Raw genomic sequence first — 56,348 nt, 5'->3', positions numbered from 1 at the left:
CGGCGCGGAACCGCGGCCTGTCGATCAGGTAGAAGTCGGCCCGCGGCACGCGCTCAGGCCGCGCGCGCCTGGTCGAGCAGCCACTGGCTCAGCAGGCCGACCGGGCGGCCGGTGGCCATGCCCTTGCGGCCGTCGTCGCTGCCGCTGCCGGCGATGTCCAGGTGCGCCCAGCGCTGGCCTTCCGCGAACCGCGCCAGGAAGCAGCCCGCGGTGATCGCGCCGGCCCAGCGGCCGCCGATGTTGTAGACGTCGGCGTAGGTCGACTCGAGCATCGTCTGGTACTCGTCCCACAGGGGCAGGCGCCAGGCGCGGTCGAAGGTGGTCTCGCCCGCGGCCAGCAGCTCGCCGGCCAGGTCGTCGTGCTTGCTCATCAGGCCGGAGGCGTACTTGCCCAGCGCGACCATGCACGCGCCGGTGAGCGTGGCGACGTCGACCAGCGCCTTCGGCTCGTAGCGCTGCGCGTAGGTCAGCGCGTCGCACAGGATCAGGCGGCCCTCGGCGTCGGTGTTGCCGACCTCGATCGTCTTGCCGGACATGCTGGTGAGCACGTCGGACGGGCGGTAACTGTTGCCGTCGGGCATGTTCTCCACCGCCGGCACGATCACGACCAGGTTGACCGGCAGCTGCATGCCCACGGCGGACACGAACGTGCCCATGACCGTGGCCGCGCCGCACATGTCGAACTTCATCTCCTCGACGCCGCCCTGCACCTTCAGGTTGATGCCGCCGGTGTCGAAGGTGATGCCCTTGCCGACCAGCACGTACGGCTTGCTGTCGCCGCCGTTGCGGTACTCCATCACCACCAGCTTGGGCGGGTTGGCGGTCGCGCCCTGGCCGACGGCCAGCAGCGCGCCCATGCCGAGCTTGGCCATGTCGTCGCGCTCTAGCACCTCGCAGGAGGCGTTGTCGAAGCGCGCGGTGAATTCCTTCGCCTGGCTGGCGAGGTAGGCGGGGTTGCAGATGTTGGCCGGCAGGTTGCCGAGTTCGCGCGCGAACCGGACGCCGGCGGCGATGGCCTGGCCGTGGGCGAGGGCGGCGGCGTCCTCGCCGGCGATCGCCAGCGTCGCCAGGCCGGTCTCCTTGCGCACCTTGTTGTCCTTGCCCAGGGTCGCGGTATAGCGGTAGCAGGCGTGGTCGGCGGCGATCGCGGCCTGGCGGATCGCCCAGGCGCGGTCGCGGCCGGCGATGTCCAGCTCGGACAGCGTCAGCAGCGCGCGCTTCGACGGCCCGGTGCGCAGCGCGCGGGCGGCGTCGCCGACCGCCTTCAGGTACTGCGGCACCCCGAACTTGCCCGCCTCGCCGAGGCCGACCACCAGCACGCGCGGCGCCTTGACGCCCTCGAGGTCGTGCAGCACCAGCGTGCGGCCGGTGCGCCCGCTCAGGTCCTCGCGCGCGGCGAGCGCTTTCAGGCGGCCGCCGCTGGCGGCGTCGATCGCCTGCGCGGCGGGCGTGAGCGTGCCGTCCGCGAACGCGCCGACCACCACGCAATCCACGTCGGCGGAGGCGGCGGGTTCGTGGTTCAGGGTGAATTCGAGGGACATTCGTTGGTATTCCGGTTCGCGAGGGGGATTTCCGTACAATCCGGCGCTTCGCTCGACGCGGCGCGGGCCGTTGGGCGCGCCGCGGACCCCGCGCCGGGCACGGCCGGGCGGTGGCGAAGACATGGACGAGACAGGCCCGCCAGTTTAATCGATGCCCGACCCGATGCCGACTCCGACCCGCCGCCGAGCGGCGCTCCGCATGATGAACGAGGCTCCGCCCACCCCCATGAAGGTGACCGCCCCCGTGGCCCGGACCGATGCGAGCAGGCCGCTTGCGCGCCCTTGACCGCTACCTGCTGAAGGAGTTCTCGCAGTCCGTGTCGGCGGCGCTGGTCGTGCTCGGGATGGTGAGCATGAGCGCGCTGGTGGGCGTGGTGCTCGACCGGATCGCGCGCGGCAAGGTGCCGGCGTCGCTGATGCTGTCCCAGCTCGGCCTGCAGCTGCTGAGCTACCTGCCGCTGATCCTGCCGCTGGCGCTCATGGTGGGGCTGCTGCTCGCGCTGGGCCGGCTGTACCGCGACTCGGAGATGCCGGTGCTCGCCGCCGTGGGCGTGGGCCCGGCGCGCCTGGCCCGCCCGCTCGCGATGCTGCTGGTCCCGGTCATGCTGGTGGTCGGGGCGTGCTCGCTGTGGCTCGGCCCGTGGGGGCAGCGCACCTCCAACGAGATGATCGAGGCCGCCAACCGCAGCCTGGTGGTCGCGGGCCTGGAGGCGGGCCGCTTCACGTCGCTGCCGGACGGGGGCGTGGTGTACGTCGGTGCCGTCGCGGAAGGCGGCGAGCAGCTGCGGCGCGTGTTCGTGCAACGCGGCGCCGAGGGCCGCATCGACGTGACCACCGCCGAGACCGGCCGCCTGTTCTTCGACGGCGAGAGCGAGCGCTACCTCCGACTCGAGGACGGTTTCCGCGTCGAGGGGCCCGAGGACGAGGGCCGCGATTTCCGCCTGATGCGCTACGCGGCGAACGAAATCCGCCTGCCCGATCGCGCCGAGGTGGCCGAGCCGGACGATCCCGAGATCCTGCCGACCACCGCCCTGCTGGGCGACCCGCGGCGCGAGGCGCGCGCGCAGCTGCACTGGCGCATCGCCCCGCCGCTGCTGGCGCTGGCGTTCGCGCTGCTGGCGGTCCCGCTGGCGCGCGGGGGGCCGCGGCAGACGCGATACGGGCGCATCCTCGTCGGCTTCCTCGCGTACCTGGTGGGCATGAACCTGGCGACGCTCGGCACCGAATGGGTGGCGCAGGGCAAGGTGCCGGCGGCGCTCGGCCTGTGGTGGCTGCTGCTGCCCCTGCTCGCGGCGGGGGCCTTCTTCTTCGCGCGCGACGGCCGGATCGCCCGGCGCGGGTGGCGGCGATGAGCTTCCCGCGCATCTACGACCTGTACGTGGGCCGCGTCGTGCTGGGCACGGTGCTGGTCACGTGGGCGATCCTGCTGGGCCTGGACGTCGTGCTGGCGATGTTCGGGGAGGTGGGCGACTTCGGGAAGGGCGACTACGGCGTCCCGCAGGCGATCGCGTACGTGCTCTACACCGCGCCGCGGCGGGCGTACCAGCTGTTCCCCACCGCCGCGGTGATCGGCGCGCTGATGGGGCTGGGCCAGCTCGCCGCCTCGTCCGAACTCACCGCGCTGCGCGCGCTGGGCCTGTCGCGCCGGCGCCTGAGCTTCGCGGCCGCGGGCGCGCTGGCGCTGCTGACCGCGCTGATGGTGGTCAACGGCGAGACGCTCGGCCCCTGGGGCAACCGCCAGGCCGATTCGGTCAAGGCGGCGGCGATGTCCGACAACCTGATGGTCGCGCAGTACTCGGGCCTCTGGGCCCGCGAGGGCGAGGTCTTCCTCAACGCACGCACCGGCGTGCAGCGCGCGGACGGCGCGTCGACGTGGCTGGAACTGCGCGACGTGCGGCTGTTCGCATTCGACGAGGCGGGGCGGCTGCAGTCGATCGCGCGGGCCGCGGCGGCCGAGCACCGCCCGGGCGGTTGGCTGATGCGCGACGTGGTGCGCACGACATTCCGCGAGGATTCGGTGGTCCAGGAGCGCGTGCCGGAAGAAACCTGGGAGTCCAACCTCGACGACACGGCACTGCTCGCGGGGGTGACCCGGCCGCGCTACCTGAGCGCGCGGGACCTGCAGCGCAGCATCGCGTACTACAAGCGCAACGGCCTGGATGCCTCGGAGTTCGAGGAGGTCTACTGGGGCCGCTGGTTCTTCCCGCTCAACGTGCTGGCGCTGTGCCTGGCCGCGATCCCGTTCGCCTTCGGCACGCTGCGCAGCGGCGGCCTGGGCAAGCGGCTGTTCATCGGCATCGTGTTCTCGCTCGGGTTCCTGGTGCTGCAGGAATGGTTCGTCCGCGCGGCGAACGCGTACGACTTCAGCTTCGTGCTCGCGTACCTGGTGCCGCCGGTCGCGCTGCTGGCGCTGTCGGGCCTGCTGTTCAGTCGCCGCAGCGGTTGAGTCCGCGGACGCCCGTCAGGCCGCGCTCCCCGCCGGGTCGATGCGTACGAGCCGCGTGCCGCTCGCGCGGTCGTGCCAGGCCAGCCGGTCGCGATCGATCCACGCCCACCAGAATCCGGCACCGGCGGCGGCCAGCGACAGCGTGCCCACTGCGAACCGGAGCCAAAGCGCCCGGGTGGCGGGCGGGGCGCCGTCGGCGGTGACCAGCCGCAGCCGCCAGGGACGCATCCCCAGGGTCTGGCCGCCGCGCCGCCAGCTGGTCGTCGCGTACAGCCCCGCGAGCAGCCAGCAGCCGATCCACAGCAGCCAGCCGAGCGGGGTGAAGGGCGCGATGTACTCGCGCACGCCATGTCCCGACAGGGTGTAGGCGAGGTTGGCGACCAGCGAAAGCAGGAACCACAGCGCCGCGACGGGCCACAGGTCGTAGGAGAGTGCGAGCAGCCGGCGACCGACGAGGGCGGTCGGGCGGCGGGTCGGCGGGTGGGGTCCGGACGTCGGCATCGGCGCAGGATAGCCGCACGCCGGCAGCGCCCGCCCTAGACTGCGCACATGCCAGCGACGCCCGCCGAACGCCGGCGGCGTGCGATGCGGCAGGGGCCGCTTCCCGACGCCGACCGCGACCTGATCGACGCCTGCCTGGACGCGCTGTGGGCCGAACAGGGCCTGTCGCGCGCGACGCTCGACAGCTACCGGCGCGACCTCGCCGGCTTCGCGCGCTGGCGCGCCGGGGCCGGCGGCGGCCTGGCGGGGGCGGACCGGGGCGCGCTGTTCGACTACCTGGCCGCGCGCAGCCGCGACGGATACTCGCCACGCAGCAACGCCCGCCTGCTGTCGTCGCTGCGGGCGTTCTCCGCGTGGCAGTTGCGCCGCGGCGCGCGCGCGGACGATCCGACCGCGCTGCTCGAACCGCCCAAGCTGCCCCGCTCGCTGCCGAAGGCGCTCACCGAGGGCCAGGTCGACGCCCTGCTGGCCGCGCCCGACGTCGACGGGCCGGAGGGCCTGCGCGACCGCGCGATGCTGGAGTTGATGTATGCCTGCGGGCTGCGGGTCAGCGAACTCGTCGGCCTGCCGGCGACCGCGGTCAACCTGCGCCAGGGCGTGCTGCGGGTACTGGGCAAGGGCGGCCGGGAGCGGCTGGTACCGCTCGGCGAGGAGGCGCAGGCCTGGTTGCAGCGCTACCTCGACCAGGCCCGCCCGACGCTCGCCGGAAGGCAGCCGTCGGCGGCCCTGTTCCTGACCGCGCGCGGCGAGGCCCCGACCCGCCAGCAGTTCTGGACCACGGTGAAGCGCTGCGCCGCGCGCGCGGGCATCGACCCGGCGCGGATCAGTCCCCACGGCCTGCGGCACAGTTTCGCCACCCACCTGCTCAACCACGGCGCGGACCTGCGGGCCCTGCAGATGCTGCTGGGACACAGCTCCCTGTCGACGACCCAGATCTACACGCTGGTGGCGCGCGAACACCTCAAGCAGCTCCACGCGCGCCACCATCCGCGCGGTTGAGTCGCGGCCGGCGGTGCGCCGTCGACGCCGTGCCACAATCCGGAACCCCGGCGCGGGCCCGCGGTCCAACCGCGCCCGCCCCGATCGCACCGCATTGCAAGGATTCCCGATGACGCGTCTTCCCGTGCTCCTCCCGGCGTTGCTGCTGGGCGCCAGCCTCACCGCCTGCGCCAAGCCGCCGGAGTCGACGACCGCCGGCCAGGCCGGCGCCACCGGCGCCGCGGCGCTGCCGCCGGCGCCGGGCGAGCCGGAGGTCGTCGCCGGGACCCCCGAGGCGCGCGCGCGCGACGCCATCCGCGGGATCAACAACCAGCTGGTGATCGACCGCATCGGCGACGCGCCGATCGACGGCTTCCGCGAAGTGATCGTGGACGGCAAGGTCGTCTACGTGTCCGACGACGGGCGCTACCTGTTCCAGGGCACCCTGGTCGACCTGCGCGAGAAGCTGGACCTCGGCCAGGTCGCGATGGCCGGCCTGCGCCGCGAACTGCTGGCCAACGTCCCGGCGAAGGACCGCATCGTGTTCGCGCCGGCCAACCCGGTGCACACGGTCACGGTGTTCACCGACGTGGAGTGCGGCTATTGCCGTCGCTTCCACCAGGACATCGGCGAGCTCAACCGCCAGGGGATCGCGGTCGAATATCTGGCGTTCCCGCGCATGGGCCCGGGCAGCGAGGATTTCGAGACGATGGTGTCGGTCTGGTGCAGCGCCGACCGCCGCAAGGCCCTCACCGACGCCAAGTCGGACCGGGCGGTGCCCGACCGCGAATGCAGCAATCCCGTGGCGGCGCAGTACGCGCTCGGCCGCAAGGCCGGCCTGACCGGCACCCCGATGATCCTCGCCGAGGACGGCACCCAGCTGGGCGGTTACGTGCCGCCCGGCGAACTGCGCCAGCGGCTGGACGAGATCGCGGCGAAGGCCGGCGGCGAAGCGGCGCCGGCGGCCGGCGAGGCGTCCGCGACCGGCGACGCCGGGACCCGCTGACGCCCGGCGGGACGGATGCCGGGCGGGACGGGCCGCTCGGCTACAATGGCGGGCCGTCATCGCGCATCCCCCCGACATGATCGTGCTCGAGGGCCAGCCGGCCCTGTCGCCGTTCCGCCGCGAGCGGCTGCAAGCCCGACTGCAGGCCGTCGTCCCCGGCATCCGGGTCCTCGGGGCCTGGCATGCGTACTGGGTCGAACCCGAACCCGGCGCGACGCCCGACGCAGGCACCCTCCATCGCATCCTGCAGGCCGGCGGCGAACGCCATCCGGCCTCGCCCGGCGCGGCCTCGCACTGGATCGTGCCGCGCCTCGGGACGATCTCGCCCTGGGCGAGCAAGGCGACCGAACTGCTCCATGGCGCCGGGATGCCGGTGAAGCGGGTGGAGCGCGGCATGCGGATCGACCTCTCCGGCTGGCCCGGCGACGCCGGCGCGCGCGCCGCGCTGGAGAAGCTGCTGCACGATCCGATGACCCAGTCGCTGCTCGAGGACGCGGACGCGGCGTCGGCGCTGTTCGCGGAACCCGCCCGCGGCGCGCTGGAACGCATCCCGCTCGACGGCCTGGAAGACGCGAATTCGCGCCTGGGCCTGGCGCTGGCCGAGGACGAGATCGCCTACCTGCGCGACCGCTATGGCGCGCTCGGGCGCGTGCCCTCGGACGTCGAGCTGATGATGTTCGCGCAGGCGAACTCCGAGCACTGCCGGCACAAGATCTTCAATGCCAGCTGGACGATCGACGGCCGCGCGCAGGACACGTCGCTGTTCCGGATGATCAAGCACACCCACGCGCGCACGCCGGAGCACACGCTGTCGGCGTACAGCGACAACGCGGCGGTGGTCGAGGGCTACGTGACGCGGCGGTTCCGCCCGGACCCGGACACGCGCACCTACCGCGCGGAGGCCGAGGCCCCCGGCGCGTTCTGCATCAAGGTCGAGACGCACAACCACCCGACCGCGATCGCGCCGTTCCCGGGCGCCTCCACCGGTGCCGGCGGCGAGATCCGCGACGAGGGCGCGACGGGGCGCGGCGGCAAGCCGAAGGCGGGCCTGACCGGCTTCTCGGTGTCGCACCTGCGCATCCCGTCCCTGCCGCAGCCCTGGGAACCGAAGCGCCCGCTCAACCCGCGCATGGCCCCGGCGCTCGAGATCATGCGCGACGGCCCGCTCGGCGGCGCCGCGTTCAACAACGAGTTCGGCCGGCCGAACCTCGCCGGCTATTTCCGCAGCTTCGAGCTCGACGAGGGCGACGGGCTGCTGCGCGGCTACGACAAGCCGATCATGCTGGCGGGCGGGCTGGGCGCGATGGACCGCGACATGGTCGCCAAGCGCGCGCTGTCCCCCGGCGACGCGGTCGTGGTGCTGGGCGGGCCGGCGATGCTGATCGGCCTGGGCGGCGGCGCCGCGAGTTCCGTGGCCTCGGGCGAGAGCGCCGAGGACCTGGACTTCGCCAGCGTGCAGCGCGACAACCCCGAGATGGAGCGCCGCTGCCAGGAGGTCATCGACCGCTGCGTGGCGCTGGGCGATCGAAATCCGATCCAGTCGATCCACGACGTCGGCGCGGGCGGGCTGTCCAATGCCATCCCCGAACTGCTGCACGACTCGGGCGTGGGCGGCGTGGTCGACCTCGACCGCGTGCCCAGCGACGACCCGTCGCTGTCGCCGATGCAGCTGTGGTGCAACGAGTCCCAGGAGCGCTACGTGCTGGGCCTGCCGCAGGACCGGGTGGCGGAGTTCGCCGCGCTGTGCGCGCGCGAGCGCTGCCCGTTCGCGGTGGTCGGCACGGCGACCGCCGAGGAACGCCTGGTGGCCGGTTACGGCGCCAATCCCGGCACCGTGGACGCGCCGCCGGCCGGGGGCTGGTCGATCGACCTGCCGATGGACCTGCTGTTCGGCAAGCCCCCGAAGATGCACCGCGACGCGCGCCGCCCGCCGCCGGCACCGTGGCCGGAACTGTCGGGCGTGGACATCGACCTGGAGGCGCCGGGCCTGGCGCTGCACGATGCCGGGCTGCGCGTGCTCTCGCACCCGACGGTGGCCTCGAAATCGTTCCTGGTGACGATCGGCGACCGAACGGTCGGCGGCCTCACCGCGCGCGACCAGATGGTCGGCCCGTGGCAGCTGCCGGTCGCCGACTGCGCGATCACGCTGTCGGGCTTCGAAGGCTTCACCGGCGAGGCGATGGCGATCGGCGAGCGCACGCCGCTGGCGCTGCTCGACCCCGCCGCCGCCGCGCGCATGGCCGTCGGCGAGGCGATCACCAACCTGTGCGCCGCGCCGGTGGAGACGCTGCACCGCGTCAAGCTCTCCGCCAACTGGATGGCGGCCGCCGGCCACGACGGCGAGGACGCGCGCCTGTTCGACGCGGTCCGCGCGGTGGGCATGGAACTGTGTCCCGAGCTCGACCTGTCGATCCCGGTGGGCAAGGACTCGCTGTCGATGCAGGCGCAGTGGCAGGCCGACGGCGCCACGCGCCGCACCGTGTCGCCCGTTTCGCTGATCGTGACCGCGTTCGCCGCCGTGCCGGACGTGCGCCGCCAGCTCACGCCGCAACTGGCGAGGGACGTCGAGAGCGAGCTGTGGCTGATCGGGCTGGGTGCGGGACGCCAGCGCCTCGGCGGATCGATCCTGGCGCAGGTGCATCCCGAGGCGAACGAGGGCGGCGCGTTGCCCGCCTTCGCCGGCGACGTGCCCGACCTGGACGACCCGCAGCGCCTGCGCGCGCTGTTCGAGCTCGTGCGCGACGCGCGCGAGGCCGGCCTGTTGCTGGCGTACCACGACCGTTCCGACGGCGGCGCGTTCGCCACGCTGTGCGAGATGGCGTTCTGTTCGCGCGTGGGCCTGGACATCACGCTCGACGCCTGGGGCGAGAACCCGTTCCGGACGCTGTTCAACGAGGAACTGGGCGCGGTCGTGCAGGTGGCCTCCGAGCATCGGGCCGACTTCGCCGACCTGGTGGCGCGGCACGGCCTGGTGCAGTGCGCGCAGCGCATCGCCCGGCCGACGCGCGTGCCCGCCATCCGCGTGGTCGACGAGGACAACGTGCTGGCCGAATGGCGCTGGGACGCGCTGTTCGACGCGTGGTGGTCGACCACCCACGCGATGCAGCGGCTGCGCGACAACCCCGAATGCGCGGACGAGGAGCGCGACGCCGCGCGCCGGTTCGACGCGCCCGGCCTGCAGCCGGTGCTGTCGTTCGACCCGGCGGACGACATCGCCGCGCCGTACGTCAACACCGGCGCCCGCCCCCGCGTCGCGGTCCTGCGCGAGCAGGGCGTCAACGGGCAGGTGGAAATGGCGGCCTGCTTCGACCGCGCCGGCTTCGAGCCCGTGGACGTGCACATGAGCGACCTGGTCTCGGGCCGCGACACGCTCGACGGCTACCGCGGCCTGGTCGCCTGCGGCGGGTTCTCGTACGGCGACGTCCTCGGCGCCGGCCGCGGCTGGGCGACGTCGGTGCTCGAGCGCGACGCGCTGCGCGAGATGTTCACCGCGTTCTTCGCCGACGGGGCGAAGTTCGCGCTGGGTGTGTGCAACGGGTGCCAGGCGCTGTCGCAGCTGCGCGACATCATTCCCGGCGCGGGGCACTGGCCGCGCTTCCTGCGCAACCGCAGCGAGCAGTTCGAGGCGCGCCTGGGCCTGCTGGAGGTCGTGGACTCGCCGTCGATCCTGCTGCGGGGGATGGAAGGCTCCCGGATCCCGGTCGCGGTGGCGCACGGCGAGGGGCGGGCGGCGTTCGATGCCGGCGCCGACCTGGAGGCCGCCCGCGTGGCGCTGCGCTACGTGGCCGGCGACGGGGCGCCGGCTGTCGCATTCCCGGACAACCCGAACGGTTCGGAAGGTGCGGTCGCCGGCCTGTCGAGCGACGACGGGCGGGCCACGATCCTGATGCCGCACCCGGAACGCACCCCCCGGACCGCGAACTTCAGCTGGGCACCGCGCGATTGGCCGGAGGACGGCCCGTGGCTGCGGATGTTCCGCAACGCCCGTGCCTGGGTGGGCTGAGCAGCGTCAGCAGGAGGCGTGCGGTCGATCAGTCACCGCCCTTGTCCGGGAACGGAAAGGAGAGACCCGCGTAAGCGGGATCAGTGCCGATGACGAACCGGGTCTCCACGTTCCGTCCGTCACCTGGGACCTGGGCGTAGACCAAGCTGCTGTGTGGCGAATCAGGGCTCCGGAAAAAGGTATCCACCCAGGTTTCTCCCCCTTGTCCGTCGATGCTGTCGCGCACTGATCCGATGCAAACGCTCGTGCCGCAGGCAAGTTCGCCGAGCGCCGCTGCAGGCGGCAATTGGTCCGAGATCTGGTCGCCGTAGAAGCGTGCCAGGTCCCCCGCATCGCGGTCCGTGGCCATCTGGTCGCGAAGCACCTGCACGAACTCGTCGAATTCCTCCGACGCCAGCACGTCGCCTGCCTGGTCGCCGCGCAACGTGGCGCTGCCCGCGTCCAGGAACATGCGCTCCGCCTGCAGGTGTCCATCCTCCGGCAGTGGCCTGGGGGCCGGGTACCCCGGTTGCGGATGCGTTCCCGCCCGGTGCGCCGGGTCACCGTTCAACTGATGCGCAGGGCCCCGCGGGGTGAGCGACTCGCGTCGTGCCTCGCCCATGGGCTGTCTGTCCCGGGATGGCTCCTGACCGTCATGGCCGCCGCACGCGGCAAGCAGGAGGACGATCGATACATGGATTGCGCTTCGCTTCCTTACCCGCATTTCGACCTCTCCCTTGATCATTCCCGGAGACCACGCCGGTCTCCGGGAGTCGTGGCCCTTCGCGTCACTTCCGGATGATGTAGGTCGTCTTGACCCGACCGCCGCAGCAGTCCGTGATGCTCCAGCCGTCATCGTCCGTGTGGACGACGCAGCTGTTGGTGCAGGTGTACAGGCGTCCATTGACCCGGACCGTCTCATCGGCCTGTGCGGTGGCGGGGGCCAAGGCACCGGCGACGATCGTCCCGGCGGCGAGCAGTGCGAAGTGGCGCATGGAATCCCTCCCTGGGTGATGGCGCCGCCGATCCGTGGCGGCCCCGCCAGCCTCCCGCCGGGCCGGCGGGGGCGCACTCGGCCGGTCCCCCTTGAAAGCGTCGGGGAACCCCCCATCTCCGGCGGGTCCCCCCCCGGGGGCGTTTTTCTTGCCGCGGGGTTTGGCACTCCCTTCCCCGGACTGCTAGAATCCGCGGTCTTTCTCCCGTCAATCAAGCACTTGCGAGGATTGTCCGCATGAACATGAAGCCGCTGTACGACCGCGTGGTCATCAAGCGCATGGAAGAGGAAAAGATGTCCGCCGGCGGCATCGTGATCCCCGATTCGGCCGCCGAGAAGCCGATCAAGGGCGAAGTCGTCGCCGTCGGCGAAGGCAAGGTCCTCGACAACGGCAGCGTGCGCGCGCCGAAGGTCAAGGCCGGCGACAAGGTCCTGTTCGGCAAGTACTCGGGCACCGAGGTCAAGGTCGACGGCACCGAGTACCTGGTGGTGAAGGAAGACGACATCCTCGCGATCCTCGGCTGATCGCGCGCTTCCCCCGATACCGAATCCCCACTCAAGACACACTTTCGAGGTAACGCGAAATGGCTGCCAAGGAAATCCGCTTCGGCGAGGACGCGCGCTCCAAGATGCTGCGCGGCGTCAACGCCCTCGCCAACGCCGTCAAGGCGACCCTGGGCCCGAAGGGCCGCAACGTCGTGCTCGAGAAGAGCTTCGGCGCGCCGACGATCACCAAGGACGGCGTGTCCGTCGCCAAGGAGATCGAGCTGCAGGACAAGTTCGAGAACATGGGCGCGCAGATGGTGAAGGAGGTCGCGTCCAAGACCTCCGACAACGCCGGTGACGGCACCACCACCGCGACCGTGCTGGCGCAGGCGATGATCCGCGAGGGCATGAAGGCGGTCGCCGCCGGCATGAACCCCATGGACCTCAAGCGCGGCATCGACAAGGCGGTCACCGCCGCCACCGCCGAGCTGAAGAACATCAGCAAGCCGACGGCCGACGACAAGGCGATCGCCCAGGTCGGCACGATCTCGGCGAACTCCGACGAGTCGATCGGCAACATCATCGCCGACGCGATGAAGAAGGTCGGCAAGGAAGGCGTGATCACGGTCGAGGAAGGCTCGGGCCTGGAGAACGAGCTCGACGTCGTCGAGGGCATGCAGTTCGACCGCGGCTACCTGTCGCCGTACTTCATCAACAACCAGCAGTCGATGCAGTGCGAACTGGACGACCCGTTCATCCTGCTGCACGACAAGAAGATCTCGAACGTCCGTGACCTGCTGCCCGTCCTCGAGGGCGTGGCCAAGGCCGGCAAGCCGCTGCTGATCGTGGCCGAGGAAGTCGAGGGCGAGGCCCTGGCGACGCTGGTGGTCAACACCATCCGCGGCATCGTGAAGGTCTGCGCCGTGAAGGCCCCGGGCTTCGGCGACCGCCGCAAGGCGATGCTGGAGGACATGGCGATCCTCACCGGCGGCACCGTGATTTCCGAGGAAGTCGGCCTGCAGCTCGAGAAGGCGACGGTCAACGACCTGGGCCGCGCGAAGAAGGTGCAGGTCTCCAAGGAGAACACCACCATCATCGACGGCGCGGGCGAGACCTCGGGCATCGAGGCGCGCATCAAGCAGATCAAGGCGCAGATCGAAGAGACCTCCTCGGACTACGACCGCGAGAAGCTGCAGGAGCGCGTGGCCAAGCTGGCCGGCGGCGTGGCGGTGATCAAGGTCGGTGCTTCGACCGAGATCGAGATGAAGGAGAAGAAGGCCCGCGTCGAGGACGCGCTGCACGCCACGCGCGCTGCGGTCGAGGAAGGCGTGGTCCCGGGCGGCGGCGTCGCGCTGATCCGCGCGCTGTCCACCATCGCCGGCCTGGAAGGCGCCAACGTCGACCAGAACCACGGCATCCAGATCGCCCTGCGCGCCATGGAAGCCCCGCTGCGCGAGATCGTCGCCAACGCCGGCGAGGAGCCGTCGGTGGTCCTGAACAAGGTGAAGGACGGCAGCGGCAACTACGGCTACAACGCCGCCAACGGCGAGTACGGCGACATGGTCGAGATGGGCATCCTGGATCCGACCAAGGTGACCCGCACCGCGCTGCAGAACGCGGCGTCGATCGCCGGCCTGATGATCACCACCGAGGCGATGGTGGGCGAGCTGCCGAAGAAGGACGAGCCGGCGATGCCGGGCGGCGGCGGCATGGGCGGCATGGGCGGCATGGATTTCTGATCCGGCCCCGGGGGCGGTCCGCCGCCCCGTTGCCCGCGGTACCGGAAGCCCCGCAGCGATGCGGGGCTTCCTTGTTCCGGGGCGGTACCCAACTGAACCGGTCAGTTCTTTTTTGCACTGCAGCGTGCAATCGCCCTAACACTTCCTTCACGATCGGATCCGCTTCCGACGTGGGGGAGGGAGCAAGCCCGCTACCGGTTCGCCGGTGCGGGCTTTTTTTATGGCCGTTTCATCCCGTGGGCGGAATGGCGAATCGATGAACCGATAGATTGTCTCGATGGTGCAACGCAGCGGGCGCTAAAGCGTGACGCCTGTCTAGAATCGGGTGCCCGGTCCGGGGGCAACATCGGGGCCGGGGGCATCCGCGAACTTCTCACCAGGGGCAATCCATGAAAATCCTTTCCAGGGCCGTGATCACGGTCCTCGGCACGGTTGGCTTCGCTGCGTCCGCGCAGGCGGGCACCTACATCGTCCAGGCCAAGGCGCACGCCTTCGACAACAGCCTGCAGAACAAGATCGAAGCGGCGGGCGGCGTGGTCACCGCACGGCTGCCGCAGATCGGCGTCGCCGTGGTCGAGGCGGACGCGGACTTCCCGCAGCGCGCGGGCCGGATCCGCGAGCTGCGCTCGATCGCCGAGGACGTCGTGCTGCAGTTCGACATCCCCGAGATCGCCGAGGTCGAGGCCGACTTCGCGAACCCGCCGAACTCCGGCGACAACGACGCCTTCTTCGACTTCCAGTGGGGCCACGCCGCGATCGACGCGGCCGGCGCCTGGAACGCGGGCCACCGCGGTGCCGGCGCGACCGTCGCCGTGCTGGATTCCGGTGCGTACTGCACGCACCTTGACCTGGCGTCGCAGATCGACGCGTCGCGCTCGGCCTCGTTCGTGCCCGGCGAGGGCTGGTGCAACACCACCGGCAGCACCCACGGCTCGCACGTGGCCGGCACGATCGCCGCCGCCGACAACGGCATCGGCACGATCGGCGTCGCCCCGGAAGCGGAACTCATCATCGTCAAGGTGCTCAGTGCCGCGACCGGCTCGGGCAGCTTCGCCGGCATCATCCAGGGCATCGTGCATGCCGCTGACGCGGGCGCCGACGTGATCAACATGAGCCTCGGCGTGCGCGGTGGCCTGGCCGTCAACGGACCGGGCGCCAACGCGACGCGTGAACTCATCAATGCAACGGCCCGCGCCACGCGCTACGCGGAGAGCCAGAACGCGCTCATCGTGACCTCCGCCGGCAACGACGGCCGCGACCTGGACAAGGACAGCAGCACCAAGGTCTGCGACAACGACGGCAACTGCTTCGTTTACAACCTGCGCGCGTTCCCGGCGGAACTGCCGGCGACGCTGGCGGTGTCCGCCCTCGGCCCCGTGGGCTGGGCGTACGACCGCGCGGGCTCGGACCTCGACGTTCTGGCCAGCTACTCGAATCGCGGCCAGTCGGCGATCGACTTCTCCGCGCCGGGCGGCAACGGCGACTACCCGACGAACGAGGCCTGCACCCTGTACACGAATGCCGGCCAGGCGCTGACCATCCCCTGCTACGGCTTCGACTTCGTGATGAGCTCCACGCGCGCCCCCGCCAGCTACGGCTGGAGCGCGGGCACCAGCATGGCGGCGCCGCACGTGTCGGGCGTGGCCGCGCTGATCGTCGCCAAGCATGGGGGCGAAATGGCCCCGAGCGCCGTGGAGAGCGTGCTGCGCGCCACCGCCGACGACCTGGGCAAGCCCGGTCGCGACGACGCGCACGGCCACGGCCGCGTCAACGCGGCCCGCGCGGTGGAGTGATCCACCCGCGTTGAAGCGGCCGCGCGAGCGGCATCGATGCCCGCCGCTAGGCGGGCATCGTCTTTCTGGCGGACAGGCAACCGGCGACCCACGGACGGCGTGCCATCATCGCGGCGTGGACCTGCCGCCCCAAGACGCCCACGGCGCACTCGACGACATCGCATCCCGGGCGCTGGCGCGACTGCGCGACGCCGATCCGGATGCCGCCACGCGGCTCGCGCAGGGCCAGGTCGCCGAGCGCCTGCGCGCCCTCGCCGTGGCGAGCGACTTCGCACTGGACACGCTGGTGCGACAGCCCGGGCTCCTTGGTCGACTGGTCGACGATCCCGGCGCGATGCCATCGGCGCCGGACCCCGCCATGCCGTCCCCGGAATGGCCGTCCGCGCTGCGCCGGTGGCGCGCGGCCGCGTCGACCCGGCTGGTGTGGCGCGACCTGGCCGGCGCGGACGCGGTCACCGACACCCTCGCCGGCAGCACGGCCATCGCGGAGTCGGCGCTGCGCGCGGGCCTGGCGCACCTCGAACCCGGCATGGTGGAGCGTCATGGCACGCTCCGCGACGGCGCGGGCGCACCACAGCGCCTGGTCGTCTTCGGCCTGGGCAAACTCGGTGGCGCCGAGCTCAACTTCTCCTCCGACATCGACCTCGTGTACGGCTTCGCGTCGCCCGGCGAATCCGACGGGCGGCGCGCGCTCGCCGCCGAGGACTGGTGCGCCCGGCTGGGCCAGCAACTTGCCAGGCTGCTCGACGAACGGACCGCGGAGGGCTTCAGCCACCGCGTCGACCTGCGGCTGCGGCCGTTCGGCAGCGCCGGCCGGGTGGCGCTGTCCTTCACCGCCATGGAGCAGTACTTCCAGCGCGAAGGCCGCGACTGGGAACGCTACGCCTGGCAGAAGGCGCGGCCGGTGGCGGGCGATATCTCGGCGGGCGAAGCGTTCCTCGGCGAACTGCGGCCGTTCGTGTACCGTCGTTACCTCGATTACGGCGCGCTCGACGGCCTGCGCGCGATGAAGGCGGCGATCGCGGCCGAAGTCGCCCGCCAGGACCTCGCCGACGACATCAAGCGCGGCCCGGGCGGCATCCGCGAGATCGAGTTCCTCGTGCAGGCGCTGCAGCTGATCCGTGGCGGCCGCGAGCCTGCCCTTCGCGTGCGCGGCCTGCTGCCCGCGCTGTCCGCCCTGGTCGAGGCCGGGCACGTCGAGCCGGCGGTCGGCCGCGCCCTGGCCAACGCCTATCGCCATCTCCGGCGCCTGGAGAACCGCCTGCAGATGCTGCGCGATGCCCAGGTGCACGCGCTGCCGGACGATCCCCTCGACCGCGCGCGGATCGCGCGCGGACTCGGCTACGCGGACTGGACGCAGCTCGTCGGGGAACTCGACCAGCATCGCGGGCGCGTGGCGGAGGAGTTCGGCTCGCTGCTGGCCCCGCCGGCCGGCACGGGCGCCGCGCGCGCGCCGGACGCGCTCACCGGCTACTGGAAGGCGCTTCCCGATGCGGGCGAGGCCGCGACGCTTGCCGAGGCCGGGTTCGACCAACCCGGCGCGGCGGACGCGGCGCTGCGCGACTTCGCCCGCACCAGCGGCGTCCGCGACCTGTCCGATGCGGCCCGCGCGCGGCTGGACCGGGTGCTGCCCGCGCTGCTGGGCGCGGCGGTCGCATCGGGCCGGCCGGACGTCGCGCTCGACCGGCTGCTGCCGTTGCTCCACAACGTCCTGCGCCGCACCAGCTACCTCGCCCTGCTCGACGAACAGCCCGAGGCCCTCGCCCGGGTCGTGGACACCTTCGCCCGCAGCGGCTTCCTTGGGGAGCGCCTCGCGGCGCACCCGCTGCTGCTCGACGAACTGCTCGACGTGCGGGTCGGCGGCCCGCTGCCCGACCGCGCGGCGCTGCGCGATGCGTGCGACGCCGCACGGGCCCACGACGACATCGAGCCGGCACTGCTCGCCCTCAACGAAAAGCGGCAGGCGCTGAGCTTCCGCATCGCGCTGGCGCTGCTGGACGGCCGCCTGTCGCCCCAGGCCGCCGCGCGCAGCCTGGCCTGGCTGGCCGATGCCGTGGTCGATATCGTGCTGTCGCTCGCGTGGCGCGAGATGGAACGCGCGCACGGCGTGCTTCCCGGTGCGCGGTTCGCGGTGCTGGGCTACGGCAGCCTGGGTGGCGAGGAGCTCGGCTTCGGCTCGGACCTGGACCTGGTGTTCCTGCACGACGCGCCGGCGGGCGCGCAGTCCGACGGTCGCCGACCGCTCGACGCGTCGCGATGGGCCGTGCGCCTGGCGCAGAAACTGGTGGCGCTGCTGGGCACGAACACCGGTGGTGGCCGCCTGTACGACGTCGACGTGCGGTTGCGGCCGGACGGCGCCAAGGGGCTGCTGGTGTCCTCGCTCGACAGCTTCACCGACTACCAGCGCACGCGCGCATGGACGTGGGAGCACCAGGCGCTGGTCCGTGCCCGCGCGGTGGCCGGGCACGCGGGCCTGTGCCAGTCGTTCGAATCGGTGCGCGCCGCGACGCTCTCCACGCCACGCGACGGCGACGCGCTGCGGGACGACATCGTCGCGATGCGCGCGCGCATGCGGCGCGAACTCGACCGGTCGGGGCGCGGCGGCGACGGGCGCTTCGACCTGAAGCAGGGGGCGGGCGGGCTCGTGGACCTCGAGTTCCTGATGCAGGCGCTCGTCCTGCGCGATGCCGCGGCCAGCCCCGCGCTGGTTCCGCCACGCGACACGCCCGGCCTGCTCGAGGCGGCGTGCGGTGCGGGCGCGCTCGCACCCTCGCATTGCGAGGCCCTTGCCGGCGCGCACGCGACGCTGCTCGATGCGGGGTTGCGTTGCACGCTCGACCGCCGGTCACGGGTGCTGGCCGCCACGCCGGAGATCGAGGCCGCGCGCGCGGCGATCCGCGCGGCGTGCAGCGATGCCGGATTCGACTTCGACGCAACGGCCGGGTCAGGCGGCCAGGCGCTCCCGGAGTTCCCCGGCGACCCGGGCGGTCTCGCGTAGCGGCGACACCGGATAGGGCGACAGCGCGTCGTCCACCGGACGGATGCGCTCACGCGCGCGCAGCGCGTCGAGGAACTTTCGCGGGCGGCCGCTCGCGCGGTCCGGGTCGGCGACGAACACGGGCACGCGCGTCGCGCACGCCTCGGACACCATGTTCACCGAATCGGGCGTGCACACGATCCGGTCGGCCCATGCCAGCAGGCCCGGGTACGGATTCGCGTCGGCCGACCCGTCGCCACCGCCTTCGCCGAGCCAGGTGATGCCGGGTGGCCGGGGCCGCTCGCCGCCCTGCAACCGCTGCCGCCACGGCCCGGGCGTGCGCCGCGATGCCGTGGCGAGCAGGCTGCCGCCCTCGGCGAGGCAGGCCCCCTCCACGCGGGCGAGCATGCGCGCGAACGCGCCGTCGTCCATGCCCGAGTCGCGCGTCGGGCCGCCCACGAGCAGCGCCACGCGTGGGCGCGGAAGCTGCGCCAGGGCGTCGAAGTCGGCGCGTGCCCGCGCGAGCCACGCATCGTCCACCGGATGCAGGCTGCCGAGCAGCGACAGGACGTTCTCGCCGTGCAGGCCGTCGTGCTCGGGCGCGATCACGACATCCCAGTGCCGCGGATCCATGCGCGGATCGAGGATCTGCACCGCGCGCGCGCCCTTCGCCCGTGCGAGCCGGGTCGCCAGCGCCGCCTGCCGGCCGCAGCCGATCGCCAGCGTAGGCGGGGCGTCCAGCGCCCGGGCGAAGGCCGAGCCGAAGGCGAACCGGTCGAACGGCGCGCGGCGGGGCGCGAGCCAGCGCCATGGCGCCAGCCCGGCGAGCGGCCAGTGGCGCGCGCTGTCGATCCCGAGCGCATCCGCGAGCGCGGCGGCCTGCCGCAGGTTGCCGGCGCGACCGTCGCTGAGGATCCAGGTCGCCGGCGCGTCGGCGGTGTCGGGCCGCGGTCGTTGCATGCGTGCGAACAATCCGTTCCGGCCGCATCGGCCGTTGCTTCACCCGCGACACTCTACACTGGCGGCCGTTCTCGAAAGCTGCCGCATGCAGGAGCCCCGATGTCCGAGCTCAACGACACCGCCTTCGACCAGCTGTTCCGCCAGGCACGCACCTACAACGCGTTCTCCGGCGACGTCGACGACGACACGATCCGGCGCCTGTACGACCTGCTCAAGTGGGGGCCGACCACGGGCAACAGCTGCCCGGCACGGTTCGTGTTCGTGAAGTCGGCCGAGGCGAAGAAGAAGCTCGAGCCGGCGCTCGACGAGGGCAACCTGAAGAAGACGATGGCGGCGCCCTGCGTGGTGATCGTCGCCTACGACATGGCCTTCTTCGAGAAGATGCCGGTGCTGTTCCCGCACACCGATGCCAAGAGCTGGTTCGACACCAAGCCCGATGCCGAGCTCGAGCGCATCTGCCTGCGCAACGGCAGCCTGCAGGGCGCGTACCTGATCCTGGCCGCGCGTGCGCTGGGCCTGGACTGCGGGCCGATGTCCGGCTTCGACAACGCCAAGGTGGATGCGGCGTTCTTCGCCGGCACCCGCTGGAAGTCGAACTTCCTGGTCAACCTGGGCAAGGGCGATCCGAAGAGCATCTTCGCGCGCTCGCCGCGCCTGTCGTTCGAGGAGGCGTGCCGGATCGACTGACGCGCGCGGCGCACCGGTCCGGACGAACGGGAGACACCAATGCGGATCCTCAGGCCTGCCGGCGAACGCGGCCACGCCCGGGCCGGCTGGCTGGACAGCCGGCACACGTTCTCCTTCGGCCATTACCACGACCCGGCATGGATGGGGTTCGGTGCGCTGCGCGTCATCAACGAGGACCGCGTCGCGCCCGGCGCCGGCTTCCCCACGCACGGCCACGCGAACATGGAGATCCTCAGCTACGTGCTGGAGGGCGCGCTGGCGCACCGCGACAGCCATGGCGGCGAGGGCGTCCTGCGTCCGGGCGAGCTGCAGTGGATGAGCGCCGGCCACGGCATCGAGCACAGCGAGTTCAACGCATCCGGCGACGCGCCGGTGCACTTCCTCCAGGTCTGGATCCAGCCCGACCGCGTCAACGCCGCGCCCGCCTACGACCAGCGCGCGTTCGACCCGGCGGACCGGCGGGGCCGGTGGGCCACGCTCGCGTCGCCCGACGGGCATGACGGCGGCCTGGCGATCCGGCAAAGGGCCTGGCTGCGCGGCAGCCTGCTGGGCGAAGGCGAGTCCGTCGCCCGGGACCTGGACCCGGCGCGCCGCTACTGGCTGCACGTGGCCCGCGGCGCCGCGACGGTGTCGATCGACGGTGCGTCGATGCCGCTCTCGGCGGGCGATGCGATCGGACTGGCCGGCGAGGCGGGCAGCCTCGTGGCCACCGGCGCGCGCGGCGGCGCGCCGGCCGACCTGCTCCTGTTCGACCTGCCCGGCTGAGGCCCGCCGGGCGCCCGCGCGGTAGACTTGCGCGCCCCAGCCCACGCGTCGCCGCCATGCCCGCCAGCCCCGACACGCCCACGCCGACCCAAGCCAACGCCGCCCAGCGCTACGAGGTCCGCCGCGACGCGCTGCCGCTGAGCTGCCCGCTGCCGTCGATGGCGCTGTGGAACTCGCATCCGCGGGTGTACCTGCCGATCGAGGCCACCGGCGAGGCCGACTGCCCCTACTGCGGCGCGCATTTCGTCCTCGTCGACTGATGGTGGTGCCCACCGGCGCGCGCCGGCGACGCCGGACGGTCGTTCCCCGCAGGGGTGGCCGGTGCGACCGCTGACGGTCGTCCAGCTGCTGCCCGCGCTCGAGGCCGGCGGCGTCGAGCGCTCGACGCTCGAGGTCGCCGCCGCACTCGTGCGGGCGGGCCATCGGGCGATCGTGGTGTCGGCAGGCGGGCGCATGCAGGCGGCGTTGGAGGCGACGGGCGCCACGCACGTCACGCTCGACATCGGGCGGAAGTCGCCCTTCGTGCTGCGCCATGTCGGGGCGCTGCGCCGACTGTTCGCGGCCACCGGCGCGGACATCGTGCATGCGCGGTCGCGTCTGCCGGCCTGGCTGGGGTGGTGGGCGGTTCGCGGGATGCCGGCCGGCCGCCGGCCGCGCTTCGTGACCACGGTGCACGGCCTGAACTCGCCCTCCCGCTACAGCGGGATCATGGCGCGGGGCGAACGCGTGGTGTGCGTGTCGGGCACCGTCCGCGACCACGTGCTTCGCCACTATCCGGCCACGGATCCGGCGCGGCTGCGCGTCATCGAGCGCGGCATCGATCCGGCCGGCTTCCCGCGCGCCCCGATGCCCGACCCGGCCGCGCGCGCGGCCGTCGCGGCCGCGCATCCCGCGCTTTCGGGCGACGGCCCGGTGCTGCTGATGCCCGGACGCGGCACCCGCCTGAAGGGCCATGCCGACGCGATCGACCTGCTCGCCACGCTCAGGCGCGGAGGCCTGGATGCCCGGCTGTGGCTGTGCGGCGCCGACGACCCCGCGCGGGCGCGCTACGTGGAGGAGCTGCGTGCACAGGCCACTGCCACGGCGGTCGACGATGCGCTGGCGATCACCCCGCCGACCGACGCGATGCCGCGTGCCTACGCCGCCAGCGACCTGGTGCTGCAACTCTCGCGCAAGCCCGAGGCGTTCGGCCGCACCGTGCTCGAGGCGCTCGCGTGCGGGCGACCCGTGATCGGCTGGGCGCATGGCGGCGTCGGCGAACTGCTGGCCCGCTGGCAGCCCTCCGGCGCGGTCGCGCCATTCGACGTCGAGGCCCTGGCGGCGCGCGCGCGCGCGTTGCTGGCCGGGCCGCCCGCGCCGGTTACGATGCCCGACGGATTGCGGGCCATGCAGGACGCCACGCTCGCGCTGTACATGGACCTGTCGAAGGACCGCGATGACTGACCGTTCCCCCGCCGCGACGGACGCGTTGCCCGCCGGACCCGTGGTCGGCTGGCGCTGGGCGCCGGCCTGGATCCTCGCGTTCGTGGCGCTGTGGCCCGCGCCGGGCTACGCCGAGGGTGTCCTGGTGCTGGGCGCCCTCGCCGCGCTGGTCCGGCTGGCGGCCTCGCGCTTCCGCGGCGGCATGCAGCTGCTCGGCCACCAGGCCTGGGCGCTGACCAGCGTGCTGTTCTTCGCCTACTGGCTCCCTGAACTGGTCTCGGCGTTCGACGCGGTGGACCCCGCGCGTGGCCTGCGCGAGGCGGCGGTCGATCTGCGCTATCTCCCGTTCCTCTGGCTCGTGGCATCGGCCGTGGCCAACGAACGCGGCCGGCGGACCACCTTCGACGGCCTCGCGGTCATCGTGGCGGTGTGGACGCTCGATGCGCTCGTGCAGGCGGGCACCGGCACCAGCCCGCTGTTCGCCGGGATCGATGCCGCCAAGCAGGCGATCAGCGGGCGGCCGATGTGCAGCGCCGAGGACGTCGCGACCGTGGATCGGCTCGGCGGGATCCTGGGGCCGTGCAACCTGAAGCTGGGCATCGTCCTGGCGAGCCTGTCGCCCTTCGCGCTGTATGCGGCGGGCAGGCGCTACGGGACCCCGGGATGGGTCGTGGCGGCACTGGCGCTGGGCGTCGTCATCCTGCTGGCGGGGGCACGCGCGGCCTGGCTGACGTTCGGGCTCGCGCTGCTGCTGTCGGGCTGGACGCTGCTGGGCTGGCGCCGGCTGGCCGCGGTCTTCGTCTTCGGCGCGGTGGCGCTGGGCGTGCTCTCGGTGACGTCGCCACAGTTGCGCGAGCGCGTTGAACGCACGGCGCTGGTGCTAGCGGACGATCCGGAAGGCGTCGACGTCGCGCTCTCCGGCCGCGCGCGGATCTGGTCCGCCGCGTGGTGCATGACGCGCGCGCATCCGGTGAACGGCGTCGGGGCGCGGGGCTTCCGCGAGGCGTTCGACGCCTGCGATCCCGATCCCGCGACCACCCCCGCCTGGGGCGAAGGGCCCGCGTTGCATGCGCACCAGGTCGTGCTCGAGGTGCTGAGCGAAACCGGCCTGTTCGGACTCGTCCTGTGGCTCGCCGGCGCGGCGCTGGCATGGCGCGCCTGGCGCTATGCGGACGACGCGGCGCGCCGTCGCGCGCGGCCCGCGATGCTCGCCCTCGCCATCACGGTGTTCCCGCTCAACACGCACCTGGCCTTCTATTCCACCTTCTGGGGCGGACTCACCCTGCTGCTTGCCGCGCTGTACGCCGGCAGCCTGCTGGCGGGGCCCAGGCCGGCACCGCGGGACGCGACGGCTCAGTCGTAGACCGATGCGCCATCCGGGCGGCGCTTGAAGCGCCGGTGGATCCACAGGTACTGGGCCGGTGCCTCGCGCGCCATCGCCTCGATCGCCGCCATGACCCGCGCGGTGTCGGCTTCCGCGTCGTCCGACGGGAAGCCGTCGAACGGCGGCGACAGCCGCAGGGTGTAGCCGCCGTCGGGGCGGCGGAAGTGGGTGAACGCGAGCACCGCGGCGCCCGACATCCGCGCCAGCTGGTGCGTCGACGTCAGGCTGTGCGCGGGCTGGCCGAAGAACGGCACGTAGACGCTGTCGCCGCGGCTCGGGTCCTGGTCGGGCGCGTACCAGAGCAGGCCGCCCTGGCGCAGGTGCTTCACCGCGGGCCGCAGTTCGCGCTTGGCGAACATGGCCACCGCGTAACGCAACCGGCCGCGCTTCACCGCCCATTCCATCGCGGGCGACGCATGCGGCCGGTACATCCCCGCGAGGGGCACGCCCCGTTCGCACAGCATCCGGCCGCAGGATTCCAGCGTGGTGAAGTGGCCGGACACCACGATCACGCCGCGCCCGCCGGCGCGCGCCGCCTCCAGGTGATCGAGTCCTTCGACCCGCAGGCCGCGATGGAGCGGGGCCACCGATCCCCACCAGGCGCGGGCGAACTCGAACACGCCGGTGCCGAGCGCCGCGAAGTGCTCGCGCAGCAGGTGCTCGCGCGCGGGCGCGGGAAGCGCGTCGAAGCACAGTTCGAGGTTGCGCCGCGCGATTTCGCGCCGGCGGGGCAGGAGCACGCGCAGCAGCACGCCGAGCCCGCGCCCGAGCGCGCGCTGCAGCGGCCAGGGAAGCCGCGCGAGCAGCGCCATCGCGCCGATCCCGGCCCAGGCGGGCCAGTGCCGGGGCGCGCGCGGCGGCGTCGGGGGAAGGTCGGGCATGCCCGGGATTCTAAGTGCCGGCGGACGGGCGCATCGCATCGGGCGCGTCCCGTATCCTTGCGCGATGCGAGGGGACCCGATCGAACGCCTGCTGCGCGCCGCGTATTCGGCCGCGCTCTACCTGCTGGCGCCGGTCACGGTCTACCACCTGATCTGGCGCGGCTTCCGCCACCCCGAATACCTGCACCGCTGGAGCGAACGGTACGCGGTCTACGACGGGCCGCCGCGCGGCGGGACCGTGTGGCTGCACGCGGTGTCCGTCGGCGAGGTCGCGGCCGCGGCGCCGGTGGTCGACGCGCTGCGACGCGAACGGCCGGACCTGCGCCTGCTGGTCACCACGATCACGCCGACCGGGTCCGCGCGCGTGCGCGCGCTCTGGGGCGACGGCGTGGACCACGTGTACCTGCCCTACGACCTGCCCGGCGCCGTGTCGCGCTTCCTGCGCCACTTCCGGCCTTCGGTGGCCCTGATCATGGAAACGGAGCTGTGGCCGAACCTGCTGTTCGGCTGCCGGGACCATGGCGTGCCGGTGTTCGTGCTCAATGCGCGCCTGTCCGCGAGGTCGCTGCGCGGCTACCAGGTCCTCGCGCCGCTGGTGTCGCGCGCGTTGCGCACCGTCGCGCACGTCGCGGCGCAGTCGCATGCCGACGCGGTCCGGTTCGTGCGGCTGGGCGCGCCCAGGAACCGGGTGAGCGAGGCCGGCAACCTCAAGTACGACGTGGGACCGGCCAGCGGTGCGGGCGATGTCGGGCCGGAGTTCCGCCAGTGCGCGGGTGGTCGGCCCTGCTGGGTCGCGGCGAGCACGCACGAGGGCGAGGAGGACGCGGTGGTCGCACTGCATGCGCGCCTCCGCGCACGCCACCCGGGCCTGCTGCTGGTCTGGGCGCCGCGCCACCCGGAGCGCTTCCGCGCGGCCGCCCAGCGCGCGGTCGCCGAAGGCTGGCGGACCGCGACGCGGCGGCTCACCCACTGGCCCGACACCTCCGACGAGGTCTTCGTGCTCGACACCCTCGGCGAGCTGGCCGCGTTCTACGCCTGCGGCGACGTCGCCTTCGTCGGCGGCAGCCTGCAGCCGGTGGGCGGGCACAACCTGCTGGAACCCGCCGCGACCGGGACGCCGGTGGTCACCGGCCCGCACCTGCACAACTTCGCCGACATCGCCCGCCACATGCGCGAGGCCGGGGCGTTGCGGGTGGGCGATGACGTGGCGGGCGTGGGCGATGCGCTCGAGGCCCTGCTGGCCGACCGCGCCGCGCGGGACGCGATGGCGGACGCCGGGCGGCGGATGGTCGCGCAGGGCCGGGGCGCGCTGGCGCGCACGCTGGAACTGGTCCTGCCGGAGCTGCCCCCGGCCCCGGGGTGACCGGGGCGCGGGCGGAAGTCGCGTCGCGCGGACTCAGTCGACGGACGGGTCGACGAGCTGCGCGTCGGCGTCGACGGTCAGCAGCCGGTTCACCTCGGCCAGGTCGTCGAAGTCCAGCGTGCCGGCGGCCCGCTCGAGCAGCAGCCGGTTCTGCAGGAAGTTGTAGCGGGCGAGCGCGTACTGCCGCTGCGCGTCGAACAGCGTCTGCTGGTTGAGCAGCACGTCCAGCACCGTGCGCGTGCCGACCTCGAAGCCGACCTGCGAGGCGTCGTACGCGCTCTGTGCCGAGACCAGCGCCAGGCGGCGCGCCTCGACCTCGCTCACGCCCGCGACCAGCGTCTGCCACGCGTTGCGCGTGTTGCGCTCGATGGCGCGGCGCTGCTGCTCGTACTGGTCGGCGCGCACGTCGCGCAGGGCGACCGCCTGCCGGACCTGCGAGCCGATCGCGCCGCCGCGGAAGATCGGCACCTCGACGGTCACGCCGACGCTGCGGGCGCGGGACTCGTTCTCGAAGTCGGTGGTGCCGCCGTTGATGTTGTCGGTCGAGGAACCGTCGCTGTGGCTGTCGCCGTAGTTGCCGCCGAAGTACACGGTCGGCCAGCGCGCCGCGCGCGCGGTCTTCACGTCCGCCCGCGCGGACTCGACCTCGAACGCCCGCGCCTGCAGCGTCGGATTGCTGTCGAGCGCTGTGGCCACCCAGGCGTCCGCGTCGCCACCCGACGGGAGCGTCGGCTGGAAGTCGGCGGGCAGGCCCTTGAGGTCGTCGACCGGGACGCCGGTGATCTCGGCCAGCGCCTGGTAGGCATCGGCGAGCGCGGCGCGGGTCACGATCACGTTGGCGCGGGCGGCCTCGTACTGCGCGCGGGCCTCGTGCACGTCGGTGATCGGCGCCAGGCCGACCTCGAGGCGCTTGTCGGCGAAGTCCAGCTGCTTGCGCAGCGCGGCCTCCTGCGCCTCCGCGGCGGCCAGCGTCTCGATCGCGACCAGCACGTTGAAGTAGGCGGCCGACGTGCGCGTCATCAGGTCGTCGCCGGCGGCCTCGACGGTGAAGTCGGCGGCGCGCGACAGCGCCCGCTGGCTTTCCAGGCGGGTGAACGCCGCCCGATCGAAGATCATCTGGCTGAGGTTGAGGCCGATCTCGCGGCTGGTCGTCTCGTTCGTCGTGTCGTTCGGCGGGAACGCCGTGCCGCCGAACACCTGCGTGCCCTCGCTGTCGGTGCGGCTGCGGCCGATCGAGCCGCTCGCCCCCAGCTGCGGCAGCATCGCGGCGCGCGCCTGCACCGCCCCCTCGCGGGTCGCCAGGCGCTGCGACTCGACGGACGAGAACACCGGGTCGCCGGCGCGCGCCAGTTCCCAGGTCTGCAGCAGGTCCTCGGCCGAGGCGGTGGCCGGCAGCAGGACGAAGGCGAGGGCGGTGGCAAGTCGGCGGGGGCTCATGCGGCTTCCTTGGTCTCGAAGGGGCCCGCGCCGTCCGGCGCGGCGGGTCAGAGGCGGAATTCGGGCGCCGGCGCGCAGCCGGCGAGGTAGTCGAGCTCGGTTTCGAACAGCGATTGCACGCGGGGTTCGCCGCCGGCGGCACGCACCAGCACGGCCTCCATCGCCGGCGCGCGGCCGCGCACGACGAACAGCCGTCCGCCCGGGCGCAGCCAGCGCAGGAAGCGCGGCGGCAGGACGTCCACGGCGCCGGTCACGCAGACCGCGTCGAAGCGGCGGTCGGTCTCCCAGAGCAGGGCATCGGCCTCCAGGACCTGGATGTTGTCGCCCACGCGATGCGCGTCCAACCGCGCACGCGCCGCGTCCGCGAGGTCGGCGTGGCGCTCGAGCGACACCACCTCGCGCGCGAGGCGGCCCAGGCAGGCGGTCGCGAATCCGCTGCCGGTCCCGACCTCGAGCACGTCCTCGTCCGGGTCGAGCGCCAGCGCCTGCAGCATCCGGCCCTCGACCACGGGCTTCATCATGTGTTCGCCGTGACCGATGGGCAGCGCGATGTCGGCGTACGCCAGCGCGCGGTGCGCGTCGGGCGCGAAGGCCTCGCGCGGCAGGGTCGCCAGGACATCGAGCACGCGGGCATCGAGCACGTCCCAGGGGCGGACCTGCTGCTCGACCATCAACTCGCGGGCCTTGGCGTAATCCAGGGTCATCGTGGGGGCATCCGGCACGGGGAACCGCGCATTCTAGCCGGCGGCAGGGCGCGGCGCGGGCACAGGATCGCCGCCGCGCGGCGGCCGGCCCGAGTGCCGGAAGTCACCGGGCCGAGCGTCACGTCGCACGCGGCGCCCGCTTGCGCGCGGCGCTGGCCGGGACACTGCCGGTGGTGCCGTAGGCGCGCAGGAACATGTCGACCGAGGCCTCGACGTGTGCGCGGGCGACGGCCGCGGAGGCCGTGCGCTCGCAGCAGCCGAACACCATCCGCGCATGCGGCTCGCCCTTGAGCAGGACGAAGAACTGCGACGCGGCGCGCGCCACGTCGTCGGGCCCGTCGCCGATGCGCAGCTCGCCGGCGTCGATCCGGCGTTGCAGGAGCTGGGCGAACTGGTCGTGCACGCGCTGGGGGCCGGCCTCCCAGAAGAGCTTCGAGAGGGCGGTCCCGGCGAGCTGCGGGGTGCACAGCATGCGGTGGCCGGCGACGGCCTCGGGGCTGGACACCATGGAGTAGAAGGCGCGCGCGATGCCCAGGAGGCGCTCCCGAAGCGGCATGCCGGGCTGCGGGTCGAAGAGCGAGGGCGGCAGCTGGGAGGTGCAATGCGCCTCCACCGCGGCGGCGAACAGCGCCTCCTTGTCGCCGAAGTGGCTGTAGACGGTGAGCTTGGACACGCCGGCCTCGGCGGCGATCTGGTCCATGCTCGTCGCCTCGAACCCCTGCGTGGTGAAGATCCGCTTCGCGGCCTCCAGGATGGCGGCCCGCTTGCCCAGGTCCTTGGGCCGGCCGGGGCCGGCCGCCGGCTTGCGGGTGCGGGCGGAGGTGCTTGATTTGGGGGCTGGGGACGACATCGCGATGAATACTAGACCAGGCGGTTCGATATTTATACTATACCGCCCGGTTCATTAATCGACGGTAGCCATGGCCGCCCCGCGACGCGAGATCGACCGCTCCGACCGTGCCCGCCGGGCGCGCCTGCCATGGGCCGCGCTGGCCTCGGTGCTGCTCCTGTCGGCATGCGCCGGGGAGCAGGCGAGCGAAGCGGCGCCGAGGCCGGTGCTGGCCGAGCGCGTCGGCGGCGAAGCCGCCGGGTCGCACGGCAGGCAGTTCCCCGGCGAAGTGCGGGCGCGCGTCGAGCAGCCGCTCGCGTTCCAGGTCGGCGGGCGCGTCGCGCGGCGCCTGGTCGACGTCGGCGACCGCGTCGCGCGTGGCCAGGTGCTCGCGGAACTCGAATCGCAGGACCTCGACCTGCAGGCGGGCGCGGTACGCGCCCAGCTCGCCGCGGCGCAGGCGGAGGCGCAACGCGCGTCCGCCGAGCGCCGCCGGCTCGAGGCGTTGGGTGACGAGCAGCTGGTGAGCCGGTCGACCGTGGATGCGGCCATCGCCGCGGACCGCGCGGCAGCCGGGCAGGTGCGCGCGCTGCAGGCGCAGCTCGGCGTGGCGGGCAACCAGGCGGGCTACGCGACGCTGCGCGCGCCGGACGACGGCGTGGTGGCGATGCGCCAGATCGAGGCAGGCCAGGTCGTCGCCCCGGGACAGGTGGCGTTCGTGCTGGCCGTCGATTCCGCGCTCGAGGCGGCGATCGCGCTGCCGGAATCGGACATCCACGCGTATTCGGTCGGCCAGCCGGTCCAGGTGGAGGGATGGGGCGCGCCCGGCCGCCGCTTCGACGGCCGCATCCGCGAGATCGCGCCCGCGGCCGACCCGGCCACGCGCACCTACGCGGCCCGCGTCGCGCTCCCCGACACGGCGAACGACGCGCTCTCGCTCGGGCAGAGCGTGCGGGTGTTCGCGGCCGGCAGCGACGGCGACGCGCCCACCGTCCCGCTCGCGGCGGTCCAGCAGGGCGAGGGCGACGCCACCGCGGTCTGGGTCGTCGACCCGGGCACGCGCCGCCTGGCGCTGCGTGCGGTCCGCCTCGGGGCGTGGGGCGAGACCCGCGTCCCGGTGCTCGAAGGCCTGTCCCGCGGCGACATCGTCGTCGCGGCGGGAGGGCACCTGTTGCGCGCGGACCAGGCGGTCGTGCCCGTCGACCGCGACAACAAGCCCTTGCTGGCGACGCCAGCGGCATCCCGCGCGGAGGATGCCGAGTGACCGGCCTCGGCCATGCCGCCGCCACCCGCGCCGCCGCCGCGCGGAGGCGCTGACGGCATGCGCTTCAACCTCTCGGAGTGGGCCCTGCGCAACCGCGGGCTGGTGCTGTACGCGATGGTCGTGCTGGCGATCGTCGGCGCGTGGTCCTACCTGCGCCTGGGCCAGTCCGAGGATCCGCCGTTCACGTTCAAGGCGATGGTGGTCCAGACCGCGTGGCCGGGCGCCAGCGCGGAGGAAACCGCGCGCCAGGTCACCGAGCGGATCGAGGCCACGATCATGGAAACCGGGCGCTACGAGTTCGTGCGCGCGTATTCCCGTCCCGGCGAGTCGCAGGTCGTGGTCATGGCGCGCGACGCGATGCCATCCAGTGAGGTCCCTGACCTCTGGTACGACATCCGCAAGAAGATCGGCGACATGCGCCACACGTTGCCGGAGGGCGTCGTGGGGCCGTTCTTCAACGACGAGTTCGGCGACACCTTCGGCAACATCTACGCGCTGACCGGCGACGGCTTCGACTACGCGGTGATGCGCGACTACGCCGAGCGCATCGAACTGGAACTGCAGCGGGTGCCGGGCGTCGGCAAGGTCGAGCTGATCGGGCTGCAGGACGAGAAGGTCTGGATCGAGATCGACAACGCGCGCCTGGCGACGCTCGGCGTGCCGCTGGCGGCCGTGCAGCAGGCGCTGGCGCAGCAGAACGCGGTGGTGCCGGCGGGCTTCTACGAAACGCCCGGAGAGCGCGTGCTCCTGCGCGTGGGCGGGGCGTTCGAAACGGTCGATGACATCGCGGCGTTCCCCGTGCGCGTGGGCGACCGGACCTTCCGCATCGACGACGTCGCGCGCGTCGTGCGCGGCTTCTCCGATCCGCCCGCGCCGCGCATGCGCTTCATGGGCGACGAGGCGATCGGCATCGCCGTGTCGATGGCCGAGGGCGGGGACATCCTCGCGCTGGGCGAAACCCTGCAAGTCGAGTTCACCCGCCTCCAGGACACCCTCCCGGTGGGCATGGCGCTGCGCAAGGTGGCCGACCAGCCCGACGCGGTCCGCGCCTCGGTGGGCGAGTTCGTCAAGGTGCTGGCGGAAGCGGTCGCCATCGTGCTGCTGGTCAGCTTCTTCTCGCTGGGGGTGCGCACGGGGCTGGTCGTCGCGGTGTCGATTCCCCTGGTGCTGGCGATGACCTTCGCGGTGATGCACGGCTTCGACATCGGACTGCACAAGATCTCGCTGGGTGCACTCGTGCTCGCGCTCGGCCTGCTGGTCGACGACGCGATCATCGCCGTGGAGATGATGTCGGTGCGGATGGAACAGGGCGACTCGCGCCTGAAGGCCGCCGCCTACGCTTGGGACACGACCGCGTTCCCCATGCTGACCGGCACCCTGGTCACCGCCGCGGGCTTCCTGCCGATCGCGACCGCCGCGTCGAGCACCGGCGAGTACACGCGGTCCCTGTTCCAGGTCGTCACGATCGCGCTGATGGTGTCGTGGATCGTGGCGGTGCTGTTCACCCCGTGGCTGGGCGACCGCATGCTGCCGGAGCACGGCCACGCCACCGCGCCGCGGCCCGGGAGCCTGGCCGCGCGCTGGCGGACGTGGCGCGAACGGCAGGCAGCGCGCTGGCCGAGGCTCGCGGTCGTCCTTGCGCCACCGGAGGTATCCGATCACGCACACGATCCCTACGGCACGCGTTTCTACCAGTCGTTCCGGCGCGTGCTGTCCGCGTGCCTGCGTCGCCGCTGGCTGGTGATCGGCGCGACGGCCGTGGCGCTGGTGCTGTCCGTGTTCGCGTTCCGCCTGGTGCCCCAGCAGTTCTTCCCGGATTCGACCCGCCCCGAACTGATGATCGACATGGAGCTGGCCGAGGGCAGTTCGCTGCGCGCGACCGATGCGCAGGCCGCGCGGCTCGAAGCGCTGCTGCGCGGTCGCGAGGGCGTCGACAATTACGTCGCCTATGTCGGGACCGGCTCGCCGCGCTTCTACCTCCCCCTCGACCAGCAGTTGCCGGCTGCGAACTTCACCCAGTTCGTGGTGCGGGCGACCGACCTGGACGCGCGCGAGACGGTGCGGACCTGGCTGATCGACGAGATTGCGCCTCGCTTCCCCGAACTGCAGATGCGCGTGACCCGGCTGGAGAACGGGCCGCCGGTGGGCTATCCGATCCAGTTCCGCGTCTCCGGCGAGCACGTCGACCGCGTGCGGGAACTGGCCGAGCGGGTGCAGGAGAAGGTACGTGCGAACCCGCACGTCACCAACGTCAACCTCGACTGGGGCGAACCGAGCAAGGTCGTGCGCCTGCGCGTCGACCAGGCGCGTGCGCGGGCGCTGGGCGTGAGCTCGGCCCAGCTGTCGCAGGTGCTGTCGCGCTCGCTGTCCGGGCTGCAGGTCAGCCAGTTCCGCGACCGCGACGACCTGGTCGGCGTGGTCCTGCGCGGGCCCGGCGAGGCGCGCGGCCGGCTGCAGGACCTGGCGAGCCTGTCGGTGCCGACCGCGTCCGGCGCGTCGGTGCCGCTCTCGCAGGTCGCCACGCTCGAGCAGGGCTTCGAGCACGGCATCGTCTGGCACCGCAACCGCCTGCCGACGGTCACCGTGCGCGCCGACCTGGCGGGCGACCGGCTGCCGGCCGAAGTCACCGCGCAGATCGAACCGACGCTCGACGCGATCCGCGCCGACCTGCCGACCGGCTACCTGCTCGAGACCGGCGGGACGGTGGAGGATTCCGCGCGCGGGCAGGATTCGATCAACGCCGGCATGCCGCTGTTCCTGCTGGTCGTGGTGACCCTGCTGATGCTGCAGCTGCGAAGCTTTCCGCGCGTGCTGCTGGTGCTCCTCACCGCCCCGCTGGGACTGATCGGCGTGGTGCTGTTCCTGCTGGTCTCGCGCACGCCGTTCGGCTTCGTCGCGATGCTGGGGACGATCGCGCTGTCGGGCATGATCATGCGCAACTCGATCATCCTGATCGACCAGATCGAACAGGACATCGCCGCCGGCCACGACCGCTGGACGGCGGTCATCGAAGCGACCGTCCGGCGCTTCCGCCCGATCGTGCTCACCGCGCTCGCCGCGATCCTGGCGATGGTGCCGCTGTCGCGCTCGGTCTTCTTCGGCCCGATGGCGGTCGCGATCATGGGCGGCCTCACCGTGGCGACCGCGTTGACCCTGCTGGTGCTGCCCGCGCTGTACGCGGCGTGGTTCCGGGTCCGGCCGGCTGAGGCCGGCACACCGACGACCACCGATGCAGGCCGGCAGGACCCCGACCCCGCCTGACGGTTTCCCCTTCGCGACCGGGCCGTCCGACGGCACCCTCCCCCCAAAGGCAGCGGGCGGCCCGGTACGCGATCTTCCCCCGTCATCCACGCGCCATTGGCCCGGACGCCCCCGCCTGTGCTGGAATAGCGTCCGAAGCGGGGGTACCGCGGCCGGAAACGGCGCGGTTGAGACAGACCCTTCGAACCTGGGCATCCGTGCCACTGACCGGTTCAGACCGGCGTAGGGAAGCTTCGCGGTCCGCGCCCTGCGCGGCGCGCGCCGCCGCTTCGTCCCGGCTCCGACAGGAGCGCGTGCACAGGACGAACGCCATGAACGCAGTGCCCTCCGACCTCGTCCGCCAGGCCGAACGCCTGTCGGCGGACGTGACCCGTCCGATCGCCGGCTCCCGCAAGGTCCACGTGGACGGCGCCCAGCCGGGCGTGCGCGTCCCGATGCGCGAGATCGCGCTCACGCGCACCCCGACGCTGTTCGGCGGCGAGGACAATCCGCCGCTCACGGTCTACGACACCTCGGGCCCGTACACCGACCCGGATGCGCGCATCGACCTGGCGGCCGGACTGGCCGCGCTGCGCGCCGGCTGGATCGAGGCGCGCGGCGACACCGAGGCGCTCGACGGCGTGACCTCCGAGTTCGGCCGCGCCCGGGAACGCGACGCACGCCTGGACGCCGTGCGCTTCCCGGCGCGCACGCACCCGCGGCGCGCACGCGCCGGCGCCAACGTCACCCAGATGCACTACGCCCGGCGCGGGATCGTCACGCCGGAGATGGAGTTCGTCGCCATCCGCGAGAACCAGCGCCTCGAGCAGGTGCGCGACGCCGGCCTGCTGGCGCAGCACGCCGGCCAGTCCTTCGGCGCATCGCTTCCGTCGCGCATGACGCCGGAGTTCGTGCGCGACGAGATCGCCCGGGGCCGCGCGATCCTGCCGAACAACATCAACCACCCCGAGAGCGAGCCGATGGTCATCGGCCGCAACTTCCTGACCAAGGTCAACGCCAACATCGGCAACAGCGCCGTGTCCTCGGGCATCGCCGAGGAGGTCGAGAAGCTGGTGTGGGCGATCCGCTGGGGCGCGGACACGGTCATGGACCTGTCGACCGGCAAGCACATCCACGAGACGCGCGAGTGGATCATCCGCAACAGCCCGGTGCCGATCGGCACGGTGCCGATCTACCAGGCGCTGGAGAAGGTCGACGGCCGCGCCGAGGAGCTGACCTGGGAGATCTTCGGGGACACGCTCGTGGAGCAGGCCGAGCAGGGGGTGGACTACTTCACCATCCACGCCGGCGTCCTGTTGCGCTACGTGCCTCTGACCGCGAAGCGCGTCACCGGCATCGTCAGCCGTGGCGGGTCGATCCTGGCCAAGTGGTGCCTGGCGCACCATCGCGAGAACTTCCTCTACACGCACTTCGAGGAGATCTGCGAGATCATGAAGGCGTACGACGTCGCCTTCTCGCTGGGCGACGGCCTGCGCCCGGGCTGCATCGCCGACGCCAACGACGCCGCGCAGTTCGGCGAGCTCGAGACCCTGGGCGAGTTGACGAAGATCGCCTGGAAGCACGATGTCCAGACCATGATCGAGGGCCCCGGCCACGTGCCGATGCAACTGATCAAGGAGAACATGGACAAGCAGCTGGCCGAGTGCGGCGAGGCGCCGTTCTACACCCTCGGCCCGCTGACCACCGACATCGCGCCGGGCTACGACCACATCACCAGCGCGATCGGCGCGGCGATGATCGGCTGGTACGGCACCGCGATGCTCTGCTACGTGACCCCGAAGGAGCACCTCGGCCTGCCGAACCGCGAGGACGTGCGCGAGGGCCTGATGGCCTACCGCATCGCCGCGCACGCGGCGGACCTGGCCAAGGGCCATCCCGGCGCGCAGGTGCGCGACAACGCGCTGTCGAAGGCGCGCTTCGAGTTCCGCTGGGAGGATCAGTTCCACCTCGGCCTCGACCCGGAGAAGGCGAAGTCCTTCCACGACGAGACCCTGCCCAAGGATGCGCACAAGCTGGCGCACTTCTGCTCGATGTGCGGCCCGCACTTCTGCTCCATGAAGATCACGCAGGACGTGCGCGACTACGCCGCCGAGCACGGGGTGGACGACGCGGCCGCGCTGGAGGCGGGCATGGCCGACAAGGCGGCGGAGTTCCGCGGGCAGGGGGCCGAGGTGTACAAACCGCTCTGATCCCCGACGGAAGGCAGGCCCGGATGGACACCCCGGACGAACGACGCGGTGCCCTGGTGCGCGGCTACGCCTGGCTGCAGCGGCACCCGTCGGCGATCCTGCTGGCAGTGCAGCTGCTGGGGGTGCTGCTCTACCCGCTGATGGTCGAGTTCGCGGTGGGCCGGGCGCTGTTCGGCGCGTTCGGGGTGCTCGTGGTCGTGCTCGCGGTCTGGGTGACCAGCCGCAACCCGGGCATCAAATGGGTGGGATGGATCCTGGCGGTCCCGGCGATCGTGCTGTCGCTGGCCTCGCCGCTGTGGGGGCAGGACGGCTGGCAGGCGGCCGGCTACGTATTCGAGGCCGCCCTGTACCTGTACGCGGCGGGCACCATCACCGCCTACATGCTGGGTGATTCCCGTATCACCACCGACGACCTGTTCGCCATCGGCGCGACCTTCACCCTGCTCGCGTGGGCGTTCGCCTATGCGTACGCGGCCTGCCAGCTGCTCGTCCCCGGAAGCTTCCTCGGCACCGGCGACCTCGAGTCGCCGCGCAGCTGGATCGAACTGCTGTTCCTGAGCTTCAGCACGCTGTCGAGCACGGGGCTCAGCGACATCGTCCCGGTGCAACCCATGGCGCGGGCGCTGATGATGCTGGAGATGTTCGCGGGGGTGATGTACATCGCGCTGGTGGTGGCGCGGATGGTAGGGCTGGTCGCCGCCCGCGGCGTCAGCCACGCGGACTGACCCGGGGCCGCCGGAACCCGCGCGGTATCATCTCGGGCCCGCATCGCGGCCCTCCCGCCATGAAGCTGCAGTTCCCGTTCATCCAGCTGCCCGTCACGTTCGACGCCGAGGCGCTGGCCGCCGAAGTGCTGGCCGCGGGCGAGGACGCCTGGAAGGCGCGCGAGGACGGGGCCCCGGGCAATTCGGCGCTGACCCTGGTGACCGCCAACGGCGACCCGGCGAGCGCGGCGCTGGCCGGCCCGATGCGGCCGACCGCGCTGCTCGACCGCTGCCCGTACACGCGGCAGGTGCTGGGCGCGCTCGGCGCGACCTGGGGCCGGTCGCGGATGATGCGGCTCGACCCCGGCGCACAGGTCGCCGCCCACGTCGACACCGACTACTACTGGCGCGAGCGCATGCGCGTGCACGTGCCGGTCATCACCTCGCCGAACGTCCGCTTCCAGTGCGGCGAGGGCGAAGTGCACATGGCCGCGGGCGAATGCTGGATCTTCGACACCTGGCGCCGCCACCGCGTGCTCAACCAGGGCGACGCGTTCCGCGTGCACCTCGTGGCCGACACCGTCGGCGGCGCGCGCCTGTGGGACCTGGTGACCGCGGGCCGTCCCGCGGGCGGCCAGGCACCGCCCGCCGCCCCGGGCTGGGCGCCGAGGCACATCCCCTTCGACCCCGCCGCGGACGCGCCGACGCTCGATTTCGAGACCGAGAACCTGCCCGTGGTGATGGGGCCGTGGGAACTGCGCACGCACATCGGGTTCCTGCTGTCGGAGGCGCGCCCGCATCCCGGCCTCGCGCGCGTGCAGGCCACGCTCGGCGCGTTCGCCCGGCGCTGGCACGCGCTCTGGTCCTGCCACGGCGAGGACGAGGCAGGGTGGCCGCGCTACCGTGCGCTGCTCGATGAAACACGCGCCGCGCTCGCGAAGCAGCACGTCGACGAGATCGAACTGCGCAACGAGGTGGAGCTGTCGCGCGCGCTGTCCTCGTACATCTTCGACGTGGCGCTGTCCGACCGACCCGACGCGGGCGCGTTCCGGACCGACCCGCACGACATCGCGCGCTTCTCCGCGGAAACCGCCGGCGCGAGGGAGGCCAAGGGGACGGCGCCGGCCGCGGCGCCCGCTGTCGCGCCGGCATTTCTGCGCGCCGCGGCGACCGTCCCGTCGCGCGATGCCGACCCCGCCTTCGAACGCCCGCTGTTCATCGTGAGTCCGCCGCGCTCGGGCTCCACCCTGCTGTTCGAGACCCTCGTCCAGGCCCCCGGCCTGTACTCCATCGGCGACGAGAGCCACCAGCTGATCGAGGGCGTGGCGGGCCTGGCGCCCGCGCACCGCGACTGGCATTCCAACCGCCTGGCCGCGGCGGACGCGTCACCCGAGGTGGCGCGCGCGTTGCGCGAGCGGTTCGCGCGCGCGCTGCGCGACCGCGACGGCGCGCCGCCCGCGTCGACGCCCGTCCGGATGCTCGAGAAGACGCCGAAGAACGCGCTGCGGATTCCCTTCCTGCGCGCGGTGTTCCCGGAGGCGCGCTTCATCTACCTGCGGCGCGATCCTCGGGAGGTGCTGGCCAGCATGATCGAGGGCTGGCAGTCGGGGAACTTCGTGATGTACCCGGGCCTGCCGGGCTGGTCCGGCCCGGCGTGGTCGTTCCTGCTCGTGCCGGGCTGGCAGGCACTGTCCGGCCGGCCGGTGGCGGAGATCGCCGCGCGCCAGTGGGAGGCCGCGACGCGCGTGCTGCTCGACGACCTCGCCGACGTGCCGGCGGACCGCTGGATCGCCACCGACTACGCGGACCTGGTCACCGACCCGGCATCGGAAATCGCGCGGATCTGTCACTGGGCCGGCCTCGGCTGGGACCGCGAACTCGGCGGCGCGCTGCCGCTGTCGCGCTACACGATGACCGCGCCGGCGCCGGACAAGTGGCGCCGGCATGCCTCGGCGATCGAGCCGCAGCTGGCCGGCATCGCGACGACGGTGGCGCGGTCGGCGCAGGCCGCGGCCCGCTGAGCGGACGCGGCGGTCACCGGCGCCCGGGGGCGCCGCGCGCGACTCAGAAGTGGGGCTTGTCCGCCTCGGGCGTGCCCTCGTAGCGGGCGATCGCCTCCTGGAGGATCGACTTGGCCTCGGCGGCGTTGCCCCAGCCGTCGAGCTTCACCCACTTGCCCTTCTCCAGGTCCTTGTAGTGCTCGAAGAAGTGGCCGATGCGCTCCAGCCAGTGCGGGCTGACCTGGTCGATGTCGTCGATGTGGGCGTAGCCGGCGAAGATCTTCGTCGCGGGCACCGCCACGATCTTCTCGTCGCTGCCGGCCTCGTCGCTCATCTTCAGCACGCCGACCGGGCGGCAGCGGATCACCGAGCCGGGGATCAGCGGCAGCGGCAGGATCACCAGCACGTCGGCCGGGTCGCCGTCGCCGCAGACCGTGTGCGGCACGTAGCCGTAGTTGCACGGGTAGCGCATCGGGGTGGAGAGGATCCGGTCGACGAAGATCGCGCCCGAGGCCTTGTCGACCTCGTACTTCACCGGCTCGGCGTCCTTGGGGATCTCGATGATGACGTTGATCTCGTCCGGCGGGTTCTTGCCGGTGGGAACCAGGTCCAGGCCCATGCACTGCTCCGAAGTCGCGCCGCCCGCCAGGCCGGGGCCGGACGGGTCGGGTGGGGTTGGGGAGGCGCGCATTCTACGCGGCCGCGTGCTGCATCGCAGCATCACCCGGGCGGGCGGCGCGCGGGCATGAAAAAACGGCGGCGGGCCAGGCCCGCCGCCGTCCCGGATCCCCCACCCGTCAGGGCATGCCCGGCGGACCGTCGCGAGGCGGCACCGCCTGTCGCGACGCGGCCTCGCGACCGAGGTACTGCTCGGCCCAGCGTCGCGTGACCATGCCCGCGGCCTTCCGGCCGCCAAGGCCGAAGGCCAGCGCGATCGCCACCGCCACTGCGCCAAGCACCAGCCCGAAGGCCAGGTTGACGATGTCGTCGGCCACGCCCATCGCGCGCAGGCCCATGGCCAGCACCAGCCCGAGGATCGCCACCCGCGCGATGCGCGAGAGCCCGACCGCGTTGTCCGGGTTCGCGCGCTGGATCGCGGTCGCGGCGAGGTTCGCCAGCCAGTAGCCGACCACGAAGATCACCAGGCCGAGCAGGATGTCCGCGCCGAAGGCGATGAACGTCGCCAGCAGGTCGCGCACGCCCACGAAGCCGAGCCGGTGCGCGGCCTCGACGGTCGCGAACAGCATCACGAAGAACAGCGCGACGCGGCCGGCGAGTTCGGACGGGGACAGGCGCGGGGCGACGGGGCCGCCCGGCGTCGGCGCGGCGGCGCCCGGGGTGGTGGTGGCGACGCCACCGGACGCGAACGCATGCCCCATCCCCAGCCGCTCGGGCAACCGGTCGAAGCCGAGGCTCGCGAGCAGGCGCGTGACGAGGTCCGCGAGCAGCCGGCCGACGAACCAGGCGACCACAAGGATCGCGGCCGCCGCCAGGATGTTCGGGATCGCCGCCAGGAACATGTCGAGCATGTCGGTCAGCGGCGCCGAGATGGCCTGGATGCGCAGCGCGTCGAGCGCGGCGATCAGCGTCGGCACGATCACGAGGATGAAGGCCAGCACGCCGCCGAGTTCGGACAGGCGCAGCCCTTCGGTCGCCTCGCTGCGCTGGCTGAGCCGGTCGACGCCGGTGCTCGCCAGCAGGTTGGTCACCAGCCCGCGGACCACGCGGGCGATGATGAAGCCGACCAGCCCGATCACCGCCGCGGCGAACAGGTTGGGCAGGATCCCGATCAGGTCCGCGGTCATGTCCGACAGCGGCAGCATCAGCCCCTCGATCTGCAGCGCGCCGACGATCGCCGGCAGGAACAGCAGCAGGACGAGCCAGTACACGACGTTCGCCAGCGTCTGCGACAGCGGCGGCACGCCGGCCGAGTGCGACAGCTTTTCGTCGAGCTGCGTGGCGCCCAGCGCTTTGCCGACGACCGTGCGCAGCACCGTGGCGACGATCCAGGCCAGCACCGCCAGCAGGACCGCGAGCAGCAACCGCGGCAGGTACGCCATCACCGTCGTGGCGAGCGTGGACAGCGGGCCCGAGACGCCCTCGACGCGCAGCACGCTGAACATGCCGATGATCGCGAGCAGCAGGATCGACCAGAACACGACCCGGCCGGCCGTGCGCTCGAAATCCATGCTCGAGTGGGTCTGCGCCGACAGGCGCTCGTTGAGCCGCAGCCGGGACAGGCCCTTGCGCGTCCCGGCTGCGGCGAGCAGCGCGACGATCCAGCCGACCACCAGGACGGCCAGCGCCCCGAGGATGCTGGGCAGGTAGACGCCGAACGACGTCGCCAGCGAGTCCTGCCACGCCACGGCATGCGGCGTCGGGTCGGCACCGTCGACGACGACCGGCGTGGTGGCCGGGGTCCCGTCGACGGACATGGGCTCCGCCGGCGGCTGGGCCCCGGGCGCGGTCGACTCGGCCGGCGTGGCCGGTGGTTGTGCGGTCTGCATCGCGATCTCCCCTTCCTGGAATGGATCCGGGACGCGCACGGCGCCGCCGGCCCGGCCATCCTGCGTGAATCCGGGTTAACGCAATGTTCATGCGCCGGAAACGCCGGGCCCCGCGCGTGGCGGGGCCCGGGATGGTGCGGTCGCGGCCGGTGCGGCTAGAGCAGGGGCACCATCAGCAGCGCGACGATGTTGATGATCTTGATCAGCGGGTTGATCGCCGGTCCGGCCGTGTCCTTGTAGGGGTCGCCGACGGTGTCGCCGGTGACCGCGGCCTTGTGCGCCTCGCTGCCCTTGCCCCCGAAGTTGCCGTCCTCGATGTACTTCTTGGCGTTGTCCCAGGCGCCGCCGCCGGTCGTCATCGAGATGGCAACGAACAGGCCGGTCACGATCGTGCCGATCAGCAGGCCGCCGAGCGCCTGCGGCCCGAGCAGCAGGCCGACGACGATCGGTACGGCCACCGGCAGCAGCGAGGGCACGATCATCTCCTTGATCGCCGAGCGGGTGAGCATGTCCACCGCGCGGTCGTACTGGGGCTTGCCGGTGCCCTCCATGATCCCGGGGATCTCGCGGAACTGCCGGCGCACCTCCTCGACGACGCTGCCGGCCGCGCGGCCGACCGCCTCCATCGCCATCGCGCCGAACAGGTACGGGATCAGGCCGCCGATCAGCAGGCCGATGATCACGTAGTGGTTGGACAGGTCGAAGGTCTGCGCGGCGTACGTGCCGCCGGACTCGAGCGCGCGCGCCGCGCCGATGGTGTCGAGGTTGTGGGTGTAGTCGGCGAACAGGACCAGGGCGGCCAGCGCCGCCGAGCCGATCGCGTAGCCCTTCGTGACCGCCTTCGTGGTGTTGCCCACGGCGTCCAGCGGATCGGTGATCGCGCGCACCTCCGGCGGCAGTTCGGCCATCTCGGCGATGCCGCCGGCGTTGTCGGTGATCGGGCCATAGGCGTCGAGCGCCACGATCATGCCGGCCATCGACAGCATGGCGGTCGCGGCGATCGCGATGCCGTACAGGCCGCCGAGCGCGTGGCAGGCCCAGATCGCGATGCAGACCGCGATGACCGGCAACGCGGTGGACTTCATCGACACACCGAGGCCCGCGATGATGTTGGTGCCGTGGCCGGTCGTTGACGCCTGCGCGACGTGCCGCACCGGCTTGTACTCGGTGCCGGTGTAGTACTCGGTGATCCACACGATCGCGCCCGTCAGGGCAAGGCCGATGAGCGCGCAGGCGAAGATGTTCGTCGCGCCGTATGCGTTGTCGCCCATCAGCGCCGTGGTGATCGGCCAGTACGCGATCGCGGCCAGCACGCCCGAGACGATCACGCCGCGGTACAGCGCGCCCATGATCGAGCCGCCCGCCTTCACCTTCACGAACATCGCGCCGATGATCGAGGCGATGATCGAGGCGCCGCCCAGCACCAGCGGGTACAGCACGCCGTTGGCGCCGACCTCGGTGGCCATCAGGAAGCCGAGGAGCATCGTGGCGATGACCGTGACCGCGTAGGTCTCGAACAGGTCGGCCGCCATGCCGGCGCAGTCGCCGACGTTGTCGCCCACGTTATCGGCGATCACCGCCGGGTTGCGCGGGTCGTCCTCGGGGATGCCGGCCTCGACCTTGCCCACCAGGTCCGCGCCGACGTCGGCGCCCTTGGTGAAGATGCCGCCGCCCAGTCGCGCGAAGATCGAGATCAGCGACGAGCCGAACGCCAGGCCGACCAGCGCGTGCAGCGCGGCCTCGCCGGTGATGCCCATCGCGCCCAGCGCCATCCAGTAGCCGGCCACGCCCAGCAGGCCCAGGCCGACCACCAGCATGCCGGTGATGGCGCCGCCGCGGAACGCGACGTCCATGGCCTTGGAGATGCCGGTGCGGGCCGCCTCGGCGGTGCGCACGTTGGCGCGCACCGAGACGTTCATGCCGATGTAGCCGGCCGCGCCCGAGAGCACCGCGCCGACCAGGAAGCCGATGGCCGTGGCCCAGTCCAGGAACACGCCGATGACCACCAGCAGGACGGCGCCGGCGATCGCGATGGTCGTGTATTGCCGGTTGAGGTAGGCGCGCGCGCCTTCCTGGATGGCGCCGGCGATCTCCTGCATGCGCGGGTTGCCGGCGGGTTGTGCGCTGATCCATCGCGCCGAGACGATCCCGTACAGGATCGCGATGACGGCGCAGGCCAGCGCCAAGGTCAGACCGTACTGCTCCAGCATGAACCCCTCCCCAGAGTCGATTGCGGAATTTCGGATGACGCTTGATCAGGTTTTGGGCCGCGCCTTCGAATCGTCCCCGGGCGCGGCGCCGCCGACTATGGCACAAGGCGCCGGGACCCGTGAATCCGGGATTCAGCGTGTCCGTGCGAGCCTGCCGGCCGCTTCGAGGACCACGGAGACACCACGTGACCAAGCTGTCCGTCCGTGCGGGATCCGCCCGCCTGCCGCTGGCGCTCGCCGCCATGCTGCCGTTCGCCGCGATGGCGCAGTCGCCCGAGATCGAGCGGGCGCCCGGTGCGCCGCAGGCCGTCGGCGCCGCCCACACCCTGCGCAACCTGCCCGAGGCCTGCGCGCGACTGGAGGGCCGCTTCACCGGCCAGGCCGCGGAACCCTATGCGTTCACCGCCACGCGCACGAGCGCCACGTGCCAGCCGCGCGCGCAACTGGTGGACGCTGCGAAGGTGCGCCCGTCGACCGGGGACGGCTGGAAGCTCAACGACGTGATCGTCGTGCCGAGCGCGGAATGCCCCGCGCGCAAGGCGGTCGTGCACGTCTGGCGCAAGCCGGCCGACGCGAAGCCGCCGGCGCTGGACGCGCAGGGCCGTGCGCGGATCTACATGGACGAGGCCCGCGCGGCGATCCAGGCGGGCACGTTCGCGCCGGTCACGCTGTACGCGGCGGCGATGTCGCTCGAGGGCGAGGCCTGCGGCGACTGACCCCGCGCGCGGCGCCTCAGCCGTCGAACGGGGGCAGCGTCGCGCGCACCGTCGACTGCGCCGGCACGACGTACTTCGGCAGGCCGTCCGTTCCGTAGGGCGGGTAGGCCTCGCCGCGGATGAGCGGCGACAGGTAGCGCCGCGCCGCCGGCGTGATGCCAAGGCCGTCGCGACGGATGAATCCCGCGGGCATCGTCTTCTCGTGGTTGGCGATCTTCGCCAGCGGTGCCGCCTCGATTTTCCAGCGGTAGGGACGGTCGGACGTGCGCGCGATCACCGGCATCACCCCGTTGCGCCCCGCGAGGGCGTACTCGACCGCTTTGCGGCCCACCGCGCACGCCTGGTCGAAATCGACCTTCGAGGCGATGTGCCGCGCCGAGCGCTGCAGGTAGTCCGGCAGGGTCCAGTGCACCTTGAGCCCGAGCACGTCCTTGACGCGTCCGGCGAGGTGGGCGGCGACGCCGCCCAGCTGGGTATGTCCGAACGCGTCGCTGCCGGCCCCGGCGTCGGCGACGAAGCGGCCGTCCGCCGTGCGGATGCCTTCGGACGCCACCACGACGCAGTAGCCGACGCGCGCGACCACGGACCGCACCTTCTCGAGGAAGGCCGCCTCGTCGTAGGCGCGCTCCGGGAACAGGATCAGGTGCGGCGCGTCGTCCGGGCCTTCGCCCGCCAGCCCGGCGGCGGCCGCGAGCCAGCCGGCGTGGCGGCCCATCGCCTCGTACACGAACACCTTGGTCGAGGTGTCCGCCATCGCCGCGACGTCCAGCGCCGCCTCGCGCACGGACACCGCCGTGTACTTGGCGGCCGAGCCGAACCCCGGGCAGCAGTCGGTCACCGCCAGGTCGTTGTCGACCGTCTTGGGCACCCCGACGCAGGTGAGCGGATAGCCGGATTCCTCCGCGAGCCGGGCGACCTTCAGCGCGGTATCGGCCGAGTCGTTGCCGCCGTTGTAGAGGAAATAGCGCACGTCGTGCGCCTGGAAGACCGCGAGCAGGCGCTCGTAGCGGGCGCGGTCCGCCTCCAGCGACTTGAGCTTGACCCGGCAGGAACCGAAGGCGCCGCCGGGCGTGTGCGCCAGGCCGCGCACCGTCGCCGCAGGCAGCCTGGAGGCATCGACCAGTTCCTCGCGCAGCGCGCCCAGGATGCCGTTGCGCGCCGCGAGCACCCGGACGCCGCGCGCCTTCGCCGCCTCGATCACCGCGGCGGCGGTCGCGTTGATCACGGCGGTCACGCCGCCGGACTGGGCGTAGAGCAGGGTGCCGCGGCGGGGTCGGGTGGCCATGTGGGCTCCTGGAGCGGGGCGGGGCGGGGGGCGGTGCGGTAAGCTGGCGCCCGGTTTCGCCCGCGGGGCGTGGGGTCGCGCCGCGAGGCCGGCAGTCTAGCGCCGGCGCGGCGGGTCATTCAGGAGTGAAGTCGATGCGATTGGTTCTTCTCGGCGCGCCGGGGTCCGGCAAGGGCACGCAGGCCGCGCGCCTGGTCGGTCACCTGCAGGTCCCCCACATTTCCACCGGCAACCTGCTGCGCGCGGAAGTGGCCGCGGGCAGCCGGCTGGGCCTGGAAGCGAAGGAGATCATGGCGCGGGGCGAGCTGGTGTCCGACGCGATCCTGCTCGGGATGCTCGAGGACCGCTTCTCGCGCGAGGACACCCGCGGCGGCTTCATCCTCGACGGTTATCCGCGCAACCTGGCCCAGGCCAGCGCCCTGGGCGACCTGCTCGCCCGCATCGGCCAGCCGATGGACGTCGCGGTGCAGCTGGAAGTGCCGACCGAGCTGCTGGTCGAGCGCATCGCCGGCCGCGCGGCAGCGGAAGGCCGCGCCGACGACACCCCCGACTCGGTGCGCACGCGGCTCAAGGTCTACGACGAGCAGACCGCGCCGGTCGTCGACTACTACCGCCAGCGCGGCCTGCTGAGCGTGGTCGACGGTGTCGGATCGATGGACGACGTCTTCGCCCGGATCATCGAGGCGCTGCAGCCGGTGCCCGTGGTCGGCTGAGACCGGCCCCACCGGATTTCGCGAACGCGCCGCGCCTCGGCGCGCCAAGTCGGGTTCGAACATGAAACTGCACATCCTGGGCATCGCCGGCACCTTCATGGGCGGCGTGGCCGCGCTGGCGCGCGAGCTCGGCCACGCGGTCGAGGGCACCGACCAGGCGGTCTATCCGCCCATGTCGACCCAGCTCGAACGCCTGGGCATCGCGCTGCGGCAGGGCTACGACCCGGGCAACATCTCGGCGGACTGCGACGGGGTCGTCGTGGGCAACGCCCTGTCGCGCGGCAACCCCGCGGTGGAACAGGTGCTCGACGACGGGCGCGGCTACACCTCCGGCGCGCAGTGGCTCGCCGAACACGTGTTGCCGGGGCGCGACGTGCTCGCGGTCGCCGGCACGCACGGCAAGACCACCACCACCACGATCCTCGCCTTCCTGCTCGAGGCCGCCGGCCGCGCGCCGGGCTTCCTCGTCGGAGGGGTCGCCGAGGACTTCGGCGTGTCCGCGCGCCTCGGCAGCGGCCGCGAGTTCGTCGTCGAGGCGGACGAGTACGACACCGCCTTCTTCGACAAGCGCAGCAAGTTCGTCCACTACCGGCCGCTGGTGGCGATCCTCAACAACCTCGAGTTCGACCACGCCGACATCTTCGAGGACGTCGCCGCGATCCAGCGGCAGTTCCACCACCTCGTGCGCACCGTGCCGCGCCGGGGGCGGCTGGTCGTCAACGGTGAGGATGCGCGCCTCGCCGACACGCTGGCGATGGGCTGCTGGACGCCGGTCGAGACCTTCGGGCTGGATCCGGCGCTCGCCGCGCCCATGCCCGCGCACGGCGCGGCGGCGCATGGCGACCGGGGCGAGGACAGAGGCGCGGCCGGCGCCAGCTTCGACTGGACCGCGCGGCTGTTGCGCGAGGACGGCAGCGCCTTCGCGGTGGTCCGCCATGGCCGCGAGGTGGGCGAGGTGCACTGGCCGCTGCTGGGGCGGCACAACGTGATGAATGCGCTGGCGGCGCTGGCGGCCGCCGACGCCGTGGGCGTCGACATCGCCGGCGTGCTGCCCGCGCTGGCGCAGTTCCGCAGCGTCAAGCGCCGGATGGAATGGCTGGGCGAGGTTGGCGGCGTGACGGTCTACGACGACTTCGCGCACCACCCGAGCGCGATCGCGACCACCCTGGCCGGATTGCGCGCGAAGGTCGGCGGCGCACGCGTGGTCGTGGCCATGGAGCCGCGCAGCAATTCGATGCGCCTGGGCGCGCATGCCGACGCGCTCGCGCCGTCGCTCGCCGCCGCGGACGCGGTCGTGTTCCTCCACCGCCCGGAACTCGCCTGGGATGCCGGGCGCGTCGTCGCGTCGCTGCGCGGCGACGCGGTGGCGGTGCCCGACGTGGCGGCACTGGTCGCGGCGCTGCGCGCGCGCGTGCGCCCGGGCGACCACGTGGTGTTCATGTCCAATGGTGGATTCGACGGTGCGCCACGTCGATTCCTGGAGGCGTTGGGCGGCGACTGAGCACGCGGCCTTCGCGTCGCATCACCGTGCCGCGGATAGACTGGGTGCGATGGACGAAGCCACGCGGACCCAGCTCCCCCTGTTCCCGCTGCCGACGGTGCTCCTGCCGGGCGCCTCGATCGGGCTGCGGATATTCGAACCCCGCTACCTCGACATGGTCCGCGAGTGCGGACGCAACGGTGGCGGCTTCGGCATCTGCATGCTGCTGCCGGGCGACGGCGAGGCAGCCGGAGGCAGCACGCCGCTGCTGCCGGCCGCCGTCGGGACGCTCGCCACGATCGAGGACTTCGGGACCGGCGACGACGGCCTGCTGACGCTCCAGGTCCGGGGCGGCCGGCGCTATCGCGTGGTCGGCACCCGCGTGCGGGACAACGGACTGGTGATGGGCGAGGTGGAGTGGCTCGACGAGCGTGCTGGCACGCTGCGCCCCGAGCACGGCCTGTTGTCGGAACTGCTTCAGCGCATCCTGGAGCAGGCCGGCGGCGAGCACGCCGCGGCCACGCCCGCCCAACTCGACGATGCCGCATGGGTCGGCTGGCGGCTCGCCGAGCTGCTTCCGCTGGACGACGTCCATCGACAGGGCCTGCTGCAGGAGGACGACCCGCACGCGCGCCTGGATCAGTTGCTGGCGCTGCTCCCGGACGAATAGCGTCGCGGCAGCGCCTTCGTCGACTCCAGGCCACGGGTGTCGATGCGCAGGACGGGCAGGCCGCTCGCGGGGTGCGCCGACTCCAGCGTGTCCAGGTCCTGAAGCGCGGTATGCACCGCCTCGTGCGCGAGCGCGTTGTCCTCGCCCAGCGGCTGCCAAAGCGTCAGCAGGCCGAAGGTCCGGGTCACGTGGAGGACCTGGCTCGAGCCCACCCAGAGCGGTGCGCCATCGGACATCCGCGCGGGCGCCGGCCACACCCGCAACGCCAGCCGCTGCCCCGGATGCAGGCCTTCGCGCAGCATCAGCAGCGTTTCCGCGTGGCCGCCCAGGGTCGCCGGGAGGACCGGCTGCCGGCCGGTCGCCACGTCCTCGTCGAGCAGGCCGAGCATCGCGACCCAGTCCGCCTGGGGCTGCATGCGCCACCCGCGGGCCTCGAGCCGCGCACGCACGGGCCCGATCGGGCCGGCGACCTGGACGTCCAGGCGCCAGCTGCGCGCCGCATCCGGCTCGTTGCGGAACGCGGGAAGGCTCGACCAGCCGGCTTCCCGCCAGTAGGGGGCGTTGAGCAGCGTGGCCGGCGGCGGCGGGGTGAAGCGCGCGAGCAGCGCCTGGCTGCCGCGCGGCGCGTGCCAGAGCGCGGCGATGGCGAAGCTGCCGTAGAACACCGCGGCCAGCGGCCGCATCCACAGCGAGCGCGTCACGTGGCTGCGATAGGCGAGGCCGAGCAGCAGCAGCCACACCAGGCCGAGCAGCACGCCGCCCACGATGTCGCTCAGCCAGTGCGCGCCGAGGTACAGGCGGGCGAAGCCCATCGTGGCCACGGCGGCACCCGCGACGAGGTAGGGCCAGACGCGGTCGCGCCCCGGCAGCTCGCGCGCGATCAGCACCGCGAAGAAGCCGAAGGTGATCGTCGTCATCGTCACCCGGACCGAGGGAAAGCCGAAGCCGGCCGGCGCGGTGACCGGCCGCGGCAACTCGATCACCGCATCGAGCAGCGTCGTCAGCACGAATCCGAAGGCCAGCGCGGCGAGCCAGTGCGCGGCGGTCATCCAGCGTCGCCGCCAGAGCAGCCAGCCGAGCGCGGCGAGGGCGGCCACGCCGAGCACCTGCAGGTCGCCGAGCGTGGCCAGCGTGGCCATCATCCGGTCCGCGAGCGGGTTCCTCAGCGCGAACATCGCCTCGTTCACGTGCAGGTCGATGGCCAGCGGCTCGCCGCCCGCCACCACGGTGAACAGCAGCGCGAACCACGCCCAGCCGATGCCGAGCAGGACCACCGCGAGCACGAGCAGCGAAGGCGATTCGGGGCGGTTCGGGTCGATCAGGGCCGCTGCGTAGCGCCCCAGCCGCGGATGCGCGCGGGTCCACGCCAGCAGGCGCGCCAGCATCGTGTTGGCATGGCCGTCGAACCAGCGCCACCCGTAGACGACCGCGGCCCACATCGTCGCGAGCACGACCAGGAGGGCGCCCAGCACGAGCGCCAGCCGGTCGGCCACGGCGGCGACGGCGTCGTAGGACGCGCCGAAGATCCACCCCGGCGCCAGGAACAGCGCCGCCCAGGCCACCGCCGCCAGCGCGCTCGCGGGGAAATAGCGCCGCATCGGCATGTGGAGCATCCCGGCGATGGCCGGCACGAACGGACGCACGGCGCCGACGAAGCGGGCGATGAGGATGCCCTTGGCGCCGTGGCGCCGGACCAGCACCTCGCCGCGCTCGAGCAGGCCCGGGTAGCGCGTGAACGGCCAGCGGTCGCGCAACTGCGGACCCCAGCGGTGGCCGATCCAGAAGCTCAGCGCGTCGCCCGCGAAGGCACCCGCGGTGGCGCACGCCAGGGCGTAGGGCCCATCGATGTGGCCCAGGCCGATCAGCGCGCCGATCGCGAACAGCAGCGGCAGCGCCGGCACGACGATGCCGACCAGCGCGAGCGCGTCGCAGAAGGCGACCAGGAAGATCAGCAAGCCCGCCGCCTGCGGATGCTGGCCGATCCACGCGACCGTGCTGTCCAGCCAGGCGGGATTCATGGCGGGCGATTATAGGCGCGCGCCGCGGCTAGACTGGCGCGATGCATCGATCCGCCACCAGTGGCACGGGGCGCATCGGCGGCGAAGCCGTCGAAGTGCGCGCCTTGAAGGCCGACAGCTTCGGCCGCATCGCCCTGATGCGCGACGCCGACGGCCTGTTCGTGCGCCGCGACTTGCGCGCGGTGCCCGGCTGGCTGCGCGTGCCCGCGTGGTGGCTGGCGCGCCGGGAAGCGGATGCGCTGCGCGCGATCGACGGGCTCGACGACGTGCCGCGCCTGCGCCGCTGGGATGGCCGCTGCCTGGACCGCAGCTACATGGCGGGCGATGCCATGTACCAGCGGCCGCCGCGTGGCGACGCCGGGTGGTTCCGCGACGCGCACCGCCTGCTCCGGCAGCTGCATCGGCGCGGCATCGCCCACAACGACCTCGCCAAGGAGGCGAACTGGCTGGTGCGCGAGGACGGCCGGCCGGCGGTGATCGATTTCCAGCTGGCGGTCGTGGGCAGGCCGCGCGCGCGGTGGATCCGCCTGCTCGCCCGCGAGGACCTGCGCCACCTGCTCAAGCACAAGCGGACCTATTGCCGCGACGCGCTCACCCCCGTCGAGAAGCGGCTGCTCAAGCGCCATTCCTGGGTGCGCGATGCCTGGTTCGCCACGGGCAAGCCGGTGTACCGGTTCCTGACCCGGCGCGTGTTCAAGTGGGAGGACAACGAGGGCCGCGGCCCGAAGCCCTGAGCCTGCCTAGAATGCACGCTCCCACCCACCGGAGCGCGCGCATGCCCAGCCTGGCCGGCAAGACCCTGTTCATCACCGGCGCCTCGCGCGGCATCGGCCGGGCGATCGCGCTGCGGGCCGCGCGCGACGGCGCGAACGTGGTGATCGCCGCGAAATCCTCGGTCCCGAACCCGAAGCTGCCGGGGACGATCCACAGCGTCGCCGCCGAGGTCGAGGCCGCGGGCGGCCAGGCGCTCGCGATCCAGTGCGACATCCGCGAGGAGGACCAGGTCCGCGCCGCGATGGACGCCACCGTCGCGCGCTTCGGCGGCCTGGACGCCCTGGTCAACAACGCAAGCGCCATCTGGCTGCGCGGCACGCTCGACACGCCGATGAAGCGCTTCGACCTGATGCAGCAGGTCAATTCGCGTGGCAGCTTCCTGTGCGCGCAGGCCGCGTTGCCGCACCTGCTGCGCTCGGACGATGCGCATGTCCTGACGCTGGCGCCGCCGCCGAGCCTCGACCCCAAGTGGTGGGCGCCGCATGTCGGCTACACGCTCGCGAAGATGGGCATGAGCTTCGTGACGCTCGGCCTAGCCGCCGAGTTCGCGCCGCAGGGCGTGGCGGTGCAGGCGCTGTGGCCGCGCACCGTGATCGCGACCGACGCGCTGAACATGATCCCGGGCATCGAGCCCGCCCACTGCCGCACGCCGGACATCGTGGCCGACGCCGCGCACGCCATGCTGGCGACGCCGGCAGCTCGGGCCATCGCATCGGGCGAGGTGTTCCGCATCGACGAGGACGTGCTGCGCGGGGCGGGCGTGGAGGACCTCGACGCCTACGCGGTGGAACCCGGCAAGCGCCTGCTGCCGGACCTGTTCCTCTGAGCGCCGCGCGACGGGCTCAGGCCTCCGCCGTCTCCCCGGTGTCCGGAAGTGCCCGGCCGCACTGCCGGCAGTGCCACGCGTCCTGTTCGTGGTCGACCAGGCCGCACTCGCGGCAGCGGACGGTGCGGCGCTTCGGCCGCATGGTCTTGGCCAGTTCGGCGGTGTAGATGCCGGTCGGCACGGCGATGATGCTGTAGCCGATCAGCACCAGCAGCGAGGCGATGAACTTGCCGATCGGCGTGACGGGCACGATGTCCCCGAAGCCCACGGTCGAGACGGTGACGATCGCCCAGTACATGCCGATCGGGATGCTGGTGTAGCCGTTCTCCGGGCCCTCGACCAGGTACATGATCGCGCCGAAGATCAGCACGATCGTCAGCATGGCGTACAGGAAGACGAAGATCTTGTGGCGGCTCGAGAGCAGCGCGCGGATGAGCACCCCCGCTTCGCTCGAGTACTCCACCAGCTTGAGCACGCGGAACACCCGCAGCACGCGCAGCACGCGCACGATCAGCAGGAACTGGCTGCCCGCGAACAGCAGCGAGAGGTACGTGGGCAGGATCGACACCAGGTCGATCACCCCGAAGAAGCTGCGCGCGTACTTCATCGGCCGCCGGACGAGGTACAGCCGGAACGCGTATTCGACCGTGAACAGCAGCGTGAAGCCCCATTCGAGCAGGTAGAACAGGCCGCCGTAGTCCGCCTGCAGCCCGGCCTCGCTGTCGAGGATCACCACCAGCACGCTAAGCAGGATCGCCACGATCAGGGCGACGTCGAAGTTCCGCGCCGGGCCGGCATCGTGGTGGAAGATGATGTCGAACCACTTCCCGCGCCAGCCGTGCCGGTCGCGCGGCTGGTAGTCGGGCTCGAAGAACTGCGCGGATCGGCTGCGCGGCTCCATGCCTCAGCCCACGACCTCGCCGAACGCGTCGCGCGCCACCTCGAGGGTGCGCGCGATCTCCGCCTCGCCGTGCGCGGACGACATGAAGCCCGCCTCGAACGCCGACGGGGCGAGGAACACCCCGCGCGACAGCATCGCGTGGAAGAAGCGCCGGAACGCGTCGACGTCGCAGGCGACGGCACCGGCGTAGGTGTCGACCGGCGCGCTGCTGAAGAACAGGCCGAACATGCCGCCCACCCGCGTCGTGTGGAGTGGAACGCCCGCGTCGCGCGCGGCGGCCTCGAATCCGTCGCACAGCCGGTGGGTGGCCGATTCGAGGCGGTCGTGGAAGCCCTCGGCCTGCACCAGGCCCAGCATGGCGAGGCCCGCGGCCATCGCGACCGGATTCCCGCTCAGCGTGCCGGCCTGGTAGACCGGCCCCGAGGGCGACACCTGTTCCATCAGGTCGCGCCGCCCGCCATAGGCGCCGACCGGCATGCCGCCGCCGATCACCTTGCCGAAGGTCGTCAGGTCGGGGGTCACGCCGTAGCGCGCCTGCGCACCACCGAGCGCGACCCGGAAACCGGTCATCACCTCGTCGAACACCAAGACCGCGCCATGGCGCGTGCACAGCGCGCGCAGGTGCTGAAGGTAGCCCTCGCGCGGCGGCAGGCAGTTCGCGTTGCCCACCACAGGCTCGATGATCAGCCCCGCGATGTCGTCGCCGGCTTCGTCGAACAGCGCGGTCGCCGCGTCGAAGTCGTTGTACGGCAGGGTGAGCGTGAGGTCCGCCAGCGACTTGGGCACCCCGGGGGAGGTCGGCACGCCGAACGTGAGCGCGCCGCTGCCGGCCTTCACCAGGAAGCTGTCGCCGTGGCCGTGGTAGCAGCCCTCGAACTTGACGATGCGGGCGCGGCCGGTCGCGCCGCGCGCGAGGCGGATCGCCGAGAGCGTGGCCTCCGTGCCGGAATTGACCATGCGCACCATCTCGCAGCTCGGCACCAGGCGCGCGATGGTTTCCGCCATCTCGACCTCGAGCGGGTTCGGCGTCCCGAAGCTCAGCCCGTCGCGCGCCGCGCGCTGCACGGCCTCGAGGACGGCCGGATGGTTGTGCCCGACGATCATCGGCCCCCACGAGCCGACGTAGTCGATGTAGCGGTTGCCGTCGACGTCCTCGAGGTAGGCGCCCTCGGCGCGGGCCGTGAAGAACGGCTCGCCGCCCACCGACGCGAACGCGCGGACGGGCGAGTTCACGCCCCCGGGCATGCGCGCCTGGGCGCGTTCAAAGAGGGCGTGCGAGCGGGTCTGGTCCATCGGTCAGGCGGCCTGGTGCGGGTCGAAGAGCGCCTGCAGCACGCGGGCGGCGGCCGGCGGGTCGGGCGCGTCGTACACGCCGCTGATCACCGCGACCAGGTCGGCGCCGGCGGCCACGGGTCCGGCGGCATTGTCCGGGGTAATCCCGCCGATCGCCACCCGGGGCAGGCCGAAGCGGGCCGCCGCGCGCAGCAGCCCCGGCGTCGCGCGCCGCGCCGCCGGCTTGGTGGGCGAGGGGAAGAAGGCACCGAAGGCGAGGTAGTCCGCGCCGGCGGTGGCGGCGCGTTCCGCGCGCGCAAGGTCGTCGTAGCAGGAGGCGCCGATGATCGCGCGGGTGCCCAGTCGCGCGCGCGCGGACGCGATGCCGGCATCGTCCTCGCCCAGGTGCACGCCCTGCGCCCCGACGGCGTCGGCGAGCGCCACGTCGTCATTGATGACCAGCGGTACCCCCGCCCCGCGGCAGGCGTGGGCGAGCGCGCGCGCCTGGTCTCGCCGGAGGGCGTCGTCCGCGGCCTTGTTCCGGTACTGCAGCAGCGTCGCGAACGGCAGCAGTGGCCGCGTGCGTTCGAGCAGCCGGGCCGTGTCGGGCACGTCGGGCGTGACGAGGTACAGGCCACGCAGGTGGGGCGTGTTCATCCGCGTGACGATCCGCGGCTTCCGGCGCGGCGGCCGGGATGGGAGAATGTGCATTCACGCATGCGCGCATTATCCGAATGAACGACGCCGTCGCCACCGCCACCAAGTTCCGCACCTGGATGTGCGTGGTCTGCGGATTCATCTACGACGAGGCCGCCGGCCTGCCCGAGGAGGGCATCGCCCCGGGCACGCGCTGGGAGGACGTGCCCGACACGTGGACCTGCCCGGACTGCGGCGTGACCAAGGACGATTTCGAGATGATGGAGGTCTGAGCGGGCGTCGCCCGCCTCAGTGGGGGCGGCCGCCGCCGCTGGCCTCCACCAGCCGTGCATGCAGGCTCGCGGCGTCCGCGGCGTCGGGGTGCAGCCGCAGGTAGCGCTCCAGGTCCTTCCGCGCGCCATGGCGGTGGCCCATGTGGAGGTAGGCGAGGCCGCGGTCGCGCAGCGCCTCCGGGCTGTCGGGCGCGATGCGCAGGATCCGGTCGGCGCTGCGCGCCGCGCGCTCCCAGTCCTCGCGTTCGGCGTACACGCCGTGCAGGTTGCGCAGGATGCGCATGAGCATCGCGCGGTGGGAGGCGCGGTCGAGGATCTTCGCCAGGGCCCCGTCGTCGATCGTTTCGCCGCCCAGGTGCGGCTTCGCGCGGTCGCGCAGTTCGTCGACGTCGAGCGGGCGCCCGCGGTTGAACGGGTCCATCACCAGCATGCCGTCGTCCACGGGCAGCTTCACCAGGAAGTGGCCGGGGAAGGAGATGCCGTCGAGCGGGATGCCCAGGCGACGCGACACCTCCATCTGCACGAGCGCGAGCGAGATCGGGTTGCCCCGCCGTCGCTCGAAGACCTCGTTGAGGTAGCTGTTGCGCGGATCGTAGTACTCGTCGGTGTCGCCCGCGTAGCCCAGATCCTCGAACAGGTGCCGGTTGATCGCCTGCATCTTCAACGGCCACGAATCGATCGCCTCGACCTGCGCGCGCACCTCCTCGGCATGCGCCTGCAGTTGGGCGTCGTAGTGGCCCGGCTCGAGGTGGGGGTACTCGTCGCGCGCGATCAGCAGCGCCGTGCCGAGCAGCGGGACGTCGTCGTCTTCCAGCGCGGCCAGCTGCGCCCAGTCCGGCAGGTGGATGTCGTCGGCCATGCCCGAAGCCTGCCGGCGTTCCCGCGGCGGTTCAAGCGCGTGCCGCGCGCCCGGTTCAGGGCCCGGGGCCGATGCCCGGTCCGAACGTGACCTGCGTTCCATCCTCGAGCCCGAGCCGTGCGGCCTCGCCCGCGTTCAGTTCCAGCACGTACAGCGCGGGCGCGCGGCTCGGATAGGAGGGGCAGGCATCGCCGTGAAGGCACGGAGGGACGTCGCGCTGTTGCGACACCAGGCGTCGCGACGCGTCGAAGTACAGGATGTCGAGCGCGATGCGCGTGTTCTTCATCCAGTAGGACTGGCGCGACTCGCGTTCATGGATGAACAGCATGCCGTGCCCGGGCATCAGCGCGTCGCGGAACATCAGGCCGCGCGCGCGTTCCTCCGCATCGTCCGCGATCTCCACTTGGTAGCGCTCGCCCGCGAGTTCGACCCATGGCGCGCCCGCGCTCGCGCAGCCGCTGGAGAACAGCGCGCCGGCGGCGGCGAGTGCATGGGACAGCGAAGCGCGGAGGGGCGCGGATCGATGCATGGGCGGGGCTCCTGAACGAGGATGTCGACCTTCCGCGACACGCGATGCGTCGTCAATCGGCCACCGTTCATGCCACCCCCTTCCCAGATCGGATCGACCCGTGCACAATGCGCGCCCCGCGACGCCGGGCCGGTCTTCCGGCGGGTGTCGCAGGCGAAAAAAACCGGCGAGGGGGTGTTGACCTGAACCGGATATGCCGTACAATGTGCGGCTCGCTCGGGCCGGACGGCTCGCGGCGACGGGACGCGGCGCTGAGGCCGGTTCCTTTGATCCTTGACAGTGTGCGCAGGTGACTTGTGCGGGCGTCTGGCCGGTGGACGGTTGTCCATGGCAGACGTTCGAACAGAACCAAGTCAATTCAAAGCA

The 56,348-nt window shown here is 72.5% G+C and carries 47 protein-coding genes (1 of these 47 running past the window's edge); 27 read left to right on the top strand and 20 right to left on the bottom strand.

Annotation, left to right across the window (positions count from 1 at the left end):
• Together ACYU7H_RS09115 and ACYU7H_RS09110 are read right to left on the bottom strand one after the other, a co-directional pair.
• On the bottom strand, positions 1–49 hold the start of the coding sequence (locus ACYU7H_RS09115; protein ID WP_460814101.1) for a DNA polymerase III subunit chi. It extends 377 nt beyond the left edge of the window; the window shows 49 of its 426 coding nt (coding positions 1–49); the start codon lies at positions 47–49; its stop codon lies off the left edge, out of view.
• Between the two features lie 4 nt (positions 50–53).
• Positions 54–1,541 (bottom strand): leucyl aminopeptidase, encoded by a 1,488-nt coding sequence (locus ACYU7H_RS09110; RefSeq protein WP_460814099.1) that lies wholly within the window; start codon positions 1,539–1,541, stop codon positions 54–56.
• A gap of 272 nt (positions 1,542–1,813) precedes the next feature.
• On the opposite strand from ACYU7H_RS09110, the gene lptF reads away from it, so the two are divergent.
• Together lptF and lptG are read left to right on the top strand one after the other, a co-directional pair.
• Positions 1,814–2,893 (top strand): LPS export ABC transporter permease LptF, encoded by a 1,080-nt coding sequence (gene lptF, locus ACYU7H_RS09105; RefSeq protein ID WP_460814097.1) that lies wholly within the window; start codon positions 1,814–1,816, stop codon positions 2,891–2,893.
• Positions 2,890–3,987, top strand: coding sequence for an LPS export ABC transporter permease LptG (gene lptG, locus ACYU7H_RS09100; RefSeq protein ID WP_460814095.1), 1,098 nt, complete (start codon positions 2,890–2,892; stop codon positions 3,985–3,987). The genes lptF and lptG overlap by 4 nt, the downstream gene beginning before the upstream one ends.
• A 15-nt stretch (positions 3,988–4,002) precedes the next feature.
• Here lptG and ACYU7H_RS09095 read toward each other — a convergent pair whose 3' ends face one another.
• Positions 4,003–4,488, bottom strand: coding sequence for an RDD family protein (locus tag ACYU7H_RS09095; RefSeq protein WP_460814093.1), 486 nt, complete (start codon positions 4,486–4,488; stop codon positions 4,003–4,005).
• Between the two features lie 48 nt (positions 4,489–4,536).
• Here ACYU7H_RS09095 and xerD point away from each other — a divergent pair, with 48 nt between their 5' ends.
• The 3 genes from xerD to purL all read left to right on the top strand — a co-directional run bounded on the left by xerD (position 4,537) and on the right by purL (position 10,475).
• Positions 4,537–5,487, top strand: a complete 951-nt coding sequence (gene xerD, locus ACYU7H_RS09090) for a site-specific tyrosine recombinase XerD (protein ID WP_460814091.1) — start codon at positions 4,537–4,539, stop codon at positions 5,485–5,487.
• 109 nt (positions 5,488–5,596) lie between these two features.
• Positions 5,597–6,472 (top strand): DsbC family protein, encoded by an 876-nt coding sequence (locus tag ACYU7H_RS09085; protein ID WP_460814089.1) that lies wholly within the window; start codon positions 5,597–5,599, stop codon positions 6,470–6,472.
• Between the two features lie 76 nt (positions 6,473–6,548).
• Positions 6,549–10,475, top strand: coding sequence for a phosphoribosylformylglycinamidine synthase (purL, locus tag ACYU7H_RS09080; RefSeq protein ID WP_460814088.1), 3,927 nt, complete (start codon positions 6,549–6,551; stop codon positions 10,473–10,475).
• Between the two features lie 28 nt (positions 10,476–10,503).
• On the opposite strand, the gene ACYU7H_RS09075 is transcribed toward purL, so the two are convergent.
• Together ACYU7H_RS09075 and ACYU7H_RS09070 are read right to left on the bottom strand one after the other, a co-directional pair.
• Positions 10,504–10,926 carry a hypothetical protein gene (locus ACYU7H_RS09075; protein ID WP_460814086.1) on the bottom strand — a complete coding sequence of 141 codons (423 nt, stop codon included), beginning with the start codon at positions 10,924–10,926 and terminating at the stop codon, positions 10,504–10,506.
• Between the two features lie 316 nt (positions 10,927–11,242).
• Entirely contained in the window at positions 11,243–11,449 is a 207-nt protein-coding gene (locus ACYU7H_RS09070) for a hypothetical protein (protein ID WP_460814085.1), read from the bottom strand.
• A 236-nt stretch (positions 11,450–11,685) separates the two neighbouring features.
• On the opposite strand from ACYU7H_RS09070, the gene groES reads away from it, so the two are divergent.
• The 4 genes from groES to glnE all read left to right on the top strand — a co-directional run bounded on the left by groES (position 11,686) and on the right by glnE (position 18,464).
• Positions 11,686–11,973 carry a co-chaperone GroES gene (gene groES / locus ACYU7H_RS09065; protein WP_460814083.1) on the top strand — a complete coding sequence of 96 codons (288 nt, stop codon included), beginning with the start codon at positions 11,686–11,688 and terminating at the stop codon, positions 11,971–11,973.
• 59 nt (positions 11,974–12,032) lie between these two features.
• Positions 12,033–13,673, top strand: coding sequence for a chaperonin GroEL (gene groL, locus ACYU7H_RS09060; protein WP_460814082.1), 1,641 nt, complete (start codon positions 12,033–12,035; stop codon positions 13,671–13,673).
• Positions 13,674–14,062: 389 nt separating this feature from the next.
• Positions 14,063–15,466 (top strand): S8 family serine peptidase, encoded by a 1,404-nt coding sequence (locus ACYU7H_RS09055; protein WP_460814080.1) that lies wholly within the window; start codon positions 14,063–14,065, stop codon positions 15,464–15,466.
• Positions 15,467–15,581: 115 nt separating this feature from the next.
• A complete protein-coding gene (gene glnE / locus ACYU7H_RS09050) occupies positions 15,582–18,464 on the top strand; it encodes a bifunctional [glutamate--ammonia ligase]-adenylyl-L-tyrosine phosphorylase/[glutamate--ammonia-ligase] adenylyltransferase (protein ID WP_460814079.1) in 2,883 nt (960 codons plus the stop codon).
• Here the strand turns inward: glnE and ACYU7H_RS09045 are convergent.
• Entirely contained in the window at positions 18,411–19,403 is a 993-nt protein-coding gene (locus ACYU7H_RS09045) for a mitochondrial fission ELM1 family protein (RefSeq protein WP_460814077.1), read from the bottom strand. The two genes, glnE and ACYU7H_RS09045, sit on opposite strands and share 54 nt — an antisense overlap.
• A 99-nt stretch (positions 19,404–19,502) precedes the next feature.
• On the opposite strand from ACYU7H_RS09045, the gene ACYU7H_RS09040 reads away from it, so the two are divergent.
• The 5 genes from ACYU7H_RS09040 (at position 19,503) to ACYU7H_RS09020 (ending at position 23,640) form a co-directional block, all read left to right on the top strand.
• Entirely contained in the window at positions 19,503–20,090 is a 588-nt protein-coding gene (locus ACYU7H_RS09040) for a malonic semialdehyde reductase (RefSeq protein WP_460814075.1), read from the top strand.
• Between the two features lie 39 nt (positions 20,091–20,129).
• Entirely contained in the window at positions 20,130–20,855 is a 726-nt protein-coding gene (locus ACYU7H_RS09035) for a pirin family protein (protein ID WP_460814073.1), read from the top strand.
• Between the two features lie 56 nt (positions 20,856–20,911).
• Entirely contained in the window at positions 20,912–21,115 is a 204-nt protein-coding gene (locus ACYU7H_RS09030; protein WP_460814071.1) for a zinc-finger domain-containing protein, read from the top strand.
• A 61-nt stretch (positions 21,116–21,176) separates the two neighbouring features.
• Positions 21,177–22,298 carry a glycosyltransferase family 4 protein gene (locus tag ACYU7H_RS09025; RefSeq protein WP_460814069.1) on the top strand — a complete coding sequence of 374 codons (1,122 nt, stop codon included), beginning with the start codon at positions 21,177–21,179 and terminating at the stop codon, positions 22,296–22,298.
• Positions 22,291–23,640, top strand: a complete 1,350-nt coding sequence (locus ACYU7H_RS09020; RefSeq protein WP_460814067.1) for an O-antigen ligase family protein — start codon at positions 22,291–22,293, stop codon at positions 23,638–23,640. The genes ACYU7H_RS09025 and ACYU7H_RS09020 overlap by 8 nt, the downstream gene beginning before the upstream one ends.
• Here the strand turns inward: ACYU7H_RS09020 and lpxL are convergent.
• Entirely contained in the window at positions 23,631–24,542 is a 912-nt protein-coding gene (gene lpxL, locus ACYU7H_RS09015) for an LpxL/LpxP family Kdo(2)-lipid IV(A) lauroyl/palmitoleoyl acyltransferase (protein WP_460814065.1), read from the bottom strand. The two genes, ACYU7H_RS09020 and lpxL, sit on opposite strands and share 10 nt — an antisense overlap.
• A gap of 64 nt (positions 24,543–24,606) precedes the next feature.
• On the opposite strand from lpxL, the gene waaA reads away from it, so the two are divergent.
• Positions 24,607–25,905: a lipid IV(A) 3-deoxy-D-manno-octulosonic acid transferase gene (gene waaA, locus ACYU7H_RS09010; protein ID WP_460814064.1), complete on the top strand. Its 1,299-nt coding sequence runs from the start codon at positions 24,607–24,609 to the stop codon at positions 25,903–25,905.
• A 33-nt stretch (positions 25,906–25,938) separates the two neighbouring features.
• On the opposite strand, the gene ACYU7H_RS09005 is transcribed toward waaA, so the two are convergent.
• The 3 genes from ACYU7H_RS09005 to ACYU7H_RS08995 form a co-directional block, all read right to left on the bottom strand.
• Positions 25,939–27,342 (bottom strand): TolC family outer membrane protein, encoded by a 1,404-nt coding sequence (locus ACYU7H_RS09005; RefSeq protein ID WP_460814062.1) that lies wholly within the window; start codon positions 27,340–27,342, stop codon positions 25,939–25,941.
• 47 nt (positions 27,343–27,389) lie between these two features.
• Entirely contained in the window at positions 27,390–28,046 is a 657-nt protein-coding gene (locus tag ACYU7H_RS09000; RefSeq protein ID WP_460814061.1) for a protein-L-isoaspartate O-methyltransferase family protein, read from the bottom strand.
• Between the two features lie 118 nt (positions 28,047–28,164).
• Positions 28,165–28,896 carry a TetR/AcrR family transcriptional regulator gene (locus tag ACYU7H_RS08995; protein ID WP_460814059.1) on the bottom strand — a complete coding sequence of 244 codons (732 nt, stop codon included), beginning with the start codon at positions 28,894–28,896 and terminating at the stop codon, positions 28,165–28,167.
• Positions 28,897–28,966: 70 nt separating this feature from the next.
• On the opposite strand from ACYU7H_RS08995, the gene ACYU7H_RS08990 reads away from it, so the two are divergent.
• From ACYU7H_RS08990 to ACYU7H_RS08970, 5 genes are all read left to right on the top strand, one after another.
• Positions 28,967–30,139, top strand: a complete 1,173-nt coding sequence (locus ACYU7H_RS08990; RefSeq protein WP_460814058.1) for an efflux RND transporter periplasmic adaptor subunit — start codon at positions 28,967–28,969, stop codon at positions 30,137–30,139.
• Positions 30,140–30,196: 57 nt separating this feature from the next.
• Positions 30,197–33,400: an efflux RND transporter permease subunit gene (locus ACYU7H_RS08985; protein ID WP_460814057.1), complete on the top strand. Its 3,204-nt coding sequence runs from the start codon at positions 30,197–30,199 to the stop codon at positions 33,398–33,400.
• Between the two features lie 311 nt (positions 33,401–33,711).
• On the top strand, positions 33,712–35,589 hold the full coding sequence (thiC, locus tag ACYU7H_RS08980) for a phosphomethylpyrimidine synthase ThiC (RefSeq protein WP_460814055.1): 1,878 nt from the start codon (positions 33,712–33,714) through the stop codon (positions 35,587–35,589).
• 23 nt (positions 35,590–35,612) lie between these two features.
• On the top strand, positions 35,613–36,314 hold the full coding sequence (locus ACYU7H_RS08975; protein WP_460814054.1) for an ion channel: 702 nt from the start codon (positions 35,613–35,615) through the stop codon (positions 36,312–36,314).
• Between the two features lie 59 nt (positions 36,315–36,373).
• On the top strand, positions 36,374–38,314 hold the full coding sequence (locus tag ACYU7H_RS08970) for a sulfotransferase (protein WP_460814052.1): 1,941 nt from the start codon (positions 36,374–36,376) through the stop codon (positions 38,312–38,314).
• A 43-nt stretch (positions 38,315–38,357) separates the two neighbouring features.
• On the opposite strand, the gene ppa is transcribed toward ACYU7H_RS08970, so the two are convergent.
• The 3 genes from ppa to ACYU7H_RS08955 form a co-directional block, all read right to left on the bottom strand.
• Complete coding sequence (ppa, locus tag ACYU7H_RS08965; RefSeq protein WP_460814051.1) at positions 38,358–38,912, bottom strand: inorganic diphosphatase; 555 nt, start codon at positions 38,910–38,912, stop codon at positions 38,358–38,360.
• A gap of 178 nt (positions 38,913–39,090) precedes the next feature.
• Complete coding sequence (locus ACYU7H_RS08960) at positions 39,091–40,800, bottom strand: mechanosensitive ion channel (protein ID WP_460814049.1); 1,710 nt, start codon at positions 40,798–40,800, stop codon at positions 39,091–39,093.
• A gap of 155 nt (positions 40,801–40,955) precedes the next feature.
• Positions 40,956–43,010, bottom strand: coding sequence for a sodium-translocating pyrophosphatase (locus ACYU7H_RS08955; protein WP_460814047.1), 2,055 nt, complete (start codon positions 43,008–43,010; stop codon positions 40,956–40,958).
• 242 nt (positions 43,011–43,252) lie between these two features.
• Between ACYU7H_RS08955 and ACYU7H_RS08950 the strand changes: the two genes are divergently transcribed.
• On the top strand, positions 43,253–43,726 hold the full coding sequence (locus ACYU7H_RS08950) for a hypothetical protein (RefSeq protein WP_460815023.1): 474 nt from the start codon (positions 43,253–43,255) through the stop codon (positions 43,724–43,726).
• Between the two features lie 16 nt (positions 43,727–43,742).
• Here ACYU7H_RS08950 and ACYU7H_RS08945 read toward each other — a convergent pair whose 3' ends face one another.
• Positions 43,743–45,011 carry a 6-phosphofructokinase gene (locus ACYU7H_RS08945; RefSeq protein WP_460814045.1) on the bottom strand — a complete coding sequence of 423 codons (1,269 nt, stop codon included), beginning with the start codon at positions 45,009–45,011 and terminating at the stop codon, positions 43,743–43,745.
• A gap of 134 nt (positions 45,012–45,145) precedes the next feature.
• Here ACYU7H_RS08945 and ACYU7H_RS08940 point away from each other — a divergent pair, with 134 nt between their 5' ends.
• The 3 genes from ACYU7H_RS08940 (at position 45,146) to ACYU7H_RS08930 (ending at position 47,874) form a co-directional block, all read left to right on the top strand.
• On the top strand, positions 45,146–45,724 hold the full coding sequence (locus tag ACYU7H_RS08940; RefSeq protein WP_460814043.1) for an adenylate kinase: 579 nt from the start codon (positions 45,146–45,148) through the stop codon (positions 45,722–45,724).
• A 61-nt stretch (positions 45,725–45,785) separates the two neighbouring features.
• Positions 45,786–47,225 (top strand): Mur ligase family protein, encoded by a 1,440-nt coding sequence (locus ACYU7H_RS08935; RefSeq protein ID WP_460814041.1) that lies wholly within the window; start codon positions 45,786–45,788, stop codon positions 47,223–47,225.
• Between the two features lie 49 nt (positions 47,226–47,274).
• Positions 47,275–47,874 carry an LON peptidase substrate-binding domain-containing protein gene (locus ACYU7H_RS08930; protein WP_460814039.1) on the top strand — a complete coding sequence of 200 codons (600 nt, stop codon included), beginning with the start codon at positions 47,275–47,277 and terminating at the stop codon, positions 47,872–47,874.
• Here ACYU7H_RS08930 and ACYU7H_RS08925 read toward each other — a convergent pair.
• Complete coding sequence (locus ACYU7H_RS08925; protein ID WP_460814037.1) at positions 47,844–49,892, bottom strand: bifunctional DedA family/phosphatase PAP2 family protein; 2,049 nt, start codon at positions 49,890–49,892, stop codon at positions 47,844–47,846. The genes ACYU7H_RS08930 and ACYU7H_RS08925 overlap by 31 nt on opposite strands.
• A 41-nt stretch (positions 49,893–49,933) precedes the next feature.
• Here ACYU7H_RS08925 and ACYU7H_RS08920 point away from each other — a divergent pair, with 41 nt between their 5' ends.
• Both ACYU7H_RS08920 and ACYU7H_RS08915 read left to right on the top strand, forming a co-directional pair.
• A complete protein-coding gene (locus ACYU7H_RS08920; protein WP_460814036.1) occupies positions 49,934–50,626 on the top strand; it encodes a protein kinase family protein in 693 nt (230 codons plus the stop codon).
• A 41-nt stretch (positions 50,627–50,667) separates the two neighbouring features.
• Complete coding sequence (locus ACYU7H_RS08915; protein WP_460814034.1) at positions 50,668–51,492, top strand: SDR family oxidoreductase; 825 nt, start codon at positions 50,668–50,670, stop codon at positions 51,490–51,492.
• A 16-nt stretch (positions 51,493–51,508) separates the two neighbouring features.
• Here the strand turns inward: ACYU7H_RS08915 and ACYU7H_RS08910 are convergent, their stop codons facing one another.
• The 3 genes from ACYU7H_RS08910 to thiE are packed head-to-tail and all read right to left on the bottom strand — an operon-like array spanning position 51,509 to position 54,322.
• Complete coding sequence (locus ACYU7H_RS08910) at positions 51,509–52,393, bottom strand: ion transporter (RefSeq protein WP_460814033.1); 885 nt, start codon at positions 52,391–52,393, stop codon at positions 51,509–51,511.
• Positions 52,394–52,396: 3 nt separating this feature from the next.
• Positions 52,397–53,686, bottom strand: a complete 1,290-nt coding sequence (hemL, locus tag ACYU7H_RS08905) for a glutamate-1-semialdehyde 2,1-aminomutase (protein ID WP_460814031.1) — start codon at positions 53,684–53,686, stop codon at positions 52,397–52,399.
• Between the two features lie 3 nt (positions 53,687–53,689).
• Positions 53,690–54,322 carry a thiamine phosphate synthase gene (thiE, locus tag ACYU7H_RS08900; RefSeq protein WP_460814030.1) on the bottom strand — a complete coding sequence of 211 codons (633 nt, stop codon included), beginning with the start codon at positions 54,320–54,322 and terminating at the stop codon, positions 53,690–53,692.
• A 77-nt stretch (positions 54,323–54,399) separates the two neighbouring features.
• Between thiE and ACYU7H_RS08895 the strand changes: the two genes are divergently transcribed.
• Positions 54,400–54,594, top strand: coding sequence for a rubredoxin (locus ACYU7H_RS08895; protein ID WP_460814028.1), 195 nt, complete (start codon positions 54,400–54,402; stop codon positions 54,592–54,594).
• 16 nt (positions 54,595–54,610) lie between these two features.
• Here ACYU7H_RS08895 and ACYU7H_RS08890 read toward each other — a convergent pair whose 3' ends face one another.
• Positions 54,611–55,453: a SirB1 family protein gene (locus tag ACYU7H_RS08890; RefSeq protein WP_460814027.1), complete on the bottom strand. Its 843-nt coding sequence runs from the start codon at positions 55,451–55,453 to the stop codon at positions 54,611–54,613.
• A gap of 55 nt (positions 55,454–55,508) precedes the next feature.
• The gene (locus tag ACYU7H_RS08885) at positions 55,509–55,982 is read right to left on the bottom strand and encodes a DUF192 domain-containing protein (protein WP_460814026.1); all 474 of its coding nucleotides are present in this window, start codon (positions 55,980–55,982) and stop codon (positions 55,509–55,511) included.
• Positions 55,983–56,348: the final 366 nt, after the last annotated feature.

This window comes from Luteimonas pelagia, assembly GCF_054776035.1.
The sequence above is the reverse complement of the archived record's forward strand: the minus strand, read 5'-3'. Positions and strand labels throughout refer to the sequence as shown.

What these genes read in the sequence shown, in the direction of transcription:
- ACYU7H_RS09040 (WP_460814075.1), top strand. Translation starts at nt 19,503, where the DNA reads ATGTCCGAGCTCAACGACACCGCCTTCGACCAGCTGTTCCGCCAGGCA.
- ppa (WP_460814051.1), bottom strand. Translation starts at nt 38,912, where the DNA reads ATGGGCCTGGACCTGGTTCCCACCGGCAAGAACCCGCCGGACGAGATC.
- lptG (WP_460814095.1), top strand. Translation starts at nt 2,890, where the DNA reads ATGAGCTTCCCGCGCATCTACGACCTGTACGTGGGCCGCGTCGTGCTG.
- thiC (WP_460814055.1), top strand. Translation starts at nt 33,712, where the DNA reads ATGAACGCAGTGCCCTCCGACCTCGTCCGCCAGGCCGAACGCCTGTCG.
- ACYU7H_RS08985 (WP_460814057.1), top strand. Translation starts at nt 30,197, where the DNA reads ATGCGCTTCAACCTCTCGGAGTGGGCCCTGCGCAACCGCGGGCTGGTG.
- waaA (WP_460814064.1), top strand. Translation starts at nt 24,607, where the DNA reads ATGCGAGGGGACCCGATCGAACGCCTGCTGCGCGCCGCGTATTCGGCC.
- ACYU7H_RS08910 (WP_460814033.1), bottom strand. Translation starts at nt 52,393, where the DNA reads ATGGAGCCGCGCAGCCGATCCGCGCAGTTCTTCGAGCCCGACTACCAG.
- ACYU7H_RS09000 (WP_460814061.1), bottom strand. Translation starts at nt 28,046, where the DNA reads ATGACCCTGGATTACGCCAAGGCCCGCGAGTTGATGGTCGAGCAGCAG.
- ACYU7H_RS09070 (WP_460814085.1), bottom strand. Translation starts at nt 11,449, where the DNA reads ATGCGCCACTTCGCACTGCTCGCCGCCGGGACGATCGTCGCCGGTGCC.
- lpxL (WP_460814065.1), bottom strand. Translation starts at nt 24,542, where the DNA reads ATGCCCGACCTTCCCCCGACGCCGCCGCGCGCGCCCCGGCACTGGCCC.
- ACYU7H_RS09035 (WP_460814073.1), top strand. Translation starts at nt 20,130, where the DNA reads ATGCGGATCCTCAGGCCTGCCGGCGAACGCGGCCACGCCCGGGCCGGC.
- ACYU7H_RS08945 (WP_460814045.1), bottom strand. Translation starts at nt 45,011, where the DNA reads ATGGCCACCCGACCCCGCCGCGGCACCCTGCTCTACGCCCAGTCCGGC.
- ACYU7H_RS08960 (WP_460814049.1), bottom strand. Translation starts at nt 40,800, where the DNA reads ATGCAGACCGCACAACCACCGGCCACGCCGGCCGAGTCGACCGCGCCC.
- ACYU7H_RS08940 (WP_460814043.1), top strand. Translation starts at nt 45,146, where the DNA reads ATGCGATTGGTTCTTCTCGGCGCGCCGGGGTCCGGCAAGGGCACGCAG.
- ACYU7H_RS08920 (WP_460814036.1), top strand. Translation starts at nt 49,934, where the DNA reads ATGCATCGATCCGCCACCAGTGGCACGGGGCGCATCGGCGGCGAAGCC.
- ACYU7H_RS08955 (WP_460814047.1), bottom strand. Translation starts at nt 43,010, where the DNA reads ATGCTGGAGCAGTACGGTCTGACCTTGGCGCTGGCCTGCGCCGTCATC.
- ACYU7H_RS08995 (WP_460814059.1), bottom strand. Translation starts at nt 28,896, where the DNA reads ATGTCGTCCCCAGCCCCCAAATCAAGCACCTCCGCCCGCACCCGCAAG.
- ACYU7H_RS08970 (WP_460814052.1), top strand. Translation starts at nt 36,374, where the DNA reads ATGAAGCTGCAGTTCCCGTTCATCCAGCTGCCCGTCACGTTCGACGCC.
- ACYU7H_RS09030 (WP_460814071.1), top strand. Translation starts at nt 20,912, where the DNA reads ATGCCCGCCAGCCCCGACACGCCCACGCCGACCCAAGCCAACGCCGCC.
- ACYU7H_RS08935 (WP_460814041.1), top strand. Translation starts at nt 45,786, where the DNA reads ATGAAACTGCACATCCTGGGCATCGCCGGCACCTTCATGGGCGGCGTG.
- groES (WP_460814083.1), top strand. Translation starts at nt 11,686, where the DNA reads ATGAACATGAAGCCGCTGTACGACCGCGTGGTCATCAAGCGCATGGAA.
- purL (WP_460814088.1), top strand. Translation starts at nt 6,549, where the DNA reads ATGATCGTGCTCGAGGGCCAGCCGGCCCTGTCGCCGTTCCGCCGCGAG.
- ACYU7H_RS09085 (WP_460814089.1), top strand. Translation starts at nt 5,597, where the DNA reads ATGACGCGTCTTCCCGTGCTCCTCCCGGCGTTGCTGCTGGGCGCCAGC.
- hemL (WP_460814031.1), bottom strand. Translation starts at nt 53,686, where the DNA reads ATGGACCAGACCCGCTCGCACGCCCTCTTTGAACGCGCCCAGGCGCGC.
- ACYU7H_RS09055 (WP_460814080.1), top strand. Translation starts at nt 14,063, where the DNA reads ATGAAAATCCTTTCCAGGGCCGTGATCACGGTCCTCGGCACGGTTGGC.
- xerD (WP_460814091.1), top strand. Translation starts at nt 4,537, where the DNA reads ATGCCAGCGACGCCCGCCGAACGCCGGCGGCGTGCGATGCGGCAGGGG.
- ACYU7H_RS08975 (WP_460814054.1), top strand. Translation starts at nt 35,613, where the DNA reads ATGGACACCCCGGACGAACGACGCGGTGCCCTGGTGCGCGGCTACGCC.
- ACYU7H_RS08925 (WP_460814037.1), bottom strand. Translation starts at nt 49,892, where the DNA reads ATGAATCCCGCCTGGCTGGACAGCACGGTCGCGTGGATCGGCCAGCAT.
- ACYU7H_RS09110 (WP_460814099.1), bottom strand. Translation starts at nt 1,541, where the DNA reads ATGTCCCTCGAATTCACCCTGAACCACGAACCCGCCGCCTCCGCCGAC.
- ACYU7H_RS08915 (WP_460814034.1), top strand. Translation starts at nt 50,668, where the DNA reads ATGCCCAGCCTGGCCGGCAAGACCCTGTTCATCACCGGCGCCTCGCGC.
- ACYU7H_RS09095 (WP_460814093.1), bottom strand. Translation starts at nt 4,488, where the DNA reads ATGCCGACGTCCGGACCCCACCCGCCGACCCGCCGCCCGACCGCCCTC.
- ACYU7H_RS08990 (WP_460814058.1), top strand. Translation starts at nt 28,967, where the DNA reads ATGGCCGCCCCGCGACGCGAGATCGACCGCTCCGACCGTGCCCGCCGG.
- thiE (WP_460814030.1), bottom strand. Translation starts at nt 54,322, where the DNA reads ATGAACACGCCCCACCTGCGTGGCCTGTACCTCGTCACGCCCGACGTG.
- groL (WP_460814082.1), top strand. Translation starts at nt 12,033, where the DNA reads ATGGCTGCCAAGGAAATCCGCTTCGGCGAGGACGCGCGCTCCAAGATG.
- ACYU7H_RS09020 (WP_460814067.1), top strand. Translation starts at nt 22,291, where the DNA reads ATGACTGACCGTTCCCCCGCCGCGACGGACGCGTTGCCCGCCGGACCC.
- ACYU7H_RS09075 (WP_460814086.1), bottom strand. Translation starts at nt 10,926, where the DNA reads ATGTTCCTGGACGCGGGCAGCGCCACGTTGCGCGGCGACCAGGCAGGC.
- ACYU7H_RS08890 (WP_460814027.1), bottom strand. Translation starts at nt 55,453, where the DNA reads ATGGCCGACGACATCCACCTGCCGGACTGGGCGCAGCTGGCCGCGCTG.
- ACYU7H_RS08950 (WP_460815023.1), top strand. Translation starts at nt 43,253, where the DNA reads ATGCTGCCGTTCGCCGCGATGGCGCAGTCGCCCGAGATCGAGCGGGCG.
- ACYU7H_RS09005 (WP_460814062.1), bottom strand. Translation starts at nt 27,342, where the DNA reads ATGAGCCCCCGCCGACTTGCCACCGCCCTCGCCTTCGTCCTGCTGCCG.
- ACYU7H_RS08895 (WP_460814028.1), top strand. Translation starts at nt 54,400, where the DNA reads ATGAACGACGCCGTCGCCACCGCCACCAAGTTCCGCACCTGGATGTGC.
- ACYU7H_RS09045 (WP_460814077.1), bottom strand. Translation starts at nt 19,403, where the DNA reads ATGCAACGACCGCGGCCCGACACCGCCGACGCGCCGGCGACCTGGATC.
- ACYU7H_RS08930 (WP_460814039.1), top strand. Translation starts at nt 47,275, where the DNA reads ATGGACGAAGCCACGCGGACCCAGCTCCCCCTGTTCCCGCTGCCGACG.
- ACYU7H_RS08885 (WP_460814026.1), bottom strand. Translation starts at nt 55,982, where the DNA reads ATGCATCGATCCGCGCCCCTCCGCGCTTCGCTGTCCCATGCACTCGCC.